The 57671-nt window shown below is 38.5% G+C and carries 46 protein-coding genes and 1 tRNA gene (1 of these 47 only partly in view); 16 read left to right on the top strand and 31 right to left on the bottom strand.

What is annotated here, in order from left to right; genetic code table 11:
* Positions 1-85: 85 nt before the first annotated feature.
* From rpsJ to BFL47_RS08410, 10 genes are all read right to left on the bottom strand, one after another.
* On the bottom strand, positions 86-391 hold the full coding sequence (gene rpsJ, locus BFL47_RS08455; RefSeq protein WP_016197132.1) for a 30S ribosomal protein S10: 306 nt from the start codon (positions 389-391) through the stop codon (positions 86-88).
* A 61-nt stretch (positions 392-452) separates the two neighbouring features.
* Positions 453-2561, bottom strand: coding sequence for an elongation factor G (fusA, locus tag BFL47_RS08450; RefSeq protein ID WP_069659356.1), 2109 nt, complete (start codon positions 2559-2561; stop codon positions 453-455).
* 98 nt (positions 2562-2659) lie between these two features.
* Positions 2660-3127 carry a 30S ribosomal protein S7 gene (gene rpsG, locus BFL47_RS08445; RefSeq protein WP_040300620.1) on the bottom strand — a complete coding sequence of 156 codons (468 nt, stop codon included), beginning with the start codon at positions 3125-3127 and terminating at the stop codon, positions 2660-2662.
* Positions 3128-3144: 17 nt separating this feature from the next.
* Complete coding sequence (rpsL, locus tag BFL47_RS08440) at positions 3145-3564, bottom strand: 30S ribosomal protein S12 (protein ID WP_040300619.1); 420 nt, start codon at positions 3562-3564, stop codon at positions 3145-3147.
* 430 nt (positions 3565-3994) lie between these two features.
* Positions 3995-5986: a M1 family metallopeptidase gene (locus BFL47_RS20210; protein WP_083257075.1), complete on the bottom strand. Its 1992-nt coding sequence runs from the start codon at positions 5984-5986 to the stop codon at positions 3995-3997.
* A 95-nt stretch (positions 5987-6081) separates the two neighbouring features.
* Positions 6082-6432: an ArsC family reductase gene (locus BFL47_RS08430; RefSeq protein WP_245681328.1), complete on the bottom strand. Its 351-nt coding sequence runs from the start codon at positions 6430-6432 to the stop codon at positions 6082-6084.
* Positions 6433-7002 (bottom strand): aminoacyl-tRNA hydrolase, encoded by a 570-nt coding sequence (pth, locus tag BFL47_RS08425; RefSeq protein WP_069659355.1) that lies wholly within the window; start codon positions 7000-7002, stop codon positions 6433-6435.
* A 128-nt stretch (positions 7003-7130) separates the two neighbouring features.
* Positions 7131-7712 (bottom strand): 50S ribosomal protein L25/general stress protein Ctc, encoded by a 582-nt coding sequence (locus BFL47_RS08420; protein ID WP_069659354.1) that lies wholly within the window; start codon positions 7710-7712, stop codon positions 7131-7133.
* Positions 7713-7728: 16 nt separating this feature from the next.
* Entirely contained in the window at positions 7729-8688 is a 960-nt protein-coding gene (locus tag BFL47_RS08415; protein ID WP_069659353.1) for a ribose-phosphate pyrophosphokinase, read from the bottom strand.
* A 131-nt stretch (positions 8689-8819) separates the two neighbouring features.
* Positions 8820-8890: transfer RNA gene (locus BFL47_RS08410), tRNA-Gln, on the bottom strand.
* A gap of 312 nt (positions 8891-9202) precedes the next feature.
* On the opposite strand from BFL47_RS08410, the gene BFL47_RS08405 reads away from it, so the two are divergent.
* Positions 9203-12229: a glycosyltransferase family 117 protein gene (locus BFL47_RS08405; protein WP_069659352.1), complete on the top strand. Its 3027-nt coding sequence runs from the start codon at positions 9203-9205 to the stop codon at positions 12227-12229.
* A gap of 71 nt (positions 12230-12300) precedes the next feature.
* On the opposite strand, the gene BFL47_RS08400 is transcribed toward BFL47_RS08405, so the two are convergent.
* The 3 genes from BFL47_RS08400 to BFL47_RS08390 are packed head-to-tail and all read right to left on the bottom strand — an operon-like array spanning position 12301 to position 17749.
* Complete coding sequence (locus BFL47_RS08400; protein WP_069659351.1) at positions 12301-13254, bottom strand: acetyl-CoA carboxylase carboxyltransferase subunit alpha; 954 nt, start codon at positions 13252-13254, stop codon at positions 12301-12303.
* 47 nt (positions 13255-13301) lie between these two features.
* Positions 13302-15233, bottom strand: coding sequence for a tetratricopeptide repeat-containing sensor histidine kinase (locus BFL47_RS08395; protein WP_069659350.1), 1932 nt, complete (start codon positions 15231-15233; stop codon positions 13302-13304).
* A gap of 47 nt (positions 15234-15280) precedes the next feature.
* Complete coding sequence (locus tag BFL47_RS08390; protein ID WP_069659349.1) at positions 15281-17749, bottom strand: helix-turn-helix domain-containing protein; 2469 nt, start codon at positions 17747-17749, stop codon at positions 15281-15283.
* A 192-nt stretch (positions 17750-17941) separates the two neighbouring features.
* On the opposite strand from BFL47_RS08390, the gene pruA reads away from it, so the two are divergent.
* Complete coding sequence (pruA, locus tag BFL47_RS08385; RefSeq protein ID WP_069659348.1) at positions 17942-19573, top strand: L-glutamate gamma-semialdehyde dehydrogenase; 1632 nt, start codon at positions 17942-17944, stop codon at positions 19571-19573.
* 99 nt (positions 19574-19672) lie between these two features.
* Here pruA and BFL47_RS19765 read toward each other — a convergent pair whose 3' ends face one another.
* From BFL47_RS19765 to treF, 4 genes are all read right to left on the bottom strand, one after another.
* Positions 19673-19864 carry a hypothetical protein gene (locus tag BFL47_RS19765; RefSeq protein ID WP_069659347.1) on the bottom strand — a complete coding sequence of 64 codons (192 nt, stop codon included), beginning with the start codon at positions 19862-19864 and terminating at the stop codon, positions 19673-19675.
* Positions 19865-19936: 72 nt separating this feature from the next.
* Positions 19937-21250 (bottom strand): sensor histidine kinase, encoded by a 1314-nt coding sequence (locus BFL47_RS08375; RefSeq protein WP_069659346.1) that lies wholly within the window; start codon positions 21248-21250, stop codon positions 19937-19939.
* Positions 21247-21930: a response regulator transcription factor gene (locus tag BFL47_RS08370; protein ID WP_069659345.1), complete on the bottom strand. Its 684-nt coding sequence runs from the start codon at positions 21928-21930 to the stop codon at positions 21247-21249. The genes BFL47_RS08375 and BFL47_RS08370 overlap by 4 nt, the downstream gene beginning before the upstream one ends.
* Before the next feature lie 254 nt (positions 21931-22184).
* Positions 22185-23774, bottom strand: coding sequence for an alpha,alpha-trehalase TreF (treF, locus tag BFL47_RS08365; protein WP_069659344.1), 1590 nt, complete (start codon positions 23772-23774; stop codon positions 22185-22187).
* Positions 23775-23923: 149 nt separating this feature from the next.
* On the opposite strand from treF, the gene BFL47_RS08360 reads away from it, so the two are divergent.
* Positions 23924-25168 carry an aspartyl protease family protein gene (locus BFL47_RS08360; protein ID WP_069659343.1) on the top strand — a complete coding sequence of 415 codons (1245 nt, stop codon included), beginning with the start codon at positions 23924-23926 and terminating at the stop codon, positions 25166-25168.
* A gap of 281 nt (positions 25169-25449) precedes the next feature.
* Complete coding sequence (locus BFL47_RS08355; RefSeq protein WP_069659342.1) at positions 25450-26043, top strand: YceI family protein; 594 nt, start codon at positions 25450-25452, stop codon at positions 26041-26043.
* A 43-nt stretch (positions 26044-26086) separates the two neighbouring features.
* Here the strand turns inward: BFL47_RS08355 and BFL47_RS08350 are convergent, their stop codons facing one another.
* Positions 26087-26857: an MBL fold metallo-hydrolase gene (locus tag BFL47_RS08350; RefSeq protein ID WP_069659341.1), complete on the bottom strand. Its 771-nt coding sequence runs from the start codon at positions 26855-26857 to the stop codon at positions 26087-26089.
* Between the two features lie 96 nt (positions 26858-26953).
* On the opposite strand from BFL47_RS08350, the gene recJ reads away from it, so the two are divergent.
* From recJ to BFL47_RS08335, 3 genes are read left to right on the top strand one after another with little or no spacing between them, the layout of a single operon-like run.
* A complete protein-coding gene (gene recJ, locus BFL47_RS08345) occupies positions 26954-28663 on the top strand; it encodes a single-stranded-DNA-specific exonuclease RecJ (protein WP_069659340.1) in 1710 nt (569 codons plus the stop codon).
* A 1-nt stretch (position 28664) separates the two neighbouring features.
* Positions 28665-29417, top strand: coding sequence for an LPS export ABC transporter ATP-binding protein (lptB, locus tag BFL47_RS08340; protein ID WP_069659339.1), 753 nt, complete (start codon positions 28665-28667; stop codon positions 29415-29417).
* Positions 29414-30931 (top strand): GH3 auxin-responsive promoter family protein, encoded by a 1518-nt coding sequence (locus BFL47_RS08335; protein WP_069659338.1) that lies wholly within the window; start codon positions 29414-29416, stop codon positions 30929-30931. The genes lptB and BFL47_RS08335 overlap by 4 nt, the downstream gene beginning before the upstream one ends.
* A gap of 8 nt (positions 30932-30939) precedes the next feature.
* Here the strand turns inward: BFL47_RS08335 and BFL47_RS08330 are convergent, their stop codons facing one another.
* The 3 genes from BFL47_RS08330 to murB all read right to left on the bottom strand — a co-directional run bounded on the left by BFL47_RS08330 (position 30940) and on the right by murB (position 33763).
* Positions 30940-31911 (bottom strand): polyprenyl synthetase family protein, encoded by a 972-nt coding sequence (locus tag BFL47_RS08330; RefSeq protein ID WP_069659337.1) that lies wholly within the window; start codon positions 31909-31911, stop codon positions 30940-30942.
* Between the two features lie 172 nt (positions 31912-32083).
* Positions 32084-32623, bottom strand: coding sequence for a sigma-70 family RNA polymerase sigma factor (locus BFL47_RS08325; RefSeq protein WP_069659336.1), 540 nt, complete (start codon positions 32621-32623; stop codon positions 32084-32086).
* Between the two features lie 123 nt (positions 32624-32746).
* Positions 32747-33763, bottom strand: coding sequence for a UDP-N-acetylmuramate dehydrogenase (gene murB / locus BFL47_RS08320; protein WP_069659335.1), 1017 nt, complete (start codon positions 33761-33763; stop codon positions 32747-32749).
* Positions 33764-33880: 117 nt separating this feature from the next.
* On the opposite strand from murB, the gene BFL47_RS08315 reads away from it, so the two are divergent.
* The 5 genes from BFL47_RS08315 (at position 33881) to BFL47_RS08295 (ending at position 41440) form a co-directional block, all read left to right on the top strand.
* Positions 33881-34507 carry a TetR/AcrR family transcriptional regulator gene (locus tag BFL47_RS08315; RefSeq protein ID WP_069659334.1) on the top strand — a complete coding sequence of 209 codons (627 nt, stop codon included), beginning with the start codon at positions 33881-33883 and terminating at the stop codon, positions 34505-34507.
* Between the two features lie 637 nt (positions 34508-35144).
* Positions 35145-35759: a TetR/AcrR family transcriptional regulator gene (locus BFL47_RS08310; protein WP_069659333.1), complete on the top strand. Its 615-nt coding sequence runs from the start codon at positions 35145-35147 to the stop codon at positions 35757-35759.
* A gap of 68 nt (positions 35760-35827) precedes the next feature.
* Positions 35828-37192 (top strand): TolC family protein, encoded by a 1365-nt coding sequence (locus BFL47_RS08305; protein ID WP_069659332.1) that lies wholly within the window; start codon positions 35828-35830, stop codon positions 37190-37192.
* 4 nt (positions 37193-37196) lie between these two features.
* Positions 37197-38264 carry an efflux RND transporter periplasmic adaptor subunit gene (locus BFL47_RS08300; RefSeq protein ID WP_069659331.1) on the top strand — a complete coding sequence of 356 codons (1068 nt, stop codon included), beginning with the start codon at positions 37197-37199 and terminating at the stop codon, positions 38262-38264.
* Positions 38265-38278: 14 nt separating this feature from the next.
* Entirely contained in the window at positions 38279-41440 is a 3162-nt protein-coding gene (locus BFL47_RS08295; protein ID WP_069659330.1) for an efflux RND transporter permease subunit, read from the top strand.
* A 67-nt stretch (positions 41441-41507) separates the two neighbouring features.
* On the opposite strand, the gene lpdA is transcribed toward BFL47_RS08295, so the two are convergent.
* The 5 genes from lpdA to BFL47_RS08270 all read right to left on the bottom strand — a co-directional run bounded on the left by lpdA (position 41508) and on the right by BFL47_RS08270 (position 50106).
* The gene (gene lpdA, locus BFL47_RS08290) at positions 41508-42911 is read right to left on the bottom strand and encodes a dihydrolipoyl dehydrogenase (protein WP_069659329.1); all 1404 of its coding nucleotides are present in this window, start codon (positions 42909-42911) and stop codon (positions 41508-41510) included.
* Between the two features lie 49 nt (positions 42912-42960).
* Positions 42961-44121, bottom strand: coding sequence for a hypothetical protein (locus BFL47_RS08285; protein WP_069659328.1), 1161 nt, complete (start codon positions 44119-44121; stop codon positions 42961-42963).
* A gap of 262 nt (positions 44122-44383) precedes the next feature.
* Positions 44384-45937, bottom strand: a complete 1554-nt coding sequence (gene odhB, locus BFL47_RS08280; RefSeq protein WP_069659327.1) for a 2-oxoglutarate dehydrogenase complex dihydrolipoyllysine-residue succinyltransferase — start codon at positions 45935-45937, stop codon at positions 44384-44386.
* 24 nt (positions 45938-45961) lie between these two features.
* A complete protein-coding gene (locus BFL47_RS08275) occupies positions 45962-48754 on the bottom strand; it encodes a 2-oxoglutarate dehydrogenase E1 component (protein WP_069659326.1) in 2793 nt (930 codons plus the stop codon).
* An 86-nt stretch (positions 48755-48840) separates the two neighbouring features.
* Entirely contained in the window at positions 48841-50106 is a 1266-nt protein-coding gene (locus tag BFL47_RS08270) for a deoxyribodipyrimidine photo-lyase (RefSeq protein WP_069659325.1), read from the bottom strand.
* An 871-nt stretch (positions 50107-50977) separates the two neighbouring features.
* On the opposite strand from BFL47_RS08270, the gene BFL47_RS08265 reads away from it, so the two are divergent.
* Positions 50978-51406 carry a CBS domain-containing protein gene (locus BFL47_RS08265; protein ID WP_069659324.1) on the top strand — a complete coding sequence of 143 codons (429 nt, stop codon included), beginning with the start codon at positions 50978-50980 and terminating at the stop codon, positions 51404-51406.
* 1 nt (position 51407) lies between these two features.
* Here BFL47_RS08265 and BFL47_RS08260 read toward each other — a convergent pair whose 3' ends face one another.
* Positions 51408-51740: a (2Fe-2S) ferredoxin domain-containing protein gene (locus BFL47_RS08260; RefSeq protein WP_069659323.1), complete on the bottom strand. Its 333-nt coding sequence runs from the start codon at positions 51738-51740 to the stop codon at positions 51408-51410.
* A 38-nt stretch (positions 51741-51778) separates the two neighbouring features.
* On the opposite strand from BFL47_RS08260, the gene BFL47_RS08255 reads away from it, so the two are divergent.
* The 3 genes from BFL47_RS08255 (at position 51779) to BFL47_RS08245 (ending at position 54975) form a co-directional block, all read left to right on the top strand.
* Entirely contained in the window at positions 51779-52696 is a 918-nt protein-coding gene (locus BFL47_RS08255) for a TIGR01777 family oxidoreductase (RefSeq protein WP_069659322.1), read from the top strand.
* Positions 52683-53999, top strand: a complete 1317-nt coding sequence (locus BFL47_RS08250) for a cryptochrome/photolyase family protein (protein WP_069659321.1) — start codon at positions 52683-52685, stop codon at positions 53997-53999. The genes BFL47_RS08255 and BFL47_RS08250 overlap by 14 nt, the downstream gene beginning before the upstream one ends.
* A gap of 76 nt (positions 54000-54075) precedes the next feature.
* Entirely contained in the window at positions 54076-54975 is a 900-nt protein-coding gene (locus tag BFL47_RS08245) for a nucleotidyltransferase family protein (RefSeq protein ID WP_069659320.1), read from the top strand.
* A gap of 262 nt (positions 54976-55237) precedes the next feature.
* Here BFL47_RS08245 and rplQ read toward each other — a convergent pair whose 3' ends face one another.
* The 4 genes from rplQ to rpsK form a co-directional block, all read right to left on the bottom strand.
* Positions 55238-55774, bottom strand: a complete 537-nt coding sequence (rplQ, locus tag BFL47_RS08240) for a 50S ribosomal protein L17 (protein ID WP_069659319.1) — start codon at positions 55772-55774, stop codon at positions 55238-55240.
* A gap of 79 nt (positions 55775-55853) precedes the next feature.
* Entirely contained in the window at positions 55854-56846 is a 993-nt protein-coding gene (locus BFL47_RS08235) for a DNA-directed RNA polymerase subunit alpha (protein ID WP_069659318.1), read from the bottom strand.
* Positions 56847-56913: 67 nt separating this feature from the next.
* The gene (rpsD, locus tag BFL47_RS08230) at positions 56914-57522 is read right to left on the bottom strand and encodes a 30S ribosomal protein S4 (RefSeq protein WP_069659317.1); all 609 of its coding nucleotides are present in this window, start codon (positions 57520-57522) and stop codon (positions 56914-56916) included.
* 64 nt (positions 57523-57586) lie between these two features.
* Positions 57587-57671, bottom strand: the end of a protein-coding gene (rpsK, locus tag BFL47_RS08225; protein ID WP_016196830.1) for a 30S ribosomal protein S11. It continues 305 nt past the right edge of the window; only the last 85 of its 390 coding nucleotides appear in the window; its start codon lies beyond the right edge, outside the window — the gene reads right to left on this strand; its stop codon occupies positions 57587-57589.

Here is a 57671-nt window from a genome sequence, read left to right as displayed (position 1 = left end):
CAAGGCTTTTGTTCTATTCATTACAAAAAAAGACCATACTTAAAACAAGCATGGTCTTTTTTTATATCATATAAGCAACAAGTACTTACACTTTAATTTCAACTTCAACACCACTTGGCAATTCAAGTTTCATCAAAGCATCTACTGTCTTAGAGTTAGAACTGTAAATGTCAAGAAGTCTTTTATAAGCACATAATTCAAACTGCTCACGAGCCTTCTTGTTTACGTGTGGAGAACGCAATACTGTAAAAATTCTCTTTTCTGTTGGAAGGGGAATAGGACCACTCACTACTGCACCAGTAGGTTTTACAGTTTTAACGATTTTCTCAGCTGATTTATCAACCAAGTTGTAATCGTAAGATTTTAATTTAATTCTAATTCTTTGGCTCATTGTTATTTTTGTTAAGCCTTACTTAAGAGCTATTAGTTAAGTAAGGCGATTTGTTTTTATATTAATTATTCTTGCTACCTTTTACCTTAGCAATAACTTCTTCTTGAACACCACGTGGAGCTTCAGCATAGTGATCAAATTCCATAGTAGAGGTTGCACGTCCTGAAGTAATCGTACGTAACTGAGTTACATAACCAAACATTTCAGAAAGAGGCACTGTAGCTTTAATTACCTGAGCACCAGCACGAGAATCCATACCTAATAATTGACCACGACGACGGTTCATATCACCAATCACGTCACCCATATTTTCTTCCGGAGTAAGTATTTCTACCTTCATTATTGGCTCCATTAGAACTGGCTTACATTTTGGCAATGCTTCACGGAATGCAGAACGTGCACAGATTTCAAAAGACAAAGCATCTGAATCGACTGCGTGGAAAGATCCATCAATTAAACGAACTTTCATGTTCGGTAGAGGGAATCCTGCCAACACACCATTAGCCATGGCAGCAGCAAAACCTTTTTCTACAGAAGGAATAAATTCACGTGGAATAGAACCACCAGAAATTTCATTCACAAACTGAAGTCCGCCCTTTTCAAAGTCCTTATCAATAGGAGAGATAATAACCTGAATATCGGCAAATTTACCACGACCACCAGTTTGTTTCTTATATGTTTCACGGTGTTGAGCAGTACCAGTAATCGCTTCCTTGTAAGCTACTTGCGGTGCACCCTGATTCACTTCAACCTTGAATTCACGTTTCAAACGATCCATCAAAATATCTAAGTGAAGCTCACCCATACCTGAAATAACTGTTTGTCCTGTTTCCTCATCTGTCTTTACATGGAATGTAGGATCTTCTTCCGCCAACTTAGCTAAAGATAAACCTAATCTATCCATATCAGCCTGAGTTTTAGGTTCAATCGCTAAACCGATAACCGGCTCAGGGAAATTCATAGACTCAAGAACGATCGGGAACTTTTCATCACAAAGTGTATCACCTGTTTTGATATCCTTAAAACCAACTACAGCAGCAATATCACCAGCTCCAACATTAGGAATAGGATTTTGCTTGTTTGCATGCATTTGGAAGATACGGGAAATACGTTCTTTATTTCCTGATCTCATGTTATACACATAAGAACCGGCATCCAGATTACCTGAATAAACACGGATGAAACAAAGGCGACCTACGAAAGGATCAGTTGCAATTTTAAATGCTAAAGCTGCGAAAGGCTCAGTAACAGATGGTTTACGAACAATTTCCGCACCAGTATCAGGGTTAGTACCCACAATACCTTCAACGTCCATTGGTGAAGGAAGTAATTCCATCACGTAATCAAGCATCGTTTGAACACCCTTATTCTTGAAAGATGAACCACAAACCATAGGAACAATCTTTGCATCTAAAACAGCTTTACGTAAAGCATCAAGTACTTCGCGTTCAGTAATTGTTTCAGGAGCATCGAAAAATTTCTCCATTAAGGTTTCATCATATTCAGCAACAGATTCAAGCAATTTCTCTCTCCATTCAGTTGCTTCTTCAATCATATCTTCAGGAATAGGCACTTCAGTAAAGGTCATACCTTTATCATGCTCATTCCAAACGATACCACGGAAGTTAATCAGGTCAATTACGCCCTGAAAATGCTCTTCAGCACCAATTGGCAATTGCAATGGCACTGCGTTGCTACCCAACATTTCTTTAACCTGCTTAACTACATTTAAGAAGTCAGCTCCTGAACGGTCCATTTTGTTAACGAAGCCTATACGGGCAACATTATAGTTATTAGCAAGACGCCAGTTGGTTTCAGATTGAGGTTCAACACCATCAACTGCTGAAAAAAGAAATACTAATCCATCAAGTACACGTAATGAACGATTTACCTCTACAGTAAAATCCACGTGACCCGGTGTATCAATAATATTGATGTGATAGGAATGATCTCTGTATTTCCATTCCACAGTTGTAGCAGCGGAAGTGATCGTGATACCACGTTCCTGCTCCTGAGCCATCCAGTCCATAACTGCAGCACCTTCATGTACTTCACCTATTTTATGGCTAACCCCTGCGTAATAGAGGATACGCTCAGTTGTTGTGGTTTTACCCGCATCAATATGGGCAGCAATACCTATATTTCTTGTATATTTTAAATCTCTTGCCATTATGTTTTTATGATTCTCTAATTAAAAAAGGATTACATCAGTCTGCAAAACTAAACCAGACTGATGTAATTTATTTTAAATCTATGTAATCTTATTAATTAGAAACGGAAGTGAGAGAACGCCTTGTTAGCCTCAGCCATTTTGTGCGTATCTTCTTTCTTCTTTACAGCAGCACCTTCTCCTTTAGAAGCCGACATGATTTCACCTGCCAGTTTCTCCATCATGGTCTTTTCTCCACGACGACGGGAATACAAAATTAACCACTTCATTCCTAAAGCAATTTTGCGCTCTGCGCGAACTTCAGTAGGAACCTGGAAGTTTGCTCCACCTACACGGCGGGATTTAACTTCTACAGCTGGCATCACATTGTTTAATGCTTTTTTCCATGCTTCAAGGCCACTTTCACTTGTACGTTTTTCAACTAGTTCAACAGCATCGTAAAAGATTGAATAAGCAATTGATTTCTTTCCGTCGTACATCATGTTATTCACGAAACGGGTTACCATTACGTCATTGAACTTCGGATCAGGAAGGATAATTCTCTTTTTTGGTTTTGACTTTCTCATTTATATATCCTCCTTACTTATTTCTTTTTAGGCTTTCCTTTTGCAGGGGCTGCAGCTGCCTGTCCTGGTTTAGGACGTTTTGTACCATATTTTGAACGACGTTGATTTCTTCCAGCTACTCCTGAAGTATCTAATGCTCCACGGATGATGTGATAACGTACACCTGGTAAATCTTTAACACGTCCACCTCTGATCAATACGATAGAGTGTTCCTGCAAATTGTGTCCTTCTCCTGGAATATAAGCGTTCACTTCTTTTCCATTTGTTAAACGAACACGCGCAACTTTACGCATTGCTGAGTTTGGTTTTTTAGGGGTAGTAGTGTATACACGGGTACACACGCCTCTTCGCTGTGGACAGCTGTCCAACGCTGGGGATTTACTCTTATCCACCAGAGCTACTCTACCTTTCCTAACTAATTGTTGAATAGTAGGCATTTACGTTTTTTTGTTTTTAATTAAATTTACTTAATTGTATTGTCCTAAAAAGGAATGCAAAGGTAATAAGAAATTTATGATTATCAAGGGGTTGAACTATTATATTATGCGATTATATTTCGGTAAGTACTTGTACCATCGCTTAAAACCCTACCTATGCCGTTAATTATGCGCTATAAAGTGGAAATAGGTTTATAGAATAGCCCTCAAACAACTGAAACGCAATGATATCATCTACACATTATGGATACCCTTCTCGAAAAACTAAGGTACCAACTGGAAGTTGAATACGAGTACTGTTCGTTCTTTGTTCGTTGGAGCTGGCTTCGTGCTTCGACCCGAAACGGAGCACGAAGCCAGCTCCAAAGAACAAGGCAAGGTCTATATGCGGATTACTCTCCTAACCGACTCCTTCTCCTCCCGAATCCGTTTAGTTCTTAACCTGCCAGGTGTTATTATCGGTGTTGATATCCGGGTACGCTTCATCCGGATCAACTTTTACCGTTGCTATCTCTTCTGTAGAAGGATACTGAAAGGTCCAGCTCGCATCCCTTTGCCATATTTCCACAGGAAGCTTCACCCGGAAAATGTTACCACTCTTTGTAGTTATCTCTACAACAACCGGCATCACCATTTTATTCAGGTTCACCACCGTAATTAAGATACCATTTAAAGGGTCATTTTTAACGTAATTCACTCCTGTAATGCCTTGATCCAGCTCCCAGTTATTCAGAAACCAGCCACGCCAAAACCAATTCAGGTTTTCACCACTGCTGTTTTCCATGGTACGAAAGAAATCATCAGGAGTTGCATGTTTAAATGCCCAGCGGTCAATGTACAATTTGAAGGCACGATCAAAACGCTCCGGACCCAGTACATAATCCCTCAGCATAAACAGCGCTACAGCAGGTTTATAGTAAGAAAGATAGGTGATATTCTTTTCCTTTATATTGTCTGCACTATTCACAACCGGTTCAAAAGATGAGTCTGTTATTAAAGAAACCCATCTCCGTTTATTTTGTGCCCCTTTGTCATACTCACCTTCATTAAACGAGGTGGTCGAAAATTCATTTATAAATGTATTCAGCCCTTCATCCATCCATGGATACAAACGTTCGTTAGACCCCACTATCATTGGAAACCAGGTATGCCCGAATTCATGGTCTGTAACCCCCCATAGTGCTGAGGTACGGGCTTTACTCCCGCAAAATACAAGTCCCGGATATTCCATTCCGCCCACATTACTAGCTACATTTATGGCTACAGGATAGGGGTATTCCATCAACTTTGCCGAGTAATACTCTACAGATGCTTTAATATATTGTGTTGATCTTCCCCAGGCAAACTTACCGCTTGACTCTGCAGGATACGCCGAAACAGCCAGGGAAACTTTTCCGTCCGGCAAATTTATTCGCGCCGCATCAACCATAAAGGCAGATGAGGATGCCCAAGCCACATCCCTGGTATTTTCCATCCTAAACTCCCAGGTACGGGTTTCTTCGGAGGGTTTAATCGCATTGCGGGCATCTTTTTCCGATCTTATCATGACCGTTTTTTCACTTTCTGCCGCTTCATTCCATAGCTTAAGCTGATCGGCAGTAAAGACTTTATCCGGATTAAGCAATTGTCCGGAACAGGCTACCACATGATTTGCCGGCACAGTAATCGCAACATCGAAATTGCCATACTCCAGGTAAAACTCCGACGGACCAGTATATGGAATCGTATTCCAACCAGAAATATCATCATATACACAAAGTCGCGGATACCATTGCCCTAATGAAAAAACAGGACCATTGGTGGTTTCTAAGATTCCCATCCGATCGGAACCATATTCAGGAATGATGAAAGAAAATTCAATTTTAAGTTTAAGCTTCGTTTTAGATTTTAGTGCTTCGGGCAATAAAAGCTGCATCCTTGTATCATCAATCATGCAGTTAAGCTCTATTTCTTTGCCGTCGTCGGTCAACAACTTCGCCGACTTTACCTTGTAACCACCATCAAACACCTGTCCCTTTACTCCGCTTCGACTTCCTCCAAGGGGAACAATTGCCAATCCACGTGAACCTTGTTTATATAGGTTTTGATCCAACTGAAGCCAAATGAATTCCAGATTATCGGGACTATTGTTGGTATAGGTTATTATTTCAGAACCAGTTATGGTCTTTAATTTTTCATTCAAAGCAACTTGAATCTTATAGTCTGCCCGATTTTGCCAATAAGCATGTCCGGGTTTTCCCGAAGCCGAACGAGTTTCATTACCTGACGATCCATAGATTGACCCGGCGAAAGCTTCAGAATAATCATAAATACCAGTGTTCTTATTGTTCTTGCCGGAAGAGTTACCGCTTTGCTGAGCGATTGAATAAATGGATACGAAAGACAGAGAAAGAAAAAAAACGAGAATTTTTATAGAATACATAAAGGGGAATAACGGTCTATGATCATAGTAAAGATCATGCATAGTTAACGCAAAAATGATCTGAATATTTAAGCTAACCTAAAAAGATAAATAATTTATTGGAACAGCTCTTGATAACGGCTCTCATCGAACCCTAACAATACAGTATCACCCTGCTCAATAACAGGCCTTTTTATCAGGCTGGTCTTTTCTATCAACAGCGGAAAGGCTGTAGAGGCATCCACAACCGACTGCTGCGTTGTAGGATCTACGGTTCTCCAGGTGGTTCCTTTTTTATTGACCAAGGCCTCCCAGCCTACTTGTTTAGCCCATGAAGCCAGCTTCTCTTCCGAAACTACAACTTTTTTAAAGTCATGAAATTCATACGTTAATTTGTGTTCATCGAACCAGTTCAGTGCTTTCTGTACTGTACTACAGTTTTTGATTCCGTAAATATGTATCATCATTTATAGGTCGCTATTATTAAAACGGGTCATCGTTAGTTCAGGGCCAACGGTAACAAAACTTTCGATCATCTCTACCGAACGATCAATTAATGCGGGTAGTGCAGGACGCTCATCGTCATCGAAACCACTCAGCACATAGTCAATCTGACGCCCTTTAGGGAAATTGTCTGATATACCAAACCGAAGTCGAGCGTAATTAGATCCATTAAGAACAGATTCAATACTTTTAAGGCCATTATGACCGGCATTGCTTCCCTTTGGTTTGATTTTAACCTTGCCAAATGGAATGGCCAGATCGTCTACCAGGATCAGAATATTTTCAATCGGGATTTTGAGATCATTCATCCAATAATTAAGCGCTTTTCCGCTTAAGTTCATAAATGTGGTCGGTTTAATTACATAAACCTTTCTGCCTTTATGACTGTATTCCATGTAGTAAGCTAAACGGAGATTGGAAAAACTTATGCCTTCTTTTTTAGCAAGTGCGTCAGCAATCATAAACCCTATATTATGACGAGTATCTGCATACTCCTGTCCGATATTTCCAAGACCTACAATTAGGTATTTCATTCTACAAATGTAAATTAAAAGAGGAAATGAATAAACCAGCTATCTTTATAAGGTAGCTGGTTAAAAAAAAGAGGGGTTATCTCTACAGATAACCCCTCTTTTACGATTTTTACCGAATGCAAAAGATATTATTTACCCTTTACTGCATCCTGCTCTGCTTGTCTTAAAGCACGAGAAGTAGTTACAGATACGATAGTATCTTCTGGTGTATTGATTACATCATAACCCTTGAAATCTAAATCGCGTACACGTACTGCATGTCCAACATCCAATGTATTTATATTAACCTGAACGTATTGTGGCATGTCTGCAGGTAATGCTCTTACACGCAGTTTACGTAGTTTCTGAAATAGTTTACCACCCATTTTAACACCTGGAGATGTACCTGTTAATTGAACAGGAATCTGCATAACAATAGGTTTGTCAAGCTGAAGCTCCAAGAAATCAATATGTATGATCTGATCTGTTAAAGGATGGAATTGAGTATCCTGAATGATTGCCTGAGTAGTTACTCCGTCAATTTCAAGACCAACAAAACTTACATCTGAACTGAAGATCAAAAGTTTTAAGTCACTTGCCAAAACCGAAAAATGAGTCTGGCCTTTTCCACCATAAAGAACTGCAGGCACTTTACCTTCGTAACGCAATTCCTTTGCGTCGCGTTTCCCTACGTTCCCTCTAAGGGAACCGCTAATAGCGATAGTTTTCATATTTATATATTTATTGTTAGGTATTCAAATTTTGTTCTACACTGAATAATCCGCTTATAGATCCATGCTCATGTACTATTGAAATAGCTTTAGCAAAAAGATCTGCTGTAGAAAGGACTTTTATTTTATCAGAAGGTTGTTTTAAAGGAATCGTATCAGTAACAATCAGCTCTGTAAGGGCCGAATTTTCGATCGTTTCGTAGGCCTTACCTGAAAGCACGGGATGCGAACATACTGCTCTTACACTGCGTGCACCGTTTTTCATAATCAATTCCGCTGCCTTGGCGAGTGTTCCTGCCGTATCACAAATGTCGTCCATCAACACAATGTCCTGACCGGTTACATCTCCGATAATGGACATGGATTCAATTTCATTGGCTCTTTTACGCCGTTTATCACAAATCACTACTTCCGCATTAAAGAATTTAGCGAATGTACGTGCCCGGTATGAACCGCCCATATCAGGTGAAGCAATAGTAAGATGGGGTAAACTAAGACTCTTTATATAAGGGACAAAGATGACGGAAGCATCCAAATGATCTACAGGGATATCAAAAAATCCTTGTATCTGTGCGGCGTGCAAATCCATAGTCATGATCCGATGAGCTCCGGCAGCAGTAAGTAAATTAGCAACCAGCTTGGCACCAATCGCTACGCGTGGTTTGTCTTTACGATCCTGTCTTGCCATTCCAAAGTATGGCATCACAACCGTAATGTAATGGGCTGAAGCTCTTTTTGCTGCATCAATAAGCAACAAGAGTTCCATCAGGTTATCGTAAGGCTGATTTGTGGATTGAATAACGAATACATCACATCCGCGAATAGATTCATTATAAGAAGGTTGGAATTCTCCATCGCTGAAACGCGATGTAACAACATCACCAAGTTCGATTCCATAGGAACCTGCTATTTTAGCAGCTAGTGCTGTAGTGCCTGAGCCGGCGAATAACTTAACGGGATTGGATCTGAGTGGCATTTTAATCGTTCGGACAGTGGATCTTATGATTACTATATAAAGAACTCAAAATATTTTATTTATGACAACATAAATTCGAACTTTGAATTGAATGTACACTTTTCAAGCGATCAGAAAATCCGAATTGTTTGTTGCCCGACCAGGATTCGAACCTAGACAAACGATACCAAAAACCGTTGTACTACCTTTATACTATCGGGCAATCTTCCATTTATTAGTTTTTCCTTCTAAATGGAATGCAAATATAGGAGGATTAACCTGTTAATGCAACACATTTTTTCAAATAATAGTTATCTAGATGCATTTCGCTTTTACTGCTCCACTAACATCCTGTTTATCAAACACAAAAACTTTATAAAAAAACGTTTAAGAGTCAATATCAAATCTTCACAGAACAGCTGTATCAGGTATTGCACAAAATTGATTACTAAAATGTGTTAAACCTCTCCTGTAAAACTTGGTAATTAAATTCAATTCATTAATTTCGGGCTCGATATCGATACTGGTATAATATATGAATTACAATAAAATCAACAACCTCTTCGGCTGGCTATGTTTTATAATCGCTACTGCGACTTATATAATGACCGCAGAGCCCACAGCAAGTTTTTGGGATTGCGGTGAATTTATCGCTGCTGCTTATAAACTACAGATTGTTCACCAACCCGGTGCTCCATTATTTCTGATCCTTCAAAAGATATTTTCACTCCTTGCCGGGTCAGACGTAACCAAAGTAGCTTATTGGATGAATGTAGGATCAGCTCTTTCAAGCGGGGCAACTATCCTCTTTCTATTCTGGACCATCACAGCGCTTGCTAAAAAGGTGATCTATAAGACGGGAGAAGAATTAAAACCCGCTACGCTGATTACTATAATAGGATCTGGACTCGTAGGCGCACTTGCTTATGCTTTCTCTGATACCTTTTGGTTCTCTGCAGTTGAGTCTGAAGTATATGCCATGTCCTCTCTCTGTACAGCCATCGTATTTTGGGCTATACTGAAATGGGATGCACATGCTAATGAAGTTGGGGCAGACAAATGGCTTATATTTATTGCCTATGTAATAGGCCTGTCTATAGGAGTACATCTACTTAACCTGCTTGTAATACCGGCAATGGCTCTGGTATATTATTTCAAACGATCTAAACAACCTACAGGTAAGGGTAGTCTCCTTTCGTTATTTGCAGGGATTGTGATATTGGCAATTATCCAGTACGGCATTATCCAGTATTTGGTCAAATTTGCTGCTTACTTTGACTTGTTCTTTGTGAATACACTGGGCATGGGCTTCGGAAGTGGTGTATTTGTATTTGCTTTATTAGTGGTAGCTGCTACAACTTATGGAATCATTTACTCCATAAAAAGCGTCAAACCGCTATTAAATCTGGCTTTAATTTGTTTTGCCTTTATCATGTTGGGCTATAGCTCTTACGCCATGATTCTTGTACGTGCAAAAGCTAATCCAGCCTTAAATAATAGTGCCCCCGACAATGCATTTGCCTTTTTAAGTTACCTGAATAGGGAACAATATGGAGATCGTCCATTATTATATGGACAGTATTTCGATTCGCAGGTTACAAATTACGAACAGAACGATAATATATACCGGAAAGGTGATTCTAAATATGAAATTGCCGGCAGAAAGTTCTCAACTGAATATGATCGCAATACCCTCCTTCCGAGGATGTACAGCGACGACCCGCAACATGTAGGTTATTATCGCGACTGGATGAAGCTGGGAGAAACTGAAAAGCCCACTTTTTCTGATAACCTTGGTTTCCTGTTTTCATATCAAACTGGCTTTATGTATGCCCGCTATTTTCTTTGGAACTTTGCAGGTCGCCAGAACGATGATCAGGGACAAGGAAACTATACATCAGGAAACTGGATCTCAGGAATAAAACCAATAGACGCCTTAATTTTAGGCTCTCAGGATAACCTTCCTCCTAGCATTACCGAAAACAATGCGCATAACCGACTCTTTTTCCTTCCTCTTATATTGGGATTAATTGGTGCCTTCTGGCATTTCAAACGCAATCAAAAAGATGCAGGCGTAGTTGGGTTACTGTTCTTCTTTACGGGAATGGCCATTGTTTTATATCTGAATCAAAATCCACTCCAGCCAAGAGAACGTGATTATGCCTATGCCGGGTCTTTTTATGCATTTGCCATATGGATCGGTTTGGGGGTTACCGCTATTGCCAGCTGGCTGTCGAAGCGTATATCCGCCAAGGTTGCCGGCATCGGTGCCACCGTTATTGGTTTATTGGCTGCACCGGTATTAATGGCTTCACAGGAATGGGATGACCATGACCGCTCAGAAAAATTCACTACCCGCGATTTTGCAATCGATTATCTACAATCCTGCGCTCCAAACGCCATCCTCTTTACTTATGGGGATAACGATACCTACCCGCTTTGGTATGTACAGGAAGTGGAGGGTGTTCGCCCCGATGTGCGTATAGTAAACTTAAGTTTGCTGGGCACGGATTGGTACATCCGCCAGATGAAGGATAAGATCAACCAGGCAGAGCCGCTACCAATTACCATGCCTAATGCCAAGTTTGTTCAGGGAGTACGGGACGTGATCCGGTATTACGATTACAAATTGGCAGATCCTATTGAGATGAAGAGTCTTTTTGAAGTACTAACATCAGATAATGAGAACGATAAGTTCCCCGTTCAGCAGGATGGCACTAAAGAAAATATTCTTCCTACCAAAAGCTTTAAAATTACCATTGATCCGGCACAGGTACTGGCTACCAAAACAGTTAGTTTAGCTCTGAAAGATAGTATTACGCCTGTAATGGAATGGACCTATAACAAGAACTATGTAACCAAGACAGAATTGGCAATGATTGATATTCTTGCTCATAATGACTGGAAACGTCCTGTTTATTTTGCAGTTACGGTTCCTTCAAGCAATTATATAGGTTTGGATAAATACCTTTACAATGAAGGTTTTGCGTACCGGCTTTTACCTTTAAAAACTGCAGTAGCTGACTCTACGAAACAAGAGCCGGAACTTATTAATACCGATCAGATGTACAATAATCTGATCAATAAGTTTGTATGGGGTAACATGAAAAATGCCCATTACCTTGATCCTGAAACGACAAGGATGATCGCAACGGTAATCAAAAGCTTCAATACACTGGCAACCAAATTATATGAACAAGGTCGTATTACAGAAGCCAAAAAGGTAATAAACAAGTCTCTTGAAGTTGTTCCCGATAAAAATTATCTGTTTTACTATATCCTTCACCGGTATTATACAGCAGATCTGCTTTATAAGGTGGGTGAAACGAAGGCTGCAAACAAATTGGTTAAAAATACCAGTGACTATATCGGGGCGGAATTAGGATACCTTGGTGGATTGTCAAATAGCAGACAAAAGTTCGCGATGAACGATATTCAGTTAGGAATATCCGTTTACAATGAATTGCTCAAAATCACTGAGGCTAACAAACAAACAGCGCTTCATGCTGAAATTCAAAAACAATTTACAAACCTGCAAAGTAAACTTTCATTAAACTATTAGCAGCACGATTAGGAATAAACAAGAAAGGCCCTGAATATTCAGGGCCTTTCTTGTTTATTCCTAATCGTAATTTATTCAACTACCACTCCCATTGCACAGAATTTATCAATTCTTTCTGTTACAACCGTGTCAATATCTTTAGCCTTTAGTTCAGCTAACTCTTTCAGAATTCTTTCTTTCAGGATTCCACCCATCATCGCAGGGTTATAATGAGCACCCCCTAAAGGTTCTGGAATTATTCCGTCAATCAACCGATTCTTAAGCATGTCATCTGCAGTAAGCTTCAGACATTCTGCGGCACGCTCCTTAAAATCCCATGTGCGCCATAATATGGCTGAGCAATTTTCAGGGGAAATAACCGAATACCAGGAATGTTCCAACATCAGTACCTTATCCCCTATTCCAATTCCTAATGCACCACCTGATGCACCTTCCCCAATGATCACACAAATGACGGGAACTCTCAGAACAGACATTTCTAACAAGTTACGTGCAATAGCTTCGCCTTGGCCACGTTCTTCCGCTTCTAAACCGGGAAATGCTCCTGGAGTATCAATCAAAGTAATAACAGGTTTATTGAACTTTTCCGCCAGCTTCATCAGGCGGAGTGCTTTGCGATAACCTTCAGGATTAGCCATACCAAAATTACGAAACTGACGTAATTTCGTATTCGTACCCTTTTGATGACCAATGACCATCACAGTCTGCCCGCCAATAGATGCAAAGCCTCCAACTATTGCTTTATCGTCTTTAACAGTTCTATCACCATGCAGCTCAATGAAATCCTGACACATCATTTCGATGTATTGCAAGGTATAAGGTCTTTCTGGATGCCTGGAAATCTGTACCTTCTGCCAACCTGTAAGATTAGAATAGATCTGTTCTCTTGTCGTATTTAACTGTTGATTAAGCTCTTCAAGCGTTCCGCTCATATCAACTTTCGTCTTTTCAGCAATCTGCTGAACTTTCTCTATCTGCTGTAGAAGATCAGCTATAGGCTTTTCAAAATCAAAGGATGTAGTCATTTTCAAAAACAAATAATCAAGCTAAGGTAGGAAATTGAAGACAAAAATTATGGTTTAATCACATTCGATAAGAAAATAGTGAATTCTGTGCCTTTGTTTATTTCACTCTTCACTTCCATTTTCCCTCCATGCTTGCTGATAAGGTCCTTGCATATTAACAGTCCGAAACCCGAACCTGATTCTTTATGTGTTCCCCTTGTAGTAAAATAGTTCTTGCTTAATACTTTTTTTAACGCTTCATCAGTCATGCCCACGCCGCTATCGTGCACATGAACACAGAGCTCAGCGCCTTCCGTTACATAAATTTTCACAAAGCCCTTTTCAGTAAATTTGATTGAATTGGAGATCAGATTCCGGAAAACTACCTTCATCATTTCAAGGTCGCCCGATATGTTAACACGATCCTGAATATCATTTATGATAGTAATACCTTTTTTACTGGCCGAAATTTCCAGTTCATGACTGATCTCATTAATAAGGATTCTTAAATTGATTAGCTTTGATTCAATTTTCTGTCCAGCCATCTGACTCTTAATCCAGAACAATAGGTTATCCAGCAAGGTCAGGGATCTCACATACTGGGTATCCAAATCCTTCAAAAGTTGATTCATCTCATCAACACTCAAATAATCGCCATCAATAAGATCCAAAATCCCTTTCGTATTAGCCAGGGGCTGTCTGAGATCATGACTAATGATCGATAGAAGCTTATCTTTCATCTTGTTTGATTCCTCCAGACTGCTGTTCTGACCTGAGATTTCTTGATTCAAAGTCTTAAGAGAAAGAATATGACTTTGAATAACGATATTACTACTCATTAATTCCTTGCTGTAGGCTTTGATCTTTATATAATTCTTATACCATAAAAGTACGACTACAATAAATATAACAAGACCAAGACCTACCACTCCGAGAATCATGCTGACGTATTTTGCGTCCTGTTGTCCCTTAAGAATTTTCTTTTGAAATAAAAATCGCTCCTGCTCCTTTTCCCTTAGAATTTCCATAAAATTCATGGCGTAAACCTTTTCCTTCTCCAAAAGTTTCTGATGTCTTTGGATAAGCACCTGTTGCCACTCAATGACTTTCTCCAGTTTTTTTTGCTCTTTATATATAAGGCATAAACTACTAACGGCATCAATTTCCAGCTGCGCAGCTGAAATTGATCTGGAAGCAACTATGGAAGATTCAAGTAGGTTTTCTGCCGTTGCATAATCTTTCATTTTGATTGCAATGATTGCCAATTGATTTTTAACCAGCGCAATACCATAGTTATCTTTGTTCTTAATATCAAAAGCAAGGGCTCTTAAAAAATAGATCTTTGCATTATTAAACATTCCGGTACTGCTATTCACCAGTCCTATATTGTAACACGCCTTTTTTATACCATATTCATAATGAATTTTACTGGCATCAAGCAACGCCGCATTAAAATAGTTCATAGCAGCAACCTGATTACCCTGATTCATCAGTATTGATCCGAGGCTATTCTTCATATTAATGATATCCTCTTTCTTGCTTAATAAGGTGAAGTATTTCATCGCTATAATGGTCTGACGCTCTGCCTCTCTATAGTTACCACTCTCCATACTGATACTACCAATCTGTTGATTGGCTCTGGCAATATTCATGGAGTCACCATTTTTAGCGCTGATATTTAACGACTTATAATATAATGTTAAAGCACGTTTAAAATAACCATTCTGCTGATATATACCTGCTTCGGTTAACAGAGCTGTGGCAATTCCATTTTCATAATTATTATTTTCAGCCAGATAGGATGACTGATAAAGAATATCAAGCGCTCGGGTAATATTATTTCGCTTCACCTTAAATGCCAAATCATTCAAAGAATCAATAGTTTTGATTATAACACTGTTGGCTTTGGGATACTTTGCCATATCCGTACCGGCAGAACAATTAAGTACGGTTAGGCAGCAAATGCTGAAAATGATAGGTTTAAAATATTCTTTAATCACAATTTGTGTTTAAAACTGTTGGTTATCTTGCATTCGTATTAATAAGATCAAACCGTAATCTGCACATATTCTAAGTGCTTCATTACCGCCCGTATTTCTGAATAGGTCACTGCATCACCAAGTGCTCCTTTAATATCGTTAATGGATTCAGGATGATGTGCTTTAATATATTTTGCAATACTATTTGCCTTTTCTTCTGGCACCATTTCATGAATCCCAATAACCCCGGAGCCAATATAAAATGTTATATGGGATTCTATAGTACCTACACTGAGACTCCTTTCCGTAGCGATCTGCTGGATATTTTTTCCCGATCTAAACAAATCAAGAGAAACTTCCTTTGTATCAATTTTAACCTTCGTTTCCTTAAGTTTAATTTCCATAGGATGCCTGTCGATTCCCTTATTCTCACAGTATGAAGCGATCATCTCCAATATATCTTTTCCAAACGATTTTACTTTCGTTTTGCCTATTCCATTTATCTTCTCCAATTCTTCTGCTGTGGAAGGTAATTGCTCGACAAGCTCAATAAGTGATTTTTGAGGCAGCACAATATATACAGGAATATTCCGATCCGCTGCTATATCTGATCTCCATTTCCATAAAGTGGAATACAACTCAGCATGAACATTAGTAGTTATAGGGGGTTTCCGTGTTGCAGGAATGACCTTTAAGGAAGTTTCATAGTCAATATCCGCATTGGCTTTTGTCTTCAAATACCCCAGCGTATTAAACCCACGGAGGCCAAAACCCAAGGATGTCACTTTAATAAACACAGCCTTCTTTAGCCGCTCCGAAGCATCACCCAAACTCTTTTTTATAGCCTTGTTATCGGTTTCCAAACTAAACTTCCGAAAGGCCTCCTGAAGGATAACCTTTGTTTTCTCCACAAAATAAACACAAGCCTTTTTAACTCTTTCCTGTAGTACTTCATTTTCCTCAGGAATGTGGTCCTCCTGAAGTAATGACTGCAACTGTTTTTGAAAAGAAGCAGCTATCAGGTAGATTTCTTTCTCCGCGGCTTCTCTCATTTCCATCAAATCATCCGCAAGGGAAGGAGCAACGATCCGGTCATTATCCTGTACGATCTTCTGAAACTGAAAGAAATACTGCTTAATATCTTTATAGTCAAAGAGATCAAATAATAAGGATTGCTGAAATGAGATCTTGGAAAGATTCAGTTGCTTTTCGCCAGGCTCATTATTGCTCGCGTTACGAGTATACTCAGCAACAGTGCCATCTGTTTTTACACTTGAGGAGGAGATTGCTGAACTCAATACCATGCCTTCAAAGCTTTTGCAACGACTTAGCGCGACATAAACCTGCCCATGCGCAAATGCAGCATTCGCATCAATAATCGCACGTTCAAATGTTAAACCCTGACTTTTATGTATGGTTATTGCCCAGGCCAGTTTTAAAGGAAACTGACTAAAAGTACCAATTACACTTTCCACAACTTCTTTCGTTACAGGATTTAAGGTATATTTTATATTCTGCCATTCTGCCTTTTGCACGGCTATATCTAATTGGTCATCGGGACATTTAACATAAATGGTATCATCAGTTAAACGAATAACCTTTCCAATTTTACCATTATAAAATAGCTTTTCTCTGGAGTTGTCATTTTTAACAAACATGACCTGTGCCCCAACTTTAAGTTCAAGATCAACAACCGTAGGATAGGAATATTCAGGAAAATCCTGTTCAACCTCAGCTATAAACGTTTGGACTTTCACCTTAAGCTGAAGGAGTTTCTTCACATTTATTTCCTGTGCAAGATTATTATGCGTTGTCAATGTAATATAACCCTGTTCATCCGGCGGATTGAACCCTGGAATGTATCTTTCATTCAATTTATCCAATACAGTCGCATCAATTGCATTTTCGCGAATACGATTCAAAAGATCAATAAAAGCGGTGTCAGACTGTCTGTAGATATGTTTTAACTCAATACTAACCGGTAAACTTCTTTTAAGAGCTTTACTGTTAAAAAAATAAAGATTAGGATAGTAGTCCTTGAGGATCTGCCAGTCATCCTGCTTAACGACTGGCGAAAGCTGATGCAGATCACCAATCATTAATAATTGTAATCCACCAAAAGGTTTAGAGTGATCCTTATACCGGCGCAACACTTCATCGATTCCGTCCAATGTATCCGCCCTAACCATACTAATTTCGTCGATAACTAAAAGATCGAGACTCCTAATCAGATTAATTTTTTCTTTATGAAATCTATTGGCATTAAAAGAGGTATTTCTTTTCTGAGGAGGATTACCAGCATCTTCGGGGATGTAAGGACCAAATGGTAATTGGAAAAACGAGTGAATAGTCACCCCGCCTGCATTGATCGCTGCCACCCCTGTTGGAGCAACAATAGCCATCCGCTTCACCGAATATTTTTTTAGCTCATGTAAAAAGGTGGTTTTTCCAGTTCCTGCTTTGCCTGTTAAAAAAATATTTTTATCTGTAAATTGCACAAAATCAGACGCTAATTGCAATTGAACATTGCTTTCCATATCAATACACTAAAATATTTTTAAAGCTCAGGTAACTATAAATTATAAAGTGCAATATAGGCAAATATTGTCATTTGAAACTGATATTAATTGGAGGATTGCCTGGATTGTTCTGCTATCGTTTTCAATTACAAGACAATCCTTTTATATGCTTAAAGGTTTAATATCTTTACACCTTAAGTTTTTTAAAATATGACAAAAGGTTTTTTTAATGTCCCAACACCGGTAAATGAACCGGTAAAAAACTATAGTCCGGGTAGCCCTGAACGATCTTACTTAAAAGAAGCAATTTCTGTAGCCTATTCTCAACAGGCCGATATACCCATGTACATCGGTGGAGAAGAAGTGCGCACTGGTAATAAATTAGCGATAAGGCCTCCCCACAATCACCAATTTGTGCTAGGACACTTTCATCAGGGTGATAAAACGCACGTAAAACAGGCCATAGATGCTGCATTAGCAGCAAAGGCTGGCTGGGAAAATCTAGCCTGGGAACAAAGGGCTGCTATTTTCCTTAAAGCTGCCGACCTTATAGCAGGTCCTTACCGCTATAAATTGAATGCGGCAACCATGCTTGGCCAGTCTAAAAACGCCTATCAGGCAGAAATTGATTCCGCATGTGAGCTTATTGACTTCCTTCGTTTCAATGTAAAGTACATGACCGACATCTATGCGCAACAACCCGTTTCTTCAAAAGGAACATGGAATCGCTTAGAACAACGTCCCCTCGAAGGATTCATATTTGCATTAACTCCCTTTAACTTCACTGCCATTGCAGGAAATCTTCCTACAGCTCCTGCCTTGATGGGTAATGTGGTCGTATGGAAGCCCGCTAACACCCAGGTTTATGCAGCAAGCGTAATTATGGAAGTACTTAAGGAAGCCGGTTTGCCCGATGGCGTAATTAACCTGATTTATGTATCCGGACCTGATGCAGGGGAAATTATTTTTCAACACCCAGACTTTGCCGGTATTCATTTTACCGGATCAACAGCCGTATTTCAAAACATCTGGAAAACAATTGGAAACTCCATTCATAAATACAAGACCTACCCCCGTATTGTAGGCGAAACTGGTGGTAAGGATTATATCTTTGTTCATGGATCTGCCAATCTTAAAGTTGCCAATACAGCACTCGTTAGAGGAGCCTTTGAATATCAGGGACAAAAATGCTCTGCTGCATCCCGGGCTTATGTAGCGAAATCGATCTGGCCTGAACTTAAAAAGCTTTTGGTTTGTGATCTTGCTAGTTTGAAAGTTGGACCTGTCGAAGATTTCAGAAACTTTATTAATGCTGTTATCGACGAAAAATCTTTTGACAAATTAGCAGCTGCTATTGATCAGGCAAAAGCAGATCCAGGTGTAGAGATCATCGCTGGTGGAAAATACGATAAGTCTAAAGGCTATTTTATAGATCCCACTATTCTCGTCACTCAAGATCCTTCTTCAGTGACCATGTGTGAAGAGATCTTCGGCCCTGTTCTTACCCTCTATGTTTATGATGACGAAAAGTTGGATGAAACTATTGAGCTGCTTGACAAGACTTCTATTTATGCACTTACCGGCGCAATCATCGCTTCGGATCGGTATGTGATTGAAAAATTGACCACTGCCCTTCGGAATTCTGCAGGCAACTTCTACATTAATGATAAATGTACTGGAGCTGTTGTAGGACAGCAGCCTTTTGGTGGTGCCAGAGGTTCTGGCACGAATGACAAAGCAGGTTCTATGATCAACTTGTTGCGCTGGGTTTCTCCCAGAACGATAAAAGAAACTTTAGATCCGGCTACAGATTACCGTTATTCTTTTCACGAAGACGATTAGCTCAATCTTGGTTATATTTAAACCAGTTTATATATATAAAAGAGAATGCACCCTAATCGGAGCATCCTCTTTTATTTTAAGCCTTCCCCTACTGAAATATTAATATTTCTTTGCTGGAGTTTTTACAGTTGTTTTTGACGCGGGAGTTGTAGTAGTCACCTTCTTAGTCATTTTCTTGTGAGACATTGTTTTGTGCGCTACTGGTTTTGATGTTGTAGTACTAGGTGTAGTTTGCGCAAATGCACCTACTGAGGATGCAACAAATGCTAATGCTAAAATTAATCTTTTCATGATATATACTATGTTTGTTATTTGATATCTCAAAGTTCCAAACGGTACATGAAGATTGAATGAAGACAAAAGCTATTTCGGAAAAATAATATTCACCTGAGTTCCTTTACCCTTTTCGGATTGAATATCAAGCTCCAGGTGATGAAAACTAGCTATACTTTGTGCAATAGACAGGCCTAAACCGTAACTATCTTCCTTTTTTGACTGAAACTTTTCAAATCGTTGGAAAGCATTTTTTACCTGATTCAGCAGCATTCCCTGACCTGAATCTCGCACAGTAAGCATAAATTGACCATTTGCATGATTCCCATTAATGGAAACTGATCCAGAGTGACGATTGTACTTGATCGCATTATTCACGATATTCATTAACAACGTATGAAACAAGTAACGGTTACCTTTAAAAGCATGATCTTCCTGCAGGTCAATTGTAAACTTTAAATCCATAGTCACCAAACGGTCTTCCATTTCCTCATAAACTTCGTCCACAACCTCCTTTACAGAGATCGTATGCAGCTTATCATATTGATTATTCTCCACTTTAGAAATCAACAAGAGACTATTAATAATTGATTTCAGACGAGTAAGTGTTTTTAAACAAGCAAATATTTTTGTCTCCCCTGCTGCAGATAACTTTTCGTCATTCAGCAGATTCTCCAATCTGGTGCTTAGTATCGTGATGGGTGTCAATAATTCATGCGAAACATTAGCGATAAATTCCTTTTCCCGGCTAAACATATCCGCCATTTTCTTCATCAGGGAGCTGATACTTTGATCCAGAATCCTAAAATCTTCTGTAGTAGTTTTAATACCCTCATAATTAAAGCTGATCGGATCGTTTACCTTATTGAGTTTCTGATCAATGATCTTGTAAAAAGGTGCTAGCAGAAATCCCGTAAATGCTAAATCAGTTACAGAGGTCAATATAATGGAGGCCAAAAGGATAAAAAAGGTATACATGGAAATGGTATGCTCCAGCTGCCCCAACGTAGAAGTCGTTTCGCCAAGCTCCAGTAAGTAGTTTTTGCCTTTATAAGTAAATTCCGCTATTAAAATCTGATACTCTTCGTCACTGCCCTCAATGGTACGGTTCCCCTGTCGGAAGTACTGTTTGGGTTTGATCAGATGAGCCGGTCCCCTCTTTAGTATAATATATTCCTCCTTTAGTAAGTTATAATCAGTAAAAGTTCCCTGTTGGGTTAACAGGTCATTAATCTCCATTGAAGAAAGATTCGAAATGAGTTTACTTTTTTTATGCAGGAGACGCTGTTGAATATGGTGGACTGAGATCCTGTTAATAGAAACTAGAATAAGCCCAGCCATGATCGTAATAATAACAACCTTAGTTAACGTATTATAAAAAGCGAGTTTTAGCTGCAGTTTCATCCGCCTACATTTATTCTATAACCAATACTTCTTACGGTTTCAAACCATTCATTAGGAGCAAACACAGATAGCTTCTTCCGTAGATTTTTGACATGCACATCTACATAATTTGAATCGGCATTGATCTCCAGAATATCTCCCCACACATGTTCAGTAAGGTTAATACGGGAAATTACCCTATTTTTATTCAATACCAGGTAATTAAAAATCTCAAATTCTTTTGCCGTTAAGCTTAAACGCTGCTGGTTAAAACTAACTTCATGATTTCTAATATCAAGTATAAAACCATGTACATTCACTTCATTCATCTTCAGGTTATGTTTCCTCCGGATGATAGCATGCATTCTGGCCAAAAGCTCCGTTAAGGAAAAGGGTTTTGGCAGATAATCATCCGCTCCAGCCTCTAAGCCCTTAATGCGATCTTCCACGTCTCCCCTGGCAGTAAGGATAATCACGGCATCTTCACGCCCTTTTAACTTTTTGAGCTGATGCAGCAATTCAAAACCATCTCCTCCAGGCAGACCCAGGTCTAATAGTATAAAATCATATGTATTTTCAGCTATTTTATCTTCAGCAGACGATTTCTTCCAGGCATTTTCAATAGAGTAACCTTCCTTACGAAAAAACTCAGTCATCTCTAGGGCCAGATTCTTTTCGTCCTCTACAATCAGGATTTTCATGGTCTCAATATTACGCAAAAAACTGTTTTCATTCTGATAATTTACCTAAAGATTCCCTTTGAAATAAAAGGTATTATTTTAATTCTCTGCATACAGATTCAGTTGATTTAAAGCCTGTTTTTTTTTTCTGTTAACGCTTGGGAACTAAAAACAGATCACCCAAAACTTTTATAAAGACGAAATATACTCTTGATTTGTCCTAGCATAAACCAACCCTAATAGCCTTTATCTATACATATTCCCTGATTTTTACTTCAATTAACACCCCGCATCTTTTGTCTACTCATAATCTTCATTAATACCCCATTAGTCCAGCCAAATCCATCCTGAGTCGGATACTCCCCTCCCCCTGCGGTCAATGTCGTATCCATCACATTATACTTCTCAAGCAGTTTTCCGGTTTTATTAAAAACACGGATATTCTGCTGACTCCAGCGTTTAGCAATTTCGCGCGAAAGATCTTCTTTTTTATAATTGGATAATCCGGCTATAGCCATCCATTGCAAAGGAGCCCAGCCATTTGGCGAATCCCATTGTTGTCCAGTATCAGCAAGTGTAGTAACTAGACCCCCAAGCTTTAAAAACCTATTCTGAATCATCAGCGAAACACTATCTGCCTGCCCAAGGGAGGCCATATTGAAGAACAAAGGATATACGCCGGCCAGACTAACAGCTGGGGTCATTTTAGAAGCTTTCCAATCATAGTCCCTAAACCACCCGGAGCCCTGATCCCAGCAATACTTAACAATTGCCTTCTTCCGCTTTTCTGCAGATTGAATCATAAACTCCCCTGCTTTTTTATCACTGCTTGTCCTGTAAGATCGGGCGAGCATCATTTCCATGTGGTATAAAAGGCAATTCAGATCGACAGGTATTATATCAGTAGTATGAATCGTTTTTAATGTTTTACCATCAGAAAGCCATCGGCTGCTATAGTCCCAACCAGATTCTGCTCCTGAGCGCAAATGCCTGTACACCTCTTTTTGGGACAATTTACTTTGAGCAGCAGCGGTTATATCTTCAGTGTATGCTTCTTCACGAGGCCAGTTACCTGCATCATAATATCGGTTTAGCTTTTCACCTCCAGGCATATATACTACATGTAAGCTGGCACCCTCTTTTGCTCCCTTATCATCCATCCAAAAATGATATTCCCTTTCCAGCGCATCTTTATTTGAGGCAAGCACAGAATCACTTTTAAGCTTCTTATTATCCATCAACAACTTCAGCATCAGGGAGAAATAGGGGGGCTGCGAACGGGTTAAATAATAGGTCCGGTTTCCATTAGGAACAAAGCCGTAGGTACGTATCAAATAAGCGAAGTTATTAACCATATTTTCTATGAGATCCACCCGCTGACTTTCTTCCAGACCAAGCATGGTGAAATAAGAATCCCAATAATACACTTCACGGAACCTTCCTCCCGGTACGATATAAGGCTGAGGTAGTGCAATCAGTGAACTGTATTGATTATACTTATCCGGCCGGCGTTTTAAAACATCCCACAAGGTGTTAATATGAGCCTCAACACCCGCATTTATATCACTCTTATAATTTTCTGCAGCCTTCTCTGGTAAAGTAAAGTTTTGTTCTACAAACGTTTTCAGATTAAATCCGCTTTTTGTCTTCTGCTGTTCATAGTCCTTTAATATATCCGCCGGATCTCTATTAGGGATACAATCCGGAAAGGTTTTGCTATCAGAAAACAAATGACTTACTTGTACTGCACCAAACAAACCAGGATATAGGTCCATTGGTGACTTATCTTTCATCTGCACATTTTGTCTGCAGGAAGCCATCACAAATAACAGTAATACAAAAACGAGTTTGGAATGAACATGCATAAATTATAGCGATTTATATGAAACAGTAAATGTAGGATAAACACCAGGTTGATCGATAAAAAACACACCTTCTGATAGCACGGATCCTAATGAGATTGTCCCTAATGTAAAGTAAAAATTATGTATTTTTATATGCCAGTTGTAATCTTATGATTGCTTTAAAACCATATTTAAAGGTAGTTTTAATTGTACTACATATTTTTTATTTAGAAAGCCAAATCGCTTGTGCTCAGGAATTTTATTTTCTAAATCAGAAAAAACAACTATCCATAGCTTTTAAATTGGTTAAAAACCTGATCGTTATCCCAGTAAAGATCAACCAAAAAGGGCCATATAACTTTTTACTTGATACAGGAATAGGGATGTGCCTAATCACCAATCCCTCGTTAATTGATTCATTAAAATTGAAGAACCTGGGGTCGATCAGAATAACCGGCTTTGGTCAGGGAGATGAACTGAGAGCATCCATTGCTCCGAAAATCTCTATGCAGATTGGAAAAACAAGAACGGACTCTATCCCTGCAATTATATTAAATAATGACCTTTTAGAACTATCCGAAACATTAGGTATTCCTATTTATGGACTAATTGGCTATGATTTCTTTAATAGTTTTATAGTAGAAATAAGATATTCAACACAACGATTGGTCCTTCACCCTTTTGAACAAGGTTTTAAAGAGAGGAAACACATCCTCATCCCCATATCTTTAGAAGAAAAAAAGCCTTATGTCTTTGTTACTATGAAATCCGATAATGGCACCACCATTCCTCTTAAATTAATCATTGATACAGGAGCCGGCCATGCCATTTCTTTAGAAAATTATAATGGAAAATCTTTCCTTTTACCCAAAAAAAACATCAAGGCCAATCTGGGAGTTGGGCTTTTGGGACCTATAAACGGACATATTGCCCGGATTAAAAACTTAAAGATTAGCAAATTCACGCTTAATGATGTGGTATCTTCTTTTCCAGAATATAATGAAACGGTAAAAGGATTTGTATACCCTAATAGAAACGGAAACTTGGGTAATCCTGTTCTTAAAAAATTTCAGGTAACTTTTGATTATAGCCGCAATCGCATCTATCTGAAACCATCCAGCCACTTTAAAGAACCTTTTGAACACGACATGAGCGGTCTTGAATTAATCACTATAGGCCCTGACTTTAAAAGGATCTTCATCAGTCGGGTTGAACCTCTTTCAGCTGGGGAAGACGTTGGCTTGCGTAGCGAAGATGAAATACTAAGCATAGATTTTAAACCGGTAAAAGAAATAGGATTAGAAGAAATCAATGCCCTTTTTAGTTCAAAGGATAATAGAAGTTTTATATTAAACATCCTGAGCAAAGGCACAAATAACAGGTACATTATTCTAAAATTAAAAAAGAGAATCTAGTAGAAAACAATCAGTCTCAGGTTCACTTTCTTGTTGTGCTATCTGAAGAGAAAGTTTTCTCGATACTTTACCGGATATTTCTGAATTTCTATAGCAATAAAACTAAATTTAAATTACACACCTGCTTATTAAGCATATTTTATTTAAACAACTTTAATCCGGACACTGAGTCTTATTTCAAAATCGCATATATGTTACTATTGTCATATTAAAACAAATACCTGTTTAAACATCTATTGTTCATTTCTTAACCCTATGTTTGCCTCATAAATAACAAAAAAATGAAATTAGCACCCGTATTAGCCCTAGCAGCAATTGCTTTATTTTCCGCATTTAAGCCAGCTTTAAAATCAGAAACTTTTATTATTGATACCAAAGCATCATCAATTGCATGGCATGCTGAAAAAGTAACAGGAAAACATAACGGAACAATTAAGTTAGCATCAGGAAACCTAGTTTTTAACGGAAGCAATCTTCAAGGTGGATCTTTCATAACAGATATGAAAACAATCTCTGTTACCGATCTTGAAGGCGAATACAAAACAAAATTAGAAGGTCATTTAAATGCAGAAGATTTCTTCGGAACTGCAAAATATGGCACCTCAAATTTCAACATTACCAAAGTTACACCAGCAGGCGCAAACCAGGTTACAATTACTGGAACTCTAACGATCAAAGGAATCACTAAACCATTGTCATTTCCTGCAATCGTAAAAAGAGAAAAAAATGCAGTAGTCGCAGTAGCACAAAATGTTAAGATTGACAGAACACAATATGATATCCGTTATAATTCAAAAAGCTTTTTCGCCAGTATTGGTGACAAGGCTATAAGTGATGAATTTACGTTGTCTATCAATCTTGTAGCCAAGAAATAATAAGTCAAACTAAAATAAAGAGGCCTTATAGGCCTCTTTATTTTTAAACCTTCTTGATTTTAAAACTTCCATCTATTTCTTCTACCCTACCCAAAGCACCACTTTTAGCATGGTAAAAGAGGCACAACCAATTCTCTTCAGCAGCTAGCTTACCATAGTGGCTACGCAATTCCAAAGATCTCGCTCCATCATAATCATACTTTGCTTTAAACTTTCGAAGTAACTGTTCCGGTTCCGGTAATATATCTGCTCCATAAAAGGCTTTATCCCCATTCTCATTCAGCAGAAAGACCTGGTGATACTTACAATGTCCTCCAGTTACCTCATAACTGATCTGATCGGTTAAAGCTCCATCTCCTTCTATAAAACGGATACTTCCACTGCGCTGAACAATATCAAAAATATCAGTGTGATAAGAGGCCGACTCGCCACTATATGCCGTTTCCCACTCATCTCTATTGATCACATATTCGGCATGAGGGAAAGACAACTGCCATTTGCCATCATTCTCATACACCATCCCTGCAGCATGATCAAAGTGAAGATGGGACATCAGCACCATACTTACATCATCAGGATCGTATCCAGCCTTTCGGATATTTTCATGAATAACCAGCTTGCCGGCTTCGTTTTTATAACCTAACCCAGTATCTAATAAGATCAGCTTACCGGCTATTTCAACTAAAAAAGGTTGCACATAAATAAATAAGGAAGCAGGCCTGTCTTTAGGATTATCTGTTTCAGGATTAAATGGAATAAATTTTTTAGAGCTATCTACGGAATAGGAACCCTCAGTCAATGCGTATACTTTCACGGTAAATTGTATGAGTTGACAATGAATTGCTTATAAACAGGTGAGGGTAAAATAGCGTTTTAAATAGTATCTTTACCCCACAACCTAAACAAAGATATGCAAAAAAGGTGGGCAGAACAGGAGTTAAAGGACCTGAAAGCTGTTAAGGAACTTCAGGATCAACTTAATATTGACGAAGTTCTGGCAACGCTGCTGGTAAACAGGAATATTACTTCATTTGAAGATGCCCGAAGTTTCTTCAGACCGGAATTAGCGCAGCTACATGATCCCTTTTTAATGAAAGGAATGGATATTGCTGTGAGCCGGATTCAACAAGCACTCCTTTCAAAGGAAAAGATTTTGATCTATGGCGATTATGACGTAGATGGTACCACCTCCGTTGCACTTGTATTTGGTTTTTTTCGTAAGTATCATTATCACATAGACTATTATATCCCCGACCGTTATAAAGAAGGTTATGGCATCTCTACCGAAGGAATTGATTATGCCCATAAAAATGGCATCAGCTTAATCATAGCATTAGATTGTGGTATCAAATCCGTTGATAAGGTAGAATACGCTAATAGTTTACATATAGATTTTATCATCTGCGACCATCATCTACCGGGATGTATTATTCCGGATGCAGTTGCCGTACTCGACCCTAAACAGCCAGACTGCTCTTATCCATATAAAGAACTTTCCGGATGTGGTATAGGATTTAAGCTGGTACAGGCTTTTGCCATGGAAAACAGCATCCCTTTTCAAGAGCTTGAATGTTATCTGGACCTTGTAGTAGTCAGTATTGCATCTGACATTGTTCCTATAACAGGAGAAAACAGGGTACTTGCTAAATTTGGACTTAAACGTTTGAATACCTCACCATGCCACGGCATGGCCGCATTGATTGAAATAACAGGTAAAAAACAATATACCATATCCGATGTGGTGTTTACCCTCGGACCAAGGATCAATGCTTCAGGAAGAATAGATGATGCCCGGCATTCCGTAAATTTGCTGATCTCCGAAAACAGAGATATCGCACGCGCACATAGTCATATCATCAATATCAAAAACACGGAACGAAAAGAGCATGATGCCTCCATTACAGAGCAGGCTCTTGCTATGATTGCTGCCGACCCTAATCTATTGAAGCGAAAAACTACCGTTGTTTATAATGAAGGATGGCATAAAGGCGTTATTGGAATAGTAGCTTCCAGGCTAACAGAAAAATATTACCGGCCAACTATTGTACTTACACAGTCGAACGGACAGGTTTCAGGATCTGCGCGCTCTGTTATTGGATTCGACCTCTATGAGGCCTTAAATTCATGTAGCGACTTATTCGAACAATTTGGAGGTCATAAATATGCTGCCGGTATTACACTCAAAACAGAAAACATTCTTGCCCTGCAGGAAAGATTTGAAGATGTGGTATCAAAAACAATTCCTGACGAACTTTTGGTACAGGAGTTAGTCATAGACGCTAAGCTCCAGCTTGAAAAAATTGACGGTAAGTTTTTTAGAGTATTAAATCAGTTCGCTCCATTTGGACCGCTAAATTCTACACCCATCTTTATAAGTGAACAAGTAACATGTATAGGACATGCCCTTGTAGTAGGAAACAATCATATTAAAATGACTGTTAAACAAGGAGATTCAAAGCCATTTGATTGCATTGGATTTGGCTTAGGGGAGTCACTCGATATCATTAATGAAAATCAGGAATTTGATATTTGTTATACCATTGAGGAGAACGTTTGGAAAGAAAAACGTTCCATCCAGTTAAATTTGAAGGGTGTAAGACGAACACCTCAGCACCAATAAAATGATACTTAGAGCAGAAAACTTAGTTAAAAAATACAAACAGCGTACTGTTGTAGATCACGTTTCCTTTCAGGTAGCACAGGGAGAAATAGTAGGTCTGCTAGGTCCTAACGGAGCAGGTAAGACCACATCATTCTATATGATTGTGGGATTAATAAAGCCTAATGAAGGGAATGTTTATCTGGAGACGGAAGACATCACAGGCGACCCCATGTACCGCAGGGCACAAAAAGGGATAGGATACCTTGCCCAGGAGGCTTCTGTATTCAGAAAACTGAGTGTGGAAGATAATGTGAAAGCCGTACTCGAGATGTCGTCATTAAGCAAAGCGGATCAAAAACATAAATTGGAAGAGCTACTCTCTGAATTTAGTTTAAACCGCGTACGTAAAAACCGCGGTGACCTTCTTTCAGGAGGCGAAAGAAGACGTACAGAAATTGCCCGTGCTCTTGCTGCTGAGCCGAATTTCATTCTGCTGGATGAGCCCTTTGCAGGGGTAGATCCGATAGCAGTAGAGGAGATCCAATCGATAGTTTCCAGATTAAAAGACAGGAATATTGGCATTTTAATTACCGACCATAATGTTCAGGAAACGCTCTCTATCACAGATCGCGCTTATTTACTAACAGAAGGTAAAATTATGCTTGCCGGTACACCACAAGAAATTGCAAGTAATGAAATGGCCAGAAAGTTTTATCTTGGACAGCATTTCGAATTGCGTAAAAAAAAGAACAACAACACTAACCCCTTATGACACTTGTAAATACGATTGTGACCTGGTTCATGAAAAAACGAATGGATCAGATTGAGCTATTTATGAATCACCCTCATGATGTTCAGGATGAAGTGTTCCGCACGCTTATTTCTTCGGCTAGGTCTACCGAATGGGGGAAGTTATACCACTACGATTCCATCTTTAACCAACAACAGTTTAAAGAACGCGTGCCCCTCCAGAACTACGAGTCGCTAAAGCCTTATATCGAGAGGATGATGCTTGGGGAGCAAAATATCCTTTGGTCTACCGAAGTCAAATGGTTTGCCAAATCATCTGGTACCACAAACGACAGAAGCAAATTTATTCCTGTAAGTAAAGAATCACTCGAAGAATGCCATTACAAGGGCGGTAAGGACATGATCTCTATTTACTGTAATAACAGACCTGAAAGCCAGTTATTCACCGGAAAATCACTAGTTCTTGGCGGAAGTCACCAAGTGAATAATTACAATGCAGATATTTCATTCGGTGATATATCTGCTGTACTAATCAAGAATCTGCCTATATGGGCAGAGTTTCATCGCACCCCTGATATGTCCATCAGCTTGATGGATAATTATGAAGAAAAGATTGAACTGATGGCTCAGGCTACTAAGGATGTAAATGTGACCTCAATAGCTGGTGTGCCTACCTGGACCATTGTGCTTGCCAAAAGAATTTTGGAAATTACGGGCAAAAACGACCTGCTGGAAGTATGGCCAAATCTGGAGCTTTATATTCACGGAGCAGTTAAGTTCGGCCCTTATCGGGAGCAGTTCAAAAAGCTGATTCCTTCTCCTTCCATGTATTATCTGGAGACCTATAACGCTTCAGAAGGTTTTTTTGGCATTCAGGATTTACCCGATTCTGAAGAAATGTTACTGATGCTGGATTACGGCGTATTCTATGAATTTCTTCCCATGGAGAATTTTGCCGAAGAGAACCCTCCTACTAAAAGCCTGTCCGAAGTTGAGCTAGGTAAAAATTACGCCCTTATCATTTCTACAAATGGTGGTTTATGGCGTTATGTAATTGGTGATACCATTAAGTTCACCTCTATTTTACCCTACCGTATTCAGATTACCGGCAGAACCAAGCAATTTATGAATGCATTTGGCGAAGAAGTAATTGTTGATAATGCTGAAAAAGCATTGACGGTGGCCAGTAAAGAAACAGGTGCCATTATACGCGATTTTACAGCTTGTCCTATTTACTTTAGCGACCATGCAACAGGTGGACACGAGTGGATTATCGAGTTCGAAAGCCTTCCGCAAAACATGGAACACTTTACCGACATTCTAGATCAGACACTAAGGGAAATAAATTCAGATTACGACGCTAAACGCTTTAATAATATAGCTCTGCAGCGTCCTACCATTCATGTTGCCCCTCAAGGAACATTCTATACCTGGCTGAAGAATCGTGGCAAGTTAGGCGGTCAGCATAAGGTACCCCGACTCGCAAATGAACGGAAGTACGTGGAACAGATTCTGGCTCAGATGAACGGCAACTAAGTAATTAATTACTTCTTTCGCTCTGTTGTAAAGCGTACCACCTGCTCCAGGGCGATTTTAGAAGGGTGATCGGGGAAAGTGTTTAATACTTCAAAAGCCTCATCCTGAAAACGCAGCATCTGCATTTCCGCATAAGCAAGTCCCCCATTGTTTCTAACAAAAGAGATTACCTCTTCCACCTTTACCTTATCCTCATTATGATTTTTAACCAGGTTAATGATCCGTTGCCGCTCTGCTTTTGAAACTTTATTCAATGCATAAATAAGCGGAAGCGTTAGCTTCTTTTCTTTGATGTCGATCCCCAAAGGTTTCCCTACATCATCAGTTCCAAAGTCAAACAGATCATCTTTAATTTGAAAAGCCATTCCAATCTTTTCGCCAAACAAGCGCATCTTTTCTACTACGATGTCATCTGCTCCCGCAGAGGCTGCACCACAAGAACAACAAGAAGCAATTAAAGACGCTGTTTTCTGACGGATTACTTCATAATAAATCTCTTCGCTTATGTCCAGGCGACGCGCTTTCTCTATTTGAAGCAGTTCCCCTTCGCTCATCAGTTTAACAGCTGAAGAAACAATTTTCAATAATTGAAAATCATTATTGTCGATGGACAACAACAGACCTTTAGCAAGCAGATAATCACCTACTAACACGGCTATTTTATTTTTCCATAACGCATTTACAGAGAAAAAACCTCTCCTTTCATACGATGCATCTACTACATCATCATGCACAAGAGTAGCCGTATGTAAAAGTTCAACCAATGCTGCTCCTCTGTGGGTTGCCTCAGTTATTCCTCCACATAAGCTTGCAGAGAAGAATACAAAAATGGGTCTGATCTGTTTCCCTTTACGCTTTACGATATAGTGTGTAATTCGGTCAAGCAATGGAACTGAACTTTTCATGGAAGATTTGAATTTATCTTCAAATGATTCCAGTTCGTTCTCTATAGGTTTTTTTATTTCGTCTAACTTTGACATGAAGGCCTGAATACATGATCACCTGTTTATGGTATGCAGGTTAACTACAAACATACTTAATTATTATATAATCCTATGTTCAAACGATTATTTTCGTTCCTGAAATTTCATATGTAATAAAAAAACCCCAGATTAGATCCGGGGTTATGCATTTTGAGTTTGTTAATTTGAGTTAATCAGCCTCAGCATATATTGGTTTTTTAACACCATTATCATAAGGCTTTAAATTCTTTTTAAGCAGTTTCCTTGCTACATGGATCCGTGTTTTCACTGTTCCAATGGGAATAGATAAATGATCGGCAATTTCATGATATTTATGTCCTTCGAAATACATGCTGAATGGAACATAATATTCATCAGGTAATTTACCTAAAGCATTTTTTATGTCATCCATTATAAATTTCGATTCACCTTGATTTTTTGTGGATGAAAAAACAAGGTTAGCAGATGATATCTCGTCAGACTTGGTTACAAAAGAACTAATTTTTACAAAACGACGATAGTTGTTTATGAATGTATTTTTCATAATCGTATATAGCCATCCTTTTAAGTTCGTTCCTTCTTTAAATTTATTATAGTATGTAATAGCTTTTAGTAAAGTATCTTGAACCAAATCGTTAGCGTCATCAGCATCGTGGGTGAAATGCAATGCATACATTTTCAAAGAACTTGCCTGATGCATAACCATAGTGTTGAATTCGATCTTTGTCATATTAAAAAGTTTTAGAGATTAATAATATGATAACAATCACACAAACTCTATGCTAAAACTTTTGTTATCCACAGAAACCACCTTGAAAAAGGTAAATTAATACCGAATTAACGTTACCATAAACTATATCACATTCACTTCTCGCTCTAATATCACGCTAAATTTCTCATTTACATCATCAATAATCGATTGTGAGAAATTATATATCTCTGTACCCAAGGCGTTTCCAATATTGACTATAACTAATGCCTGGTTTTGCCATGTTGCGGTTTGACCAATTTGTTTCCCTTTCCAGCCACACTGGTCAATCATCCATCCAGCGGCTAATTTAATTGTACTATTTGGTAGACAATAGTGTACTATGTCTGGAAAAGCAGACTGTATTTGTTCAAATTGACTAGTATTTATAACAGGATTTTTAAAAAAGCTACCTGCGTTTCCTATCGTAGAAGGATCTGGAAGTTTGGCCACCCGAATATCAGCTACCACTTTGGAAACATCCTCTATAGTAGGATTGTGTATATCTCTTGCCTGGAGCTCCTGACTGATGGCACCATAGGAAATATTAATTTCCGCTTCTAAACTAAGCTTGAAGGTAACCGATGTAATCACTACCTGATTCTTAAGTTCTCTTTTGAAAATGCTATCCCGGTAATCAAAATGACAATCTTCATAGTTGAATTTCCTCATTTCTCCGGTTTCAATGTGATAACCTTTGCAGGAAAAAAATACATCTTTTAATTCAACACCATATGCACCGATATTCTGAACCGGCGACGCTCCTACAGAACCAGGAATTAGACTTAAATTCTCCATACCTGCAAAACCATTCGTCACACAATATTTCACAAGGTCATTCCATACCACCCCTCCTCCTGCCGTAACAAAAACCTGTGTACCTTTTATATTCTGGGTTACTCCCTGAATATTCATTTTTATGACAATCCCCTCAAAATCCTTAGTGAAAAGCAAGTTGCTTCCACCTCCTATTATTAACCGGGGAGTAGATTTCCATTTATCGCTTGAGAACAATTCCTCCAAATCTCTTTCTGTGTTGATTTCCGTGAACCAACGGGCGTAAACTTCTACGCCAAAAGTATTCATCCTTTTCAGGGAAACATTTTCGGTTATCAGGAGCATATTTATGTTTTAATGGCCGAATTTCGCATTTATAAATTATAATCCCCCAAAATAAAACCATCCTATATTTTGAAGATTATACCTGCATTAGGAAAATAAACTTTATTTTTGACTAACGTGGAAAACCAGGATAAGAAAAAGGACCTAATTATTGACGCTGCCCTTAAACGCTTTGCCCATTTCGGACTCTCTAAAACAACAATGACAGAGATTGCTACTGATTTGTCACTATCTAAAGCGCTGTTGTATTACTACTTTCCTGATAAAATTTCTCTGTACTCTGCAGTGCTCCAAAGCATAATTGAAAACATGGATCAGGAACTTCTGAAAGATGTGAGTCGTGCAACTAACAGTTTGCAAGCTCTTACTATTTGCCTGGACAAAAGACAAGATTTTATCCGTAAGTACTACAACCTCCTTGATTTTACTAAGGTTACAGGATCTGAACTTCCAGAAGGCCTTGCCTGTATGTTTACAAAAGCAAAAGATTCTGAAGTGACCGTTTTGAAAACAGTGCTGGAAATTGGAATCTCCGCAAGGGAATTCGAAGTATCTGATCTGGAAGAAACTGCCAGATTATTAAAGGATGCCTTATCAGGTATCTACTTTACAGTTTTAAAGAGACACACTCAAGCCTTTTTTCCCGAAAAGGAGCAATTTGATACGATACTGATCCGTCAGAAAAAACTAGGAGAAATATTTCTTAAGGGTTTAATGGTCCGCTCAGCTTTGGAGATCTGTTAGTTCATATAGATACTCCTATAAATTCTATATTGAACTTTTTATTAAAAGTCATGTAGCACTGGCTATAATTCTCATTTCTATTACCGCAGTTTTCCAACAACAAAAAGCTCGTTGGAAATAAAACTCCAATAGGTAATTTCCTTCCAAAGGAAATCAAGTGGATGAACCGATTGCAAAAACAGGCAAGCATCCATTTTTTTTTCTGCAAATGTAAAGCAGCTTAATTCTCCCTTTTTGTCATGCACTTTCAGTACAAAACACAGTCAGCTTTTTGTTAACCTCATATAAATAATTCCAGTAAGAATGCAATAAGAATCCCATATAAGTCCGACTGTAGGACCTTTAAGTCGGACTTTTGTCGGAAACTTACTAGTATAAATTTGCTATCAATTATAAACAGGTGAGTAACAAGTCCTGCATATAGCCCTAAAATAGCTATATTTTTTGCATAATTAGACCGATGGGATATCAGATTCCTACTAACAGATATACCTCCAAAATCGATATTGATCTTAAGTTTTATCATAAAAAGGTTAATTTTTTAAATATCTCTCAAAAAATGAATATAAAATTTGAGAATAAAGAATCTTACCTTATTTTTGACCAAATTATAAAAAAGGTCAGATAATTAAAACAGATGGGTGAGTTAGATAAGAAAAGGGAATTAATTGTAGAGAGTGCCATAAAACGTTTCTCTCATTTTGGCATACAAAAGACTACAATGAATGAAATAGCAGATGACATATCAGTTACTCAGCCGGCATTGTATTACTATTTCCCTGATAAAATGACGCTCGTTATTGCTGTGGTAGAACGTATAATGAACCAGTACTTTGAAGAATTGCATAAATGCATGGATGGCTTACAAAGTCTGGACGAAGAATTTTACTGCATACTTACTCTCCGCAAAAAGTTCATGGAAAGGTATTTCATGTTGAAATTAACTGAAGCGACCCAAGAGGTTGGACAGATCCACGATTCCTGCCAGCCAATTATGAAAAAGGCGCATATTAAAGAGGCGGCTTTCGTTACCGGCCTCTTAGAAAAAGCAGTTAACAATGGAAGTATTTCTAAAATAGACCCTCATAAAATGAGTGGATTATATATAGATGTGTTAACCGGCTTGAGCATGTTTGTTTTTATCACAAAGAACAAAAAACTATTTCCGGGAAATGAAGAGTTTGAGGCCATACTTACGAAACAAGAAGAATTTACCAAAGTCTTTATTTCAGGACTAAAAACCTCAAAATAACCAGGCAAATAAATTTCAATGAATGCCTGCATCTATAAATATATAAAAAGCAACAAGTACTGATACGAATGAACACACCGAAAAAGATCGCGGGAATAGCATTACTGCTGTTCCTTAGCGTAATCAATATGGGCAATATCCAAGCCCAGACTGTACAACTATCCTTGAAGGAAGCATTAACCTTTGCACTAAAAAACAATGTAACGATTAAAAAAGCCAGACTGGAAGCACAGAAAGGAAAAGAGATGACTACTGAGATCCGATCTGATGCCTATCCTCAAATTTCTGCCACTGGAAGTTTGAATGATAACTTGCAACTTCAAAAAAGTTTACTTCCCGGAGAGCTATTAGGAAAACCGGGAGAAGACGTATTGGTCGCTTTCGGTAAGAAGTACACCGCAAATGCACAGGTACAATTAAGTCAGCAGCTTTTTAACCAAAGTGTTTTTGTAGGTTTTAAAGCAGCCAAAACAGCGGAGGAATATTATAATTTGAACGTAGACCTGAGTGAAGAAAATGTATTGCAAATGGTTGCATCCTCTTATTATCAGGTATTGGTAAGCAGAGAGAAGATAGCTGCTGTTGAAGCAAACTTAAACTCCCTTAAAAAAACCGAAAAGATATTGGCTGATCAATTCAAGAATGGATTGGCTACACGTATCGACGTGGATCGAGTTAAGGTAAGTCTGACTAATATTCAGACCCAAAAAGACGAATTGGATAAAACAGCATTTCAGCAAGAAAATATGTTGAAATACTATATCGGCATGCCTATAGGCATAGCCATTCAAATTCCGAAAGAAGAATTGAACCAAATGCAGCAGAGTGCTTCTAATTTAACTGATACGGTAGATGTATCTGGTTTAACAGAGTACACGCTATTAAAGAAACAGGAACAGCTGCTGATTTTACAGAAAAAATCAAAAATTGCTGAATACTATCCTAAACTATCCTTTGTCAGCAACTATAGCAAAAGTGGTTTGAGCAATAAATTTGATCTTTTCAAGTCAGCTAGCACAGCGAGCTGGATACCTTCGTCGGCTATAGGATTAAATTTAAGTATCCCCATCTTTGATGGTTTTGGTAGGAGATCGCGAGTTAGGCAGTCGCAGATTGAAATTGATCAGTTAGGCGAGGATTTAAAGGACAACAGGCAATCACTCAACCTGGCTTATAGTAATGCTAAAGTGCAATTAGCAACAAGCGTCAACACGATTAGAAATCAGAATGAAAATCAAAGACTCGCACGTGAAGTATTCAACAGCACACAGAATAATTATAATAACGGTTTAGCTACATTAACCGATCTGCTTAGTTCAGAAACTTCACTAACTGATGCACAGAACAGCTACACCCAGGCTTTATTAAATTATAAACTGGCTGAAATACAATTAATGAAATCTAACGGTAATATCAAATCGCTCATAAACTAAGGACATGAAAAGAAATACTATAATTTCCATTATAGGAGTACTGGCAGCATTCGTAATAATCGGATGGGTACTGCAAAATAACAAGAAAAAAAATGCAGAGAAAACAGCAGTCGTAGCTGAAGGAAGTTCTGGTGCTGTAGCTGTAAGAACGGTTAAGGTTGGCAAAAAAGAAATTGAACTTGACTTTTCATCTAACGGAACATTTGAAGCAAATCAGCAATTAATACTTTCTGCTGAAAACTCCGGTAGAGTAACCCGTATAGCGGTTGACGAAGGTGACCGTGTAAGCAGTGGACAGGTTTTGGCCCGAATTGACAATGAACTTCTAAATGTAGATACAGAAACTGCTGATGCAAATTATGAAAATGCTGTACGTGATTTATCCCGTTATGAAAATGCATTTAAAACAGGTGGTGTTACTCGTCAACAATTGGATAACGCACGTTTAAAAGTGCGGACTACCCAAGCGTCTGTTCAATCATCAAAAAGGAAATCAAGTGATGCCAATATAAAGGCCCCCTTCTCCGGCGTAATCAACAAACGTTCTATTGAACAGGGATCTTATGTATCTCCCGGCACTGCTTTATTTGAAATTGTAGATGTTTCGAAGTTAAAGTTGAATGTTACAGCAAATGAGTCTCAGGTTGTGAATCTTAAAAATGGAGATATGGTGAGTATTAAATCGACTATTTTTCCAGACAAAGACTTTAAGGGAAAAATTAGCTTTATCGCTTCTAAAGCAGACAACAGTCTTAATTTCCCAGTGCAGATTGAACTGATTAACAATGGTACAAATCAATTAAGGGCGGGAATGTACGGAACAGCTGTATTTAGCTTTCCGCAACAGGCTGCCATTATTACGGTTCCAAGAGGTGCCTTTGTAGGCAGTGTGAACAGTAACAAGGTGTTTATGCTGGAAAACAACAATAAAGCGGTTGAGCGCAAGGTTGTATCCGGGCGAATAATTGGAGAGTCTGTTGAAATACTTGAGGGATTGAAAGTAGGCGAAACCATTATTGTGAGCGGTCAGATTAACCTGGTTAACGGAAGTCTGGTAGAGAATATTAAATAGAACAAATTGTCCTTATGAAAATTGCTGAAATATCAATAAAAAGGCCCACTATAGTGGTCGTACTGTTTACAGTACTGACCATACTAGGGTATATTAGCTATAGATCACTGAGTTACGAGTTACTTCCTAAGTTTTCTCCTTCTGTTGTATCTGTAACTACAATCTATCCGGGAGCATCTCCAAGTGAGGTGGAAAATACAGTAACTAAAAAGATTGAGGATGCGGTGTCATCCATGGAAAATATTAAAAAGTTAAATGCGACTTCATATGAAAGTTTATCGTCAGTTGTCATCACTTTAAATAGTGGTACAGATGTAGATTTAGCGTTGAATGATGCACAAAGAAAGGTTAACGCAATTTTATCACAGTTACCTGATGATGTAGAGGCCCCTTCTTTGAATAAGTTTTCATTGGATGACCTCCCCGTTATTACGATGTCATCAACCTCCAATATGGATGATGCTGCGTTTTACGACTTAATGGATAACCGTATTGTGCCAGCTATTTCCCGTGTGGACGGGGTTGCACAGGTCAACATTATTGGTGGACGTGAGCGTGAAATTCAGGTAAGCGTTGACGACAACAAACTTCAGGCTTACGGATTATCTTTACTTGATATTCAACAAGTGATCCAGAGTTCCAATTTGGATTTCCCAACAGGATCTGTGAAAACAAATAACAGAGATATCCTGGTAAGGCTTGCCGGAAAATACAGTAGTGTAGAAGAACTGCGAAACCTGGTAGTATCAGATAAAAATGGTATTCAGGTTCGTTTAGGAGAGGTTGCTGATGTTCAGGATGCACAAAAAGATGTAGAGAAACTGGCAAGGGTAGACCGGAAAGCGTCTATTGCCTTACAGGTAATTAAACAATCGGATGCGAATGCGGTAGAGGTGAGTAAAGGGATTCATGCCATTATCAGTTCTCTGCAGACGGATTACGCTAAGAATAATTTAAAGCTTACTATTGCTTCTGATAGCTCAATTTATACACTAGAATCTGCTGATGCGGTAATTCATGACCTTATACTGGCAGTTTTGCTGGTAGCATTCGTGATGCTATTTTTCCTTCATAGTTTGCGAAATGCGGCTATCGTGATGATTTCTATTCCGGCTTCGCTGATTGCGACCTTTATAGGGATTAAACTTTTAGGCTATACCTTGAACTTAATGTCGCTGCTAGGGTTATCTCTTGTGGTAGGGATCCTGGTAGATGATGCCATTGTGGTGTTGGAAAACATTTACCGGCATATGGAAATGGGCAAAAACCGTGTGAAGGCTGCCTATGATGCGACGAGTGAAATTGGATTTACAGTAATGTCCATTACACTGGTTATTGTGGTGGTGTTTTTCCCGATTGCCATCAGTACCGGGTTGGTTTCAGACATTCTTAGGCAATTTTGTGTGGTTGTAATTATAGCCACACTTTTAAGTCTGCTTACCTCCTTCACTATTGTTCCGTTATTGTCATCTCGTTTTGGAAAGCTGGAACACCTGCAAGGAAAGAATATGTTTGAGCGACTTATTCTTCGGTTTGAAAAAGGTCTTGATAAATTCACTGCATGGATTACAAGCATACTGAATTGGTCACTTGGACATAAGAAGACGATTTTATTGGGAACATTGGCATTGTTCTTTGCTTCTTTCGCATTACTTGCTACGGGCTATATTGGATCTGAATTTTTTCCAAAAAGCGATAGAGGTGAATTCATTGTACAAATTGAAATGCCTAAAGATGCTTCGATTGAGCAAACTAATCTGATGACTTCAAAAGCGGAAAATCTGCTCTCGAAGAAGGCAGAGATTATTCGTTTGATCACTACGGTAGGACAAACCAGCGATGGTATGGGTGCCAGTCAATCTACAGCCTATAAATCAGAAATAACCGTTCATCTTGTAGAAAGAAAAGAACGGGCAGATCAGTCGGATGTATATGCTGCGAAAATAAAGAAAGAGCTTTCATCTCAGTTAGCCGGAGCTAAAATTACAACTACACCAATCAGTATTTTGGGAAGTGCCGAAAGAGCTCCCATTGAAGTGATTGTAATGGGTCCTGATTTACCAAGTGTAATGGCCTATGCTCAAGTGGTAGAAGCTAAAGTAGCAAAAACCAATGGTACAACAGGTGTTAAGCTTTCTGTAGAAAGCGGAAACCCTGAAGTGAAGGTACAAGTAGACCGGGACAAAATGGCTTCATTAGGATTATCGCTTCAAACGGTAGGAGCTACTATGCAAACTGCATTCAATGGAAATACAGATAGTAAGTTTCGTCAGGGTGAATATGAATATGACATCAATATTCGCCTGGATGATTACAGCAGACAAAGCATCAACGACGTTAGAGGTCTTACTTTTATGAATAAGGATGATCAGCGGATCAGGCTGGAACAATTTGCTTTGGTTACTGAGGGATCTGGTCCAAGTCAGTTAGAACGTCAGGATAAAAGCACGAAGGTTTCTGTTCAATCACAAGTTGTTGGTCGTCCTTCCGGATCTGTATTCTCAGATATTGAGATCCAGATAAAGGATTTGAAAAGACCGTCAGGTGTGAGTTATAAATTTGGTGGTGACCAGGAAAATCAATCTGAAGGTTTTGGTACCTTAGGTGTGGCTTTACTGATGTCGCTAATTTTGGTTTACCTGATTATGGTGGCTTTGTATGATAACTATGTCCACCCGTTTGTTGTCATGTTTTCCATTCCACTGTCCGTTATTGGTGCCTTATTGGCTCTAGCTTTAACCAACAACTCCCTGAGCATCTTTACTATATTAGGGATGATCATGCTAATTGGACTGGTTGCTAAGAATGCGATTATATTGGTCGATTTTACGAATCAGCAGAAGGCCGAAGGTAAATCTACAAGGGAGGCTTTGATTTTAGCTAACCATGCGCGTTTACGTCCGATTCTGATGACCACTATTGCGATGGTTATTGGGATGCTTCCTATTGCTCTTGCATCAGGTGCAGGTGCCGAATGGAAGAATGGTTTAGCCTGGGTAATTATTGGTGGTCTGACCAGTTCACTATTCCTGACCTTAGTTATTGTGCCGGTTATCTATGAGGCTTTTGATAAGATCATGGGGAAATTAGGGTTCAATGAAAAAGGAGATGATATTGAGGCGATGATGGTTGAACCAGACCCTGATGAAAAAGAGGTATTGGAACATACCTATTAGTTAAAAGGATTTCTAACGAAAAAGCCATCAGAGTAACGTATATTCTGATGGCTTTTTTTATTGTGTTTTATATGTGGATTGGCCTATTGTCAGTAGCGGCTAAAGCCGCTTCTTTAAAGACTTCGGTATAGGTAGGATGAGCATGACTGATGCGTCCTATGTCTTCTGCAGATGCCCTGAATTCCATAGCAACGACAGCCTCTGCGATCATATCGGCAGCACGTGGACCAATCATATGAACACCCAATATTTCGTCTGTTACGGAGTCCGCAAGAACTTTTACTAATCCGTCCGTATCCATACTTGCGCGAGCACGTCCACTTGCTTTAAATGGAAAAGAACCCGTTTTATATTTCTTACCTTGTTTTTTCAACTCATCTTCCGTGTAACCCACACTCGCCACTTCAGGCCAGGTATAAACCACACCGGGAATCAAATTGTAATTGATATGAGGCTTCTGGCCGGCAATAGTTTCAGCAACAAAAGTTCCCTCCTCTTCTGCCTTATGGGCAAGCATAGCTCCTTTAATCACATCACCTATTGCGTAAACGCCTTTGACAGCTGTTTCCAGATGATCATCAACAGGAATCTTATTGCCACGGTCTTCTAATTTCAGACCGATTCGCTCTAATCCTAAATCTTTAGAATAAGCAGTTCTTCCAACGGCTACGATACAGTAATCGCCCTCAATTGTAACAGTCTCTCCTTTCGGATTTTCCGCAGTAACGGTAACGGTTTCACCGCTTACCAGAGCACCGGTAACTTTATGACTTAAAAGAAATTCAAACCCTATTTTCTTTAATGATTTCTGAAGTTCTTTACCCAATGTGCTGTCCATATTAGCGATAATAGAATCAAGAAATTCTACTACGGTAACTTTGGCGCCTAAACGAGCATAAACGGATCCTAATTCCAACCCTATTACTCCACCACCAATTACAATAAGGTGTTTGGGAACTTCGGGTAAGTTTAGCGCCTCAGTAGAAGTGATGATTCGTTTTTTGTCGATAGGAAGAAAAGGAAGAACGGTAGGCTTGGATCCTGTAGCGATAATCACATTTTTAGTGCTGATCGTTTCTTCGGTACCATCACTTTTACGGATCTTAATCGTGTTTTTATCTTCAAAAGAACCAACACCAATATGTGTGGTAATTTTATTTTTCTTCATCAGGTAGGCGATACCAGAGGTATTTTCCAGTACAACCTGATCCTTACGTGCAATCATCTGCTTCAGATCGACACTAAGATCGTTAATATTTATACCATGAGTTTTAAAGGTATGAGCCGCATTGTAAAAGTGTTCGGAGGAATCCAATAACGCCTTTGAAGGAATACATCCAACATTAAGACATGTTCCGCCGAAAGTTTCATATTTCTCAATAATAGCGGTTTTGAGTCCCAATTGGGCACAACGAATGGCAGCTACATATCCGCCTGGTCCGCTACCTATTACTGTAACATCGTATTGCATAGTTGTATTTGTTTAATCAAAGTTAATGTTCCTGTCCTTAATTTGCGCATCAAATAAGCGGATGTCGCTTGAATTCGGCATCTCTGTCAAACAGAAACCGATACGTATAATGTGTTTTATAAATTTTTGCTCCAATTTGTTCAGCCACATGCATCATCCGGGGATTAAAATCGCCGATCCAGTTCATCTGTACCTGTTCATAAACCTTTCTTTTCAACAAAGATTCGGAAGCAGCAACAATCATAGCGATTTCGACGCCCTTTTTTTGGTGTTGTGGTATGACACCAAAAACGAGTCCATACATGGTTTTGCAGTTGCCCATCCATTTGTTATAGAGCAAATGCATTTTGACTGTGAAGCTGAGCTTCCCTTTGGCGTATTTGACAAACAGCTGATTTAATTCGGGAATACTAAGAAAAAAACCGATCGGTTCATTCTTATAGTAGGCAAACCAGGCTATCTTTTCATCCATAACCGGCTTGAGTGAACGGATGAGATGATCTGCTTCTTGATTTGTCATTTCACCAATGCCTTCGTGGTTGACCCATGCGTTGTTATATATGGTTCTGAAGTCTGCTATGAATGTATTTAAATGGGCTTTATCAACCGTTTTGAAATGATAATCAGGATTTCTGAATATGCGTTCAGCTACTGCATAATAGACCTTATTCAGTCTTTCCATCACACTCCGGAGATAGGTATATTGTTTAAAAAAGACCTTAAATCCATAATTTTCAAAAAAGGACTGATAAGCCGGTAAGTTATAATTGCAACAATACGAGGGCGGATAAAAACCATCAACAAGGAGCCCCCACCACTTTTCGCGACTTCCAAGATTAACCGGACCATCCATTGCCTGCATACCTTTATCAAGCAACCACTTACGGGAGGCATCAAAAAGTATAAATGCAGACTTTTGGTCATTTATACATTCAAAAAAACCAATATTTCCGGTAGGCTGATCATAGTTGTATGCAGTTAGTTCATTAATAAATGCGGCTATTCTTCCAATGGTTTTTCCAGATGAATCCGTAAGAATCCATCTTATGCAATTGTCTTTTTTGTAGAATTTGTTGGTTTTATCGTGAAAAATAGATTCAATATCTTCGTCTAGAGGGCGAATATAATTTTTATCATTTTTATAAATATTTACCGGCAACTGCAAAAACTTCTGAATGAGTAGGGCACTATCAACTACTATTAACTTCATTTATAAAAGGATCATCATTATTTACAAACAAAATTATTACAGTTTTTATAATTAAGGACATTTATTTTCCTATTATAATCATGTAACAAATTTCCAAGTTGTATATCTTAATTAAACTGTACACATAAATCTGGTTTCGGGCGGTGCGGTCCGGAACCTTTTTTCTAATACAAAAAATCGGAATACTAAAAACAGCGTTTTTGCTCGATAAAAAGGGGCTACCTTCATTTAAAGATACCCCCTTTTTATTTTATACCCTGGTTTAAACCCCCAGAAGAAGTCTAGCCGGATCTTCAAGTAATTGTTTTACCCTCACTAAGAAACTGACTGACTCTTTTCCATCAATGATCCGATGATCATAAGATAGGGCGATATACATAATAGGCCTTATCACTACTTCGCCATTTAAGGCAATAGGTCGTTCCACAATATTGTGCATGCCTAATATAGCCGACTGTGGGGCATTGATGATTGGAGTGGACATCATTGAACCGAAAATACCACCATTAGTGATCGTAAATGTTCCACCAGTCATTTCCTCAATGGTCAATTTGTTATCACGGGCTTTTAAGGCCAATCCAAGAACAGCCCTTTCAATTTCTGCCAGGCTCATTGCGTCCGCGTTACGAATAACAGGAACGACCAAACCTTTAGGTGCTGAAACAGCTATGGATACATCGGCAAAATCGCTATAAACAATTTCATCATTTTCTATCCTGGCGTTTACTGATGGAAATTCTTTCAATGCCTCACAAACTGCTTTAGTAAAGAAGGACATGAAGCCAAGACCAACACCGTGCTTTTCTTTAAATTTATCTTTATATTTTGTTCTGAGGTCCATTACGGGCTTCATATCTACTTCATTAAAAGTAGTTAACATCGCGGTTTCACTCTTAACGGCAATAAGACGCTTGGCAATGGTTTTCCGCAAAGAAGTCATTTTTACTCTTCTTTCGTTACGTGATCCGGAAACAACTGCCGCCGGAGCTGCAACTGGTTCCGCTTTCTTAACGCTTTGCTGAGGTACGGTTTTTTGAGCATTTACTGCATCTTCTTTGGTAATGCGTCCCGATACACCTGTTCCTGCAACTGATGCTGGATCTATTCCTTTTTCTGAAAGGATTTTACCAGCAGAAGGAGACGGTGTTCCTGATGCATAATTAGGCGATTTGTCGGCCGTAGCTTTGGCTTCTGCTGTTTCTGGTTTAGGGCTTGATGAACCCGCTGATCCTGAAGTAATAGCACATACTACTGCTCCTATTGCTAAGGTTGCTCCTTCTTCAGCTATTTGTTTTACAATTCCTGCGGTTTCTGCAGTAAGTTCGAACGTGGCTTTATCTGATTCCAATTCGGCAATCTGCTGATCCATTTCCACACTTTCACCATCTTTAACCAGCCATTTTGACAAGGTTACTTCAGTAATCGACTCCCCTACAGGTGGAACTTTAATTTCTAAAGTTGTACCACTATCAGTTGATTCTGGTTTGGAAGAACCTTCTGCTTGATCTGCTGGTGCGGTTACAAGTGTTGCTGCTTCAGCCGAAGCAGGAGCTGCTGACGCTTCCGGGGACTTGCTGGCTGCTCCCTCTTCGATAGTACAAACTACTGCACCTATTTCTAGTGTATCACCCTCTGCAGCTGTTATTTTTAAAGTTCCGGCAACTGATGCTGTTAATTCAAAAGTTGCTTTATCAGATTCAAGTTCAGCAATAACCTCATCCATTTCAACATAATCACCATCCTTTTTTTTCCATTGCGATAAGGTTACTTCTGAAATAGATTCGCCTACAGGCGGAACTTTGATCTCTAAACTCATAATTTGTATATATTTTAAAAAGGGTTAATCTATGTCAACTACTTTTTTGGTAGTTTTAATTACTGACTTCTTTATCTCTTTACCTGCTAAATCTTCAAACGCTTTACCAATAATATAAAGCTGTTGAGAGATATGTTGTTTAGCATATCCGGTAGCTGTACTGCTGCTTTCTTTTCGGGATATTACCTGAAGATTAACATCAATACTTCTAAACTTTCTGCATAAGAAAGGCCATGCTCCCATGTTTTCAGGCTCTTCCTGTACCCAATAGAATTCTTTTGCTTTATTATACTTGTTCTGTATGCCCTCCAGCTGCTTTATTGGCAAAGGATAAATCTGCTCTAATCTAACAATAGCTACATCATAACGCGAGTCTACTTTTTGTTTTTCTCGTAAATCATAATATACCTTACCTGTGCAAAATACAACCCGCTTTACTGCATTGGGTTTAACGATGCTGTCATCAATTACTTCCTGAAATCGCGCTTCTGTAAATTCCTCAATTGTGCTTACGCATAATGAATTCCGAAGTAAACTTTTAGGCGTAAAAACAACAAGTGGTTTACGGAAATCACGTTTTAGCTGACGACGAAGTAAATGAAAATAGTTGGCTGGTGTGGTGCAATTAGCAACCTGGATGTTATAATCTGCGCATGACTCCAGAAAACGCTCCATTCTTGCTGAAGAATGTTCGGGTCCCTGTCCTTCATATCCATGTGGAAGTAATAGCACAACTCCATTGGAACGTTGCCATTTTGTTTCTGCACTAACCAGGTATTGGTCAAGAATGATCTGTGCTCCATTTACAAAATCGCCGAACTGTGCTTCCCAAATCGTTAATGAATGTGGATTAGCTAATGCGTAACCATATTCAAAGCCTAAAACACCGTATTCGGATAAATGTGAGTTATAGATATCAAACTTGGCCTGCAGATCTTGATTTTTTAATTGTTGTAATGGGATAAACTCCTCTTCGGAATCTTCAATTTTAACTACCGCATGGCGATGAGAAAAAGTACCTCTTTCGACATCCTGTCCGCTTAGCCTAACCCTGAATCCTTCACTTAATAAAGTACCATAAGCTAAAAGTTCGCCCATAGCCCAATCCAGTGAGTTATTCTGAACCATTTTTCTTCGGTCTTCAAAAAGCTTTTCGATTTTACGGAAGATCTTTTTATCGGATGGTAATGTGGTAATGGTTTGGGCGATGGATAATAACTCTTCCTTTGTTACAGCAGTATCCGGACTGACATCAAAGTCTTCGGGTTTAGACATTCTCACTCCTGTCCATGCGCCTGAAAACATAACGTTAGGTTGATACACGTTACTTTCTTTGGATTCATTCAAACGCTCCTGAAGTAAGCTTCGGAAATCCTTTTCCATTTCTTTAGCCAGACTTGCATCAACTGTTCCACTTTCCAGAAGTTTCTTATTATAAATTTCTCTAGGATTTGGATGCTGCTCTATCGCTTTGTAAAGTAAGGGCTGGGTAAATTTAGGCTCATCTGCTTCATTGTGTCCGTATCGGCGATAACATAAGATATCGATGAATACATCATTTTTATATTTTTGACGATATTCTAATGAGATATTAATAGCATAGATTAGTGCTTCTACATCATCTCCATTGACATGAAAAACAGGAGATAGTGTAATCTTTGCAAGGTCTGTGCAATAGGAAGACGAGCGAGCGTCTTTGTAATTGGTAGTAAAGCCTACCTGGTTATTGATGACAAGATGGATGGTACCGCCTGTTTTATAACCATCCAATTTAGCCATTTGCAACACTTCATATACAATTCCCTGCCCTGCTATTGATGCGTCACCATGGATTAATATAGGTGCTAGTCGGGAGTTGTCTCCATCATATTTGAAATCTATTTTAGACCTGCTTATTCCTTCAACGATAGGGTCTACCGTTTCAAGATGAGAAGGATTTGGACAAAGACTTAAATGAACCTTCTTTCCTGCCTTGGTTTGAACATCAGTAGAGAATCCAAGATGGTATTTCACATCACCTCCGTAAGGTTTAGTTTCATCATATCCTTTACCTTCAAACTCTGCAAAGATATCCTTATACGTTTTGTGCATGATATTAGCCAGGACGTTGAGGCGGCCACGATGTGCCATACCGATCACGAACTCTTCAATGCCAAGATCGGCACCTCTTTCAATGACAAAGTCAAGAACCGGAATTAAACTTTCGGCACCTTCAAGAGAGAAGCGTTTCTGTCCCAGGAATTTTGTACCCAGAAAACTTTCGAATACAACTGCTTCGTTGAGCTTTTTTAATATTTGCTTTTTGGTGTCTAATGTTAAGTTTGGGGTATTTCTTTCGGACTCCATCCTTGTCTTAAACCAATTCAGTTTTTCCGGATTACGTATATAAACGAATTCGGCGCCAATAGAACGGCAATAAGTTTCCTCCAATAAAGCTTGAATTTCGCGCAACTTAACCGGACCTAAGCCAACTTCAATACCAGCATTGAAGACAGTATCGAGATCGTCGTCGCTTAATCCAAAAGTTTCAAGCTCTTTACCAGGAAAATATTTACGTCGCTCCCTTACAGGGTTTGTATTGGTAAATAGGTGTCCGCGTTGCCGGTATCCATAGATCATGTTCATCACATTGATCTCTTTAAGCAAATTTTGTGGTGTTTCACCTGCACTAATCGTTTCTGATCCTTTTCCAAAATCAAATCCTTCAAAAAACTTCTGCCAGCCAAAATCGATTGATCCCGGATTTTCTTTATATAACTGGTACAGAGAATCTATGTAAGAGGAGTGTGCATTACTAAGGTATGACAGATTGTCCATGAATATCAAATCTTAAGATGGGTCAAAAATAAAAGTTTAACCGTATATATGAGAAAGTATTTAATTCTAATATTGTTTTTTTTGTATCAGGCTGATTTATTATGCTCCTGCAAATAAATTAATCTATTTTTTATATGTTGATCTTCAATAACTTCTTCCTTAGCAGGATTTGCATACTTTCCGTAAGCTATTACACCACAGGCAATTGCCCAGTTACCCCAATCAATTGCGGGAGAAAAATCAATTGCCTTTTCTTCAAAGTAAGCTGACCCGGCAGGCCATTGTACTTTTAACTTTTTTATTAAGTAAGCGGAGACGAATGATTTACAAATACTATTGATATAACCCGTAGCATTAAGTTGTTGCATGCAGGCATCCACAAGAAGCTCACCTGTATGGCCTTCTTTCCAGTTTATAAATTTCAATTTTTCAGCAGGTTTAAGTTTTTTTGAGCTCATCTCCAATACAGGACCATGTTTTTTTAACATAAATCTATTAAAGTCTCTCCATTGTAATTCTATGATAATTTTTATACTTAGATCTGATTTGGGTGGTAGTTTTTCTTTCACTTTCCAGTAGACTAAGCGCGGAGACAAACATCCCAGTGAAAGCCAGGGGGACAACACTGCTGAATTGCACTTATTCGGATTTAATACCCCAAAATCCGAAAATGGCATTTCTAAAAGTTGATTCATAATTTCAAGTGCTTTTTTTTCGCCACCTGTATAGAGCAAGTCACTTTCAATGTCAGTAGCAGAACTTATCCCTAAATTTTCCATAAGTGGCAATGGCCCCCATTCTACATCTAAGGGCACCTCCAATTTATCGGGAGATTCAAAACCTCGACGAACAATACTTTCCCGCTCTATTTTTTTCTTAAAAATCAAGAAATCATTCGGTATATTTTTAATTGGAAATGGAAGGTCTTGTTTATGAAACATGGTATGTCCGATAAAATGCTTCAGGTTAATTTTCATTTTCCAAAGCGCATCTTCAACATGTGCTGAAATTTCAGTTTCTTCGTTTGCTACTTCCCGATGATGATACACCTCTGATATACCATATTGTTTACACAACTCGGGAAGTATATCTTCGGGTTTCCCAATTCTAATGATGAGATTACCCCCACGCTCTCTAAATGCTTCTCTGAGACTTTCAACGCTTTCTAATAAAAACTTTGTCCTGTAATAGCCGCTTCTTAATGTACCATAACTTGTTTCGGTAAAATATCTGGGGTCAAAGCAATAAACAGGCAATATTCTACCAGCTCGATTCACTGCCTCTATCAGCACTTCGTTGTCGTGTATTCTCAGATCATTGCGAAACCAAATTAGGATAGTCTTCTCACTCATATCCTCCTTATATTGATTGGATGCAAATTAGTTAAAAAAAAATTGTAAGATCAGTGCTTACCTATATTATAGCCTAATCTTTACATCTTTTTAACAATCAAAAGACAGACCTTATTCTTCTCCATCATCCAGCTGCTCAAGATTAGCTTTTCAGACTAACATTAAGGACCTTGCATTGAAAAAGATCTCGTTATAAGCCTTTTCAATTCGCTAGGCAGCTTTACAAAAATTCGCACACTGAATTTTGTCCGCTATATATTGTCGAAACTAACAAGTTTGAAACATTTCAACCGCAATTTCTACATGATTTTCTTCCGTCGTAAATTTGTTGAAACTAACGAGGTTGAAACATCTTAACCGAAATTTGTACATGATTCTCATCTGCTATATATTATCGAAACTAACGAGTTTGAAACATTTCAACCGCAATTTCTACATGATTTTCATCCGCTATATAATATCGAAACTAACGAGTTTGAAACATTTCAATCGCACTTTCTACATGATTTTCATCCGCTATATATTATCGAAACCAACGAGTTTGAAACATTTCAATCGCACTTTCTACATGATTTTCATCCGTCGTAAATTTGTTGAAACTAACGAGGTTGAAACATTTCATCCGTTACTGGGGCTGATCCTTGAGACCTGTTTTAATCCATTTTAAATATTACCTTTTCATATATTTCTTAATCAAGAAATGGCAGTTTCAGGACCTGCTTTTAGCACTTTCCTAGGTTCAATTTTAGTTAAAATTGCTATCTAAAAAACTTGACCACATGCTGTAAGAATAATTTTATTTTTAAAATATCTCCAAATTAAATTTAATAATTGCATGAATTTAACTTAAATTTATGCAAAACAACCCTTTATGAAGACCGTAAACAACATTTTAAAACAAAAACCATCTCATCTGTTCTCAATAAATTCATCGATATCAGTATTTGATGCGCTAACAGTAATGATGGAAAAGAACATTAGCGCACTACTAATAATCGAGCAAGATCAACTCAAAGGAATTTTTACTGAGAGAGATTATGCACGAAAAATTGTACTGCAGGGTAAATCTTCAAAAGATACGCAGGTACATGAAGTAATGACGGCTAATCCGCTAACTATTTCTCTTAATGATGGGCTGGAATATTGCATGAATCTAATGACTGACAAGCACATCCGCCATCTTCCTGTTATTAACGATGGAAAAGTAGTCGCAATGATTTCAATAGGCGATTTGGTAAAAGCAATCATTGATTCGCAAAAAGACACAATTAAACAACTGGAAGGATATATTAATAGCTAAATCACGATTTTAATTCGCGCAGTTTATCGAAGTCCATTACAAGCCGGGAAACGATTCGATTATGCTCTAAATGTTCAGTAACGATTTCATCAACATCCTCTAACTGTACATGAGCATAAAAAATACCTTCTGGATAAACTACCAATGAAGGGCCCATTTCACAGGCTTCCAGGCAACCTGTTCTTTGTGCCCTTATTTCAGTTTGAAGTCCTTTATCTTTAATTGCCTTCTTGAAAGCGGCGACTAAAGCCAAACCATGACTTTCCCCACAACATACCCTGGAACCCTCAGGACGTTGATTGGTACATATAAAAATGTGTTTTGCGTATAACATATCAAACAAATGTACAACTCTTCAGTTAAGATTTAAATATGTCTGCAACAGTTTTAATTACAGGTGCGAGTGGATTGATCGGGAAGCCACTGGTTAAACTACTACTTAGCCATGGATATCAAATCCATGTATTAAGCAGAAAAGAACCTCAATATAATCCATCTTTTAAAGGATTTAAGTGGGATGTAAAAAATGGATATATCGATAAAAACTGCCTGGCAAATGTTGATACGATTATACATCTTGCCGGAGAAGGGATTGCCGAAAAGCCCTGGCGAGAAGAACGCAAACAAGCAATTATCAGCAGTAGAGTTGATTCTCTAGGCCTTATTTTTAAAGCACTGAAAGATAATCCGCAGTTTCAGGTAAAATCACTTATATCCGCTTCGGCTGTTGGTTACTACGGCGATCGCAATGATGAATTACTTGATGAAAACAGTGATCCAGGAGAAGGATTTCTATCAGAGGCTTGCGTCTTATGGGAAAAAGCAGCAGACATGAGTCTCGATTTAAATATGCGGATAGTTAAATTTAGAACAGGTGTTGTACTAAGCTTGCAGGGTGGCGCGCTCCCTCAAATAGCAGGTCCCGTGAAATATAATTTAGGAACTGTTTTAGGATCAGGAAAACAGTGGATTCCCTGGATCCACATGGACGATGTGGTTAATGCTTATCTATTCGCATTACAAAACAGTTCAATGTCAGGTACTTATAATCTATCCGCTCCTAATCCTGTTACGAATAAGGAATTAACTAAATCTATTTCCACTGTTCTTAATAGGACTCTTTGGCTTCCAAATCTTCCGGCAATAGCTCTTCGGATTTTTTTAGGTGAAATGAAAGCCGTAGTATTGAGTAGTACCCGAACGCGTTCAGATAAAATCAGAGAAGCGGGCTTCAAATTTAAGTTTGAACGCATCAAGGAAGCCTTAAAAGACTTATATGCCAAAGACTGATCCAATTAATATATTCTGGTTTAGGAGAGACTTACGCCTGGAGGATAATGCAGGATTATACCATGCTTTAAAATCAGGTGTTCCCACTTTACCTATTTTTATATTCGACCCTGAGATTCTGACTAAATTAGTTGATCAGGACGATTCCAGATTAACTTTCATCCATAATTCATTAACTACTCTAAATAATAAATTAAAAAAACAAGGTTCGTCACTTCTTATTTTTCACAAGAAACCCATAGATGCCTTTTTAAATCTTATAAGGGATTATAAACTTGATACTGTTTATACAAACTCTGATTATGAGCCTTATGCGAAAGATCGCGATACAGCTGTCCAAAAACTATTAAAGGACAATTCAATTGAATTTAAAGAATTTAAAGACCAGGTCATTTTTGAAAAAGATGAAATATTTAAGGACAGCAAGGAGCCCTATACCGTTTTCACTCCTTACAAAAATAAATGGTTAGATCAACTAAAGCCTGCAATTCATCTTAAATCATACCCTACAGAAAAATATTTTAACACCTTTCACCGGTCTAATTTCCCCATCCCTACTCTCGAAAGTATCGGATTTATCTATAGTAAAAACAAATTCCCTAGTATTGATTACCACCAACGGATTCAGGATTATGCCAATACTCGGGATATTCCTTCAGTTGATGGAACCTCAAGGATGAGCGTCCACCTAAGATTTGGTACAGTCAGTATTCGTGATCTCGCCAAATATGGTCATTCTTTAAAAGATGACAGGTGGCTATCAGAATTAATCTGGAGAGATTTTTATGCTATGATTCTATGGTATTTCCCGCAAACTGCACATAATTCATTTAAAAAACCCTACGATAATATTACTTGGCACAATAACGAAGATGAATTTAAAGCGTGGTGTGATGGGCAAACAGGATACCCAATAGTGGATGCAGGAATGAGACAACTTAATGAAATAGGTTGGATGCATAACCGGGTGCGGATGATCACTGCCAGTTTCCTCAGTAAGCATTTATTAATAGACTGGAGATGGGGGGAAGCTTATTTTGCCAGAAAATTAATCGATTATGATATGGCAAGCAATATTGGAGGTTGGCAATGGGCAGTAGGCAGTGGGAATGATGCTGCTCCCTACTTCAGGATATTTAGTCCTGATTTACAAACTAAAAAGTTTGATCCGCAGTTAAAATATGTAAAACAATGGGTACCCGAATTCATGGATCCCTTTAAATACACAAAACCTATAGTGGATCATAAATTTGCCAGAGAACGAATTTTAAAAGAATTTAAACGCGCACTCTCCGCTTCATAATAATAACTTTCATCACTTTACGAATAACTAAACAATACTTCTTGTTACTTGACTTCATAATATTTATTTTAGACGAATGAAACCAACACTCCTTATTTTAGCCGCTGGCATGGCCAGCCGCTACGGAAGCATGAAACAAGTTGACGGATTTGGACCCAATAACGAAACTATTATCGATTACTCTATATACGATGCGGTTCGTGCTGGATTCGGCAAGGTTAGTTTTATAATCCGTGAAGAATTTCTTGATAGTTTTAAATCCATCTTTGAACCAAAACTCAAAGGTGTTGTTGAAACAGACTATATATTCCAAACGTTCGATCTTGAAAAATACGGAATTGACAAAATCATTGAAAGACAAAAGCCTTGGGGAACTGGTAATGCAGTTTTGGAAGCCTCTAACAATGTGAAAGAACCTTTTTGCGTGATCAACGCAGATGATTTCTATGGTTATGATGCTTTCAAAAAGATGGCAGATTTCCTTACTACTGATGTAAGAGAAGATAATTATTGCTTAATAGGCTACGAAGTAGATAAAACTTTATCAGAACACGGTGCGGTGTCCAGAGGAATCTGTCTTGTAAATGGAGCAGGTAACCTTCAGGAAATAAATGAAAGAACCAAAGTGTATGCTAAAGATGGTCAAATCGTTTATGAAGAAGAATCTGGGGAAATTACACCGCTACACGAAGATGCACGTGCTTCAATGAACTTCTGGGGATTTACGCCTGCTGTTTTCGAACAGGCTAACCCCATGTTTAAACGGTTCGTAGAAGCAAATGAGGCTAATCCAAAGTCGGAATTCTTCATACCTCTTATTGCTGAAGAACTTGTTAAAACTGGTAAAGCTAACTTTAAAGTTATTCCTACTTCTGCAAAATGGTTTGGTGTCACTTATAAAGAAGATAAACCTATCGTACAAAAAAGTATCGCTGCTTTAATAGCAAACGGAACTTACCCTGCCAAACTTTGGTAAAATATTGTTAGGCTAGTTAAAAAAGAAGGGGTTGTCTCAAAAGTATGAGAACAACCCCTTTTCTGTTATTTATTTGGGTAAGTGTTGATGGAAGTTTTATTATAACCGATTTTCAGAGTCTCACTTTTTCTTTTAAAAAAGTGGATTTTTAACCACCTTTTTAATTTCCTTTCTTCACATGAAGGTTGATAGTCCTTTTCTTCACTTAAAACCAAAAAAACCGCTTGGATTGAATCCAAACGGCCTTATCTGTAAAAGAGAATTACTCTCCTTTTGCTTCTTTAGTTTCTTCAGTAGTTGTATCAGCAACAGGTGTTTCTGTTTCTGCAACAACTTCTTCAGTACCAGCAACAGTTTCATCTTTCTTTGCTTTCGAAGATCCACCACGTCTACGTGTTGATTTCTTTTCAGCAGGAGCAGATGCTTCTGATTTGTAAACTGTGTTGTAATCAACTAATTCAATCATTGCCATCTCAGCATTATCACCCATACGGTTAGATAACTTGATAATACGAGTGTATCCACCTGGACGATCGCCAACTTTTGCAACTATATCACGAAACAACTCAGTTACTGTTTCCTTATTTTGAAGGTAACTAAATACTGTTCTGCGTGAATGAGTAGTATCATTTTTAGCTTTTGTAATTAAAGGCTCAACATACATACGCAATGCTTTAGCTTTAGCTAAAGTAGTTGTAATACGCTTGTGCTCGATAAGCGAAGAAGCCATGTTTGACATCATCGCTTTACGATGACTATTTGTCCGGCCTAAATGGTTAAATTTCTTTCCGTGTCTCATTGTTTGTTATTTTTCCGTGCTTATACCGTTCCTGTAAAAGGAGGAATTATAAACACGTCGCTTATTAAAATTAAGAAGATTACTCTTCTTCTAACTTGTATTTTGATAGGTTCATACCAAAAGAAAGTCCTTTTGATTTTACTAAATCCTGAATTTCAGTAAGAGATTTCTTACCAAAGTTTCTGAATTTAAGCATATCCGCTACATCGTAAGAAACAAGATCTGCAAGTGTACGTATGTCAGCTGCCTTCAGGCAGTTTAATGCACGTACTGAAAGATCTAGATCAACTAATTCAGTTTTAAGAATTTTACGCATATGAAGAATTTCTTCATCTACTTCCTTAGTTTCTTCCTTAGCCTGCGCTTCCAGCATAATGTTCTCATCAGAGAATAACAGGAAGTGGTGAATCAAGATCTTTGCTGCTTCTTTCAATGCATCCTCAGGATGAACTGAACCATCAGTTGTAATATCAAGAACTAACTTTTCGTAATCCGTCTTTTGTTCAACACGGTAGTTCTCAATAGTATATTTAACATTCTTAATGGGCGTAAAAATAGAATCAATAGCGATAACGCCTACATTAGCATCTGGATTTTTATTCTCCTCAGCTGGAATATAACCGCGACCTTTATTAATCGTAAGCTCTATTTCTAGAGTTACAGATGATTCCATATTACACAACACCATTTCTGGGTTCAGTACAGTGAAGTTGGTAGAGAATCTTGTGATATCTCCTGCCATAAACTGCTCCTGGCCATTAATGACTACATATACTTTTTCACTATCACCAGCGTCGCCAGTTTTCTGAAAACGTACCTGCTTTAAATTCAGGATTATTTCAGTTACATCTTCAACAACACCTTTGATAGTTGAAAACTCATGAGAAACCCCTGAAACACGTATAGACGTAATTGCATATCCCTCTAGAGAAGACAATAGAATACGACGTAAAGCATTACCGATGGTAACACCGAAACCCGGTTCTAACGGACGAAATTCAAAAGTACCATCGAAATCCGTTGATTTCTGCATGATAACTTTATCTGGTTTCTGGAATGCTAAAATTGCCATTTATATTCAGTTAATGTTTAAAACGGTATAAAGCAGTCCCGAAAAATCAGAACTGCTCAAAAACTTATTACTTAGAGTATAATTCGACGATTAGATTTTCCTTTATGTTTTCAGGAATCTCATCGCGACTAGGGTAGGTTAGGAACTTTCCAGTGAAAGAATTTGCATCCCACTCTAACCATGCATATCTATTGATCTTACGACCAGCAACTGACATCGTAATCGCTTCAAGTGATTGAGAGCGCTCACGAACTGCAACAACGTCACCAGCACGTAAAGAGTATGAAGGAATATTTACAACTTCACCATTTACAGTAATGTGTTTATGACCTACTAACTGACGAGCACCAGAACGTGTCGGAGAAATGCCTAAACGGTAAACGGTATTATCCAAACGTGCTTCAAGCAATTTCAAAAGCAGTTCACCTGTAATTCCTTCTTTAGCAGAAGCTTTGTGAAACAGATTTTCGAACTGACGCTCTAAGACTCCGTAAGTATATTTTACTTTTTGTTTTTCCATCAACTGGACAGCATATTCTGATTGCTTTCCACGACGCTTAGAAGCACCGTGCATTCCAGGAGGATAATTTTTTCTTTCTAATGCTTTATCAGGGCCGAAGATGGGCTCTCTGAATCTACGCGCAATTTTGGATTTTGGACCAGTATATCTTGCCATTTTTGTTCTGTTTAAAGTATCAAGCAACCTTTAGTTGCCGAATCTTATCTTTAAAATCGATTAATTAAACTCTTCTTCTTTTCGGAGGACGACATCCGTTATGTGGAAGTGGAGTGATATCTCTTATTGTAGTAACCTCTATACCTGTA

This window comes from Arcticibacter eurypsychrophilus, from assembly GCF_001730525.1.
Taxonomy (GTDB): Bacteria; Bacteroidota; Bacteroidia; order Sphingobacteriales; family Sphingobacteriaceae; genus Arcticibacter; species Arcticibacter eurypsychrophilus.
This window is presented reverse-complemented; position numbering and strand designations above follow the sequence as displayed.

Bases quoted from the DNA above. Each gene is read 5' to 3' on its own strand.
- BFL47_RS08370 (WP_069659345.1), bottom strand. From the start codon at position 21,930: ATGAAAATCCTGATTGTAGAGGACGAAAAGAATCTGGCCCTAGAGATG.
- BFL47_RS08415 (WP_069659353.1), bottom strand. From the start codon at position 8,688: ATGCCACTCAGATCCAATCCCGTTAAGTTATTCGCCGGCTCAGGCACT.
- BFL47_RS08335 (WP_069659338.1), top strand. From the start codon at position 29,414: ATGACACTTGTAAATACGATTGTGACCTGGTTCATGAAAAAACGAATG.
- BFL47_RS08405 (WP_069659352.1), top strand. From the start codon at position 9,203: ATGAATTACAATAAAATCAACAACCTCTTCGGCTGGCTATGTTTTATA.
- pruA (WP_069659348.1), top strand. From the start codon at position 17,942: ATGACAAAAGGTTTTTTTAATGTCCCAACACCGGTAAATGAACCGGTA.
- rplQ (WP_069659319.1), bottom strand. From the start codon at position 55,774: ATGAGACACGGAAAGAAATTTAACCATTTAGGCCGGACAAATAGTCAT.
- BFL47_RS08275 (WP_069659326.1), bottom strand. From the start codon at position 48,754: ATGGACAATCTGTCATACCTTAGTAATGCACACTCCTCTTACATAGAT.
- BFL47_RS08300 (WP_069659331.1), top strand. From the start codon at position 37,197: ATGAAAAGAAATACTATAATTTCCATTATAGGAGTACTGGCAGCATTC.
- BFL47_RS08355 (WP_069659342.1), top strand. From the start codon at position 25,450: ATGAAATTAGCACCCGTATTAGCCCTAGCAGCAATTGCTTTATTTTCC.
- BFL47_RS08295 (WP_069659330.1), top strand. From the start codon at position 38,279: ATGAAAATTGCTGAAATATCAATAAAAAGGCCCACTATAGTGGTCGTA.
- treF (WP_069659344.1), bottom strand. From the start codon at position 23,774: ATGCATGTTCATTCCAAACTCGTTTTTGTATTACTGTTATTTGTGATG.
- BFL47_RS08420 (WP_069659354.1), bottom strand. From the start codon at position 7,712: ATGAAAACTATCGCTATTAGCGGTTCCCTTAGAGGGAACGTAGGGAAA.
- BFL47_RS19765 (WP_069659347.1), bottom strand. From the start codon at position 19,864: ATGAAAAGATTAATTTTAGCATTAGCATTTGTTGCATCCTCAGTAGGT.
- BFL47_RS08235 (WP_069659318.1), bottom strand. From the start codon at position 56,846: ATGGCAATTTTAGCATTCCAGAAACCAGATAAAGTTATCATGCAGAAA.
- BFL47_RS08255 (WP_069659322.1), top strand. From the start codon at position 51,779: ATGTCTGCAACAGTTTTAATTACAGGTGCGAGTGGATTGATCGGGAAG.
- BFL47_RS08285 (WP_069659328.1), bottom strand. From the start codon at position 44,121: ATGAAGTTAATAGTAGTTGATAGTGCCCTACTCATTCAGAAGTTTTTG.
- rpsJ (WP_016197132.1), bottom strand. From the start codon at position 391: ATGAGCCAAAGAATTAGAATTAAATTAAAATCTTACGATTACAACTTG.
- BFL47_RS08430 (WP_245681328.1), bottom strand. From the start codon at position 6,432: ATGATGATACATATTTACGGAATCAAAAACTGTAGTACAGTACAGAAA.
- BFL47_RS08375 (WP_069659346.1), bottom strand. From the start codon at position 21,250: ATGAAACTGCAGCTAAAACTCGCTTTTTATAATACGTTAACTAAGGTT.
- lptB (WP_069659339.1), top strand. From the start codon at position 28,665: ATGATACTTAGAGCAGAAAACTTAGTTAAAAAATACAAACAGCGTACT.
- fusA (WP_069659356.1), bottom strand. From the start codon at position 2,561: ATGGCAAGAGATTTAAAATATACAAGAAATATAGGTATTGCTGCCCAT.
- rpsG (WP_040300620.1), bottom strand. From the start codon at position 3,127: ATGAGAAAGTCAAAACCAAAAAAGAGAATTATCCTTCCTGATCCGAAG.
- BFL47_RS08400 (WP_069659351.1), bottom strand. From the start codon at position 13,254: ATGACTACATCCTTTGATTTTGAAAAGCCTATAGCTGATCTTCTACAG.
- BFL47_RS08265 (WP_069659324.1), top strand. From the start codon at position 50,978: ATGAAGACCGTAAACAACATTTTAAAACAAAAACCATCTCATCTGTTC.
- odhB (WP_069659327.1), bottom strand. From the start codon at position 45,937: ATGAGTTTAGAGATCAAAGTTCCGCCTGTAGGCGAATCTATTTCAGAA.
- BFL47_RS08330 (WP_069659337.1), bottom strand. From the start codon at position 31,911: ATGTCAAAGTTAGACGAAATAAAAAAACCTATAGAGAACGAACTGGAA.
- BFL47_RS08360 (WP_069659343.1), top strand. From the start codon at position 23,924: ATGATTGCTTTAAAACCATATTTAAAGGTAGTTTTAATTGTACTACAT.
- BFL47_RS08250 (WP_069659321.1), top strand. From the start codon at position 52,683: ATGCCAAAGACTGATCCAATTAATATATTCTGGTTTAGGAGAGACTTA.
- rpsL (WP_040300619.1), bottom strand. From the start codon at position 3,564: ATGCCTACTATTCAACAATTAGTTAGGAAAGGTAGAGTAGCTCTGGTG.
- BFL47_RS08390 (WP_069659349.1), bottom strand. From the start codon at position 17,749: ATGGAAAGCAATGTTCAATTGCAATTAGCGTCTGATTTTGTGCAATTT.
- BFL47_RS08245 (WP_069659320.1), top strand. From the start codon at position 54,076: ATGAAACCAACACTCCTTATTTTAGCCGCTGGCATGGCCAGCCGCTAC.
- recJ (WP_069659340.1), top strand. From the start codon at position 26,954: ATGCAAAAAAGGTGGGCAGAACAGGAGTTAAAGGACCTGAAAGCTGTT.
- BFL47_RS20210 (WP_083257075.1), bottom strand. From the start codon at position 5,986: ATGTATTCTATAAAAATTCTCGTTTTTTTTCTTTCTCTGTCTTTCGTA.
- pth (WP_069659355.1), bottom strand. From the start codon at position 7,002: ATGAAATACCTAATTGTAGGTCTTGGAAATATCGGACAGGAGTATGCA.
- BFL47_RS08310 (WP_069659333.1), top strand. From the start codon at position 35,145: ATGGGTGAGTTAGATAAGAAAAGGGAATTAATTGTAGAGAGTGCCATA.
- BFL47_RS08305 (WP_069659332.1), top strand. From the start codon at position 35,828: ATGAACACACCGAAAAAGATCGCGGGAATAGCATTACTGCTGTTCCTT.
- lpdA (WP_069659329.1), bottom strand. From the start codon at position 42,911: ATGCAATACGATGTTACAGTAATAGGTAGCGGACCAGGCGGATATGTA.
- BFL47_RS08325 (WP_069659336.1), bottom strand. From the start codon at position 32,623: ATGACAAAGATCGAATTCAACACTATGGTTATGCATCAGGCAAGTTCT.
- murB (WP_069659335.1), bottom strand. From the start codon at position 33,763: ATGCTCCTGATAACCGAAAATGTTTCCCTGAAAAGGATGAATACTTTT.
- BFL47_RS08260 (WP_069659323.1), bottom strand. From the start codon at position 51,740: ATGTTATACGCAAAACACATTTTTATATGTACCAATCAACGTCCTGAG.
- rpsD (WP_069659317.1), bottom strand. From the start codon at position 57,522: ATGGCAAGATATACTGGTCCAAAATCCAAAATTGCGCGTAGATTCAGA.
- BFL47_RS08270 (WP_069659325.1), bottom strand. From the start codon at position 50,106: ATGAGTGAGAAGACTATCCTAATTTGGTTTCGCAATGATCTGAGAATA.